Genomic DNA, 57,330 nt, shown 5'->3' with positions numbered 1-57,330 from the left:
CCGCACCCCGCACCCCGCACCGCGCGGGGCGTCCCGGCGGCCACGGCATGTTCATCGTGCAGCGGCTGTGCCTGGACTGGGGGGTCATGCGGACGCCCGGCGTCGCGGGCAAGACGGTGTGGGCGGAGCTGGGCGCTCCGGCATGAGGGGGCGCCCGTCGGGCCGCGGTGGAAAATCGGTTCCGCCTCGCCGAGGCGCTGCTCTAGCCTCGCTGCAACGCACTGACGGAGACGAGTAGCCGGGGTCCGCGAGCCGAGAGAGCCGCCGGTCGCTGAGAAGGCGGCCTCGCGTCCCTGGTGAATCCACTCCCGAGTGCGGGGAGGAAATGCCCCGCCGGCCGGCCCCCGTCATCGGGCCCGACGAGATCGTCGTACGGCCCTACGGTCGTCGTACGGCGATGAAGGCGTGGTGGCACCGCGAGCGACCCTCTCGCCCACGCCCCGAGGGACCACCCCGGGGCGGACCCTGCCGCTCCGGTCGACCGGACGGAGCAGAGCGCCATGCTCGACGTCACCCTCATCCGACAGCACCCCGACCAGGTCCGCGCCGGCCTGCGCAAACGTGGCGCGGACGCCGACATCCCGGCCTTCCTCGCCCTCGACACCGAGTTCCGTGAGGCGCGCGCCGCCGTGGAGCGGCTGCGTGGCGAGCGGCGGCGGATTTCGGCCGGGATCGACGTACGACGCCGTACCGACGACCCCGCGGACGAGCTGCGGGCCGAGGCCAAGGCCCTGGCCGACCGGCTCGCCGAGACCGAGGCGGGCCTCGCCGGGCTCGCCGCCCGCCATCAGGAGTTCCTCGACGCCCTGCCCAACCTCCCGGACGACGACGTGGCGGCGGGCGGCAAGGAGCACAACGAGGTCCTGCGGAGCGTGGGCGTCCCGCCCGCCTTCGCCTTCCCGGCCCGCGATCACGTCCGCCTCGCCCAGGAGCTCGGCCTGATCGACTACCAGCGGGGCACGGCCCTCGCCGGGAACGGCCACTGGATCTACCGCGGAGAGGGCGCCGCCCTGGAGTGGGCGCTGCTCAATCACTTCCTGGACGCCCATCGCCGGGCGGGCTACGAGTTTGTGCTGCCGCCGCATCTGCTGACGTACGAGGCCGGGTACACGGCCGGGCAGTTCCCGAAGTTCGCCGATGAGGTCTACCGCGTGGACGACCGCTTCCTGTTGCCCACCGCCGAGACCGCCCTGGTGAACCTCCATCGCGGCGAGACGCTCGACGAGCGGGACCTGCCGCGCCGGTACGTCGCCTACACGCCCTGCTACCGCAGGGAGAGCGGCAGCCACCGGACGGCGGAACGCGGGACGCTGCGCGGGCACCAGTTCAACAAGGTGGAGCTGTTCCAGTTCGCGAGGCCCGGGGATTCGGACGCCGCGCACCTCGAACTGCTCGCCCGCGCCGAGGAGCTGGTCGCCGGGCTCGGGCTCCACCACCGGGTCACCAAGCTCGCCGCCGGGGACACCAGCCCCGCGCAGGCCAAGACCTACGACGTGGAGGTCTGGCTGCCGAGCCTCGGCGCGTATGCCGAGGTCAGCTCGGTGTCGAACGCCCGTGAGTACCAGGCGAGGCGCGGCGCCATCCGGTACCGCCCGGCCGGCGGCGGCAAGGCGGCGTACGTCCACACCCTCAACGCCTCGGGCCTCGCCACCAGCCGGCTCGTGCCCGCGATCCTGGAGCAGCACCAGCGGGCGGACGGGACCGTGGCCGTGCCCGAGGTGCTGCGGCGGTGGGGGCTGCCCGAAGTGCTGGGCCCGGCCCGACCCTGAGTTACCGGCGGTCACCCCCTCCACTCGGTGCACGCCGGATCGCCACAACTCCGGTGTGCACCGTGTCTTCCTTCCTCGGGGCCCCGGGCGTACCTTGACGGCCGATCTGATATGCCGTCAGGAATGAGGGGACCGTGTCGAAGCAGAAGCGAACCGCCGCGCTCGCGACCGTCGCGGCCCTGGCCGGCTCGGCGGTGCTGATGGCCGCCCCCGCGGCCAGGGCCGAGGTCGTCGACGTCAACTACGCCTGCAAGACGCCGATCGGCGACAAGAGCGCCGTCTCGCCCATCGACATCAAGGGCGTCAAGAGCGGCAGCGGCTACAAGGTCACCATGTCGTGGCAGAAGGGCGTCTCGTCCAGCCCGGTCGAGCTGGGCAAGGGTGCGATGAGCCCGAGCGCCACCATCAAGCTGGGCGGCGCCGACAGCGGCACCATGAACGTGACCGGCCCCGCCAACCAGGAGGCCATTCCCGCCAACACCCCCATCAAGATCAACGACTTGACGGGCACGTATACCCCGAAGAAGACCGGCAAGGTCACCTTCACCGCGGGCATCCTCACCATCAAGGCCCTCGGCACGACCACCACCTGCACTCCGGCCAACAGTCCCGGGCCGTCGCTGAGCCTCGACGTGACGGCGGCGGGCGGCGGGGCCGACAGCGGACCCCAGAGCGGCTCCGGCTCGGGCGACGAGCTCCCGCAGACCGGCCCCGAGGACTCGGCGATCGCCCTCGGCACCCTGGGCGGCACGGTCCTGCTCGCGGGTGCGGCGGGCGCGCTGTGGCTGACGCGCAGGGGGCAGACAGCACGCCGCTGAACGCCCCCGTATGACAGCGCTGGAGCCGCCGATGTCGTCAGCCGCCCGTGTCCTGTGTCTGCCCCTGCTGCTTCTGTCCCTGCTGGCGGTGGCCCCGACGGCGACCGCCGCCGATGCCTGGCTCGTCGCGCCCTCCGGGGGCGGGCGCCCGTCCTTCTACACCGAGGGCGGGCCCGGGACGGTCCAGCAGGACACGGTGTCCGTGACGAACCGCGGCGCCGAGCCGGTCACCGTACGGCTGACCGGCACCGGCGTGCCGATCGCCTTCGCCGAGAGCCGGGTGCGGATTCCGGCCCGCACCCGTGCCGAGGTCCCGTTCACGGTGAGCGTCCCGACGGGCACGGCCCCCGGTGACCGCGCGGGCGGGATCGTCGCCCGGGACACCGACGGCCGCGCGCAGACCGTCCCGCTGCGCCTGCGCGTCACCGGCCCGGAGCTGTCCGCGCTGACCGTCGAGCATGTGGCGGTGCATGCCGACGGCATCACATACGAGCTGGTCAACAGGGGTACGACCGCCATCGCTCCGAGCCTCGCGGTGCGCGCCGACGGGGTCTTCGGCCGCCTCCTCGACCGCGCCCCGCGCCCCCTGCCCGTCGACCTGCCCCCGGGCAGCCGCACCCGGCTCACCGAGCCCTGGCCCGACCGGCCCGCGCTCGACGCGGCCGACCTGCGGCTGACGGTGACGGCGGCGGGCGGGGCGGCCGACACCGCGCAGGTGTCGGTGCGGTTCGTGCCGTGGGGCGCGGTGGCGGGGGCCGCGGGGGCGTTCGCGGCGGCGGGCGCCCTCTTCGCCGTACGACGCCGAAGGCGGCGTAAGCCGAACGATGGCGAGGCGAGCCAGGTCGAACGGCCTTTGCAGCAGCCGGAGTTGACGGGAGTGGGGACGTGAGCGGCAGGGTGCGGATTCCGGTGCTGGTGGCGGTACTGGCGCTGCTGTTGCTGCCGATGGCGGCCGTGAGCGCGTCGGCGGCCGACGACCCGCCCGCCGTGAAGCTGTCCAAGTCCCAGGCGGGGACGGGCGGCTCGGTCACCGTGTCCGGCAGCGGCTGGCGGCCGCATGCGCTGCTGATGCTCCTGATCTGCGGTCAGTCCGTGCCGTCGACCGGGGTGACCGGGGGCACCAACTCCTGCGCCAACGCGGACGGCAGGGCCGTGACGACGGACGCCGAGGGCCGCTTCAGCCGCAAGCTGCCCGTGGCCGAGCCGCCCGTGCCGTGCCCGTGCGTCGTGCACGTGGCGACGGTCACCGGGGCGAAGGCCGAGGCCGACGCGATCTTCCAGGTCGCCGGACACGCGGTCGAGCCGTTGCCCGCGGAGCCGGCCGGCGGACGCCTGTCGGTCCTCACGGACACCCGGCTGGACGGCTCCGGCGGCCTGCTCACCTGGTTCGGCGCCCCGCCGGCCCGCACGCTCGTCTTCACGGTCGGCAACGTCGGCACCTCCGCCGTCAAGAACCCGGTCTTCCAGGTCGGCACCTCCCACGGCGTGTTCGCCCCGCAGTGGGAGGAACAGCAGTGGCGCGGCACGATCCAGCCGGGCCGCAAGGCACGCATCGAGCTCCCGGTGGAGCTCGCCGCCGCGGCGCACGGCGACTACACCGTCTCCCTGAAGTACGGCGGCAAGGTGATGGCCGAGCAGCCCTGGGGCGTGGGCCGGCCCTGGGGCGTGACGCTGTTCTGGATCCTGGTCTGTCTGGTCGTACCGGCGGCGCTGTTCCGGGTCGGGATGGCGGTGGTGGACCGGGTACGGCCGCGGCAGTCGGCCCGCCGTAGGGGCCTGCGCCTGCCCGAAGTCGCCCTGCGCCTGCCGGGGCTGCGGCCCCGGGAAGAGGCGAGGCACGCGGCCTCACCCTCATCGACCCTGCCGTGGTTCGCACCGGACAGCGATCCGGGCACGGCCGGTCGGCTCTCCGCACCGCACGACGACAGCCCGACGAGTCCCACGACTCAGACCTGGAAGGGATCCACGTGAGCAAGCGAAGGAGAGTCACACCGGCCCGCCCCCGCAGAGTGAGTGCGGCGGGCGCCGCCCTGATGCTCGGCGGTGCGGGCGTCCTGCTCGGCGTGTCCGCCGGGACCGCCCAGGCGGCGGAGGTGGCGTACGCGACCGAGTGCATCCCGCCCGCCATCTCCGGGCTGCCGCCGGTCCAGGGCACGACGAAGGTGGAGATCACCGCGCCCGCCGAGGCGAAGGTCGGCGACGAGGTGGAGGTCGTCTGGAAGTTCGTCCAGGCGGCGTCCAAGAACCCGAACATCCTCGACCTGGAGCAGAACACGGTCCAGCCGACGGGCACCTTGAAGGCGGCCGGTGCGCAGACCGGGGACATCGCCATGCAGGGACCCCGGGAGAACCCGCCGATCCCCAAGAACAGCGACATGAAGCTGTCCGACATGAAGGGCAAGCTGAAGCTGACGGCGCCGGGCGAGGTGACGCTGACGCCGGACGCGTACAACATCAACGTCAACAAGCCGATCTCCACGGACACCAAGTGCACGCCCAAGGAGGCGGTGAAGCAGGGGGCGACGATCAAGGTGACGGGCGCCGGCGGAAGCTCGGGCGGTACGACGGGAGGCCTGCCGACGGTGATCCCGACGCTCCCGACGGGCGTGCCGACCGGTCTGCCGACCGGATCCTCCAGCCCGACGCCGAGTGAGAGCGAGACGGGCGGGGACGACGGCGGTGCGAGCACCGGTGGCGCAGCCGGGGGCGGTGGCGGCGGCCAGAGCGACTTCACCGGCAAGGAGGTCCAGGTCCCCTACAAGTGCAAGACGCCCATCGGTGACAAGGAGGCGACCTCGCCGGTCCAGATCAACGCCAAGAAGAACGGCGGGAGCTTCGACCTGACGGTCCAGTTCAAGAAGTCGGTGATGGACAGCCCCGCCGACATCCCCAAGGACTCGGTCAAGCCGTCCATGGAGGTCGCCCTCGGCGGCGCCGACAAGGGCACCGTCCATGTCGAGGGCCCGACCAACTCCGAGGACATCAAGTCCGGCGAGCCGATCGAGATCCCCGACCTCACGGGCACGTACAAGCCGGGTGCGAGCGGTGAGTCGACCCTCTCCCCGGGCGTCCTGACGATCAAGGCTCTGGGCACGACGACGACCTGCACCCCCGCCAAGTCGGAGGTCTCCCTGACCCTGGACACGAGCGAGCAGGCGAGCGGGGCGTCGGGCGGCGGTTCGGCGGGAGGCTCCGCGGGCGGCTCGTCGACGAACGGCGGCCTCGCGGCAACGGGCGCGGAGGACCACGGCACCCTGAAGGCCCTGGGCCTGGTGGCGGGGACGGCACTGCTGCTGGGCGGGGCGGTGTTCACGTTCATGCCCGGACGCAGGACGCGCTGATCAGACAGTCCTCTTGGGGGCGCGGGGAACCGCGCACAGTCGGAAAACGGACGGGGCCGCTGCAACCCGGGCAGGTTGCAACGGCCCCTTCGGCTCAGGCAGCCCCGCGCTAGCGGACGTCGCCCATGAGCTCCTTGACCTTCTTGCGGTACATCCACACCGCGACACCGGCGAGGACGGCGAGCGTCGCCTCCAGGGCCACGATGTTCGACTTGTTCAGGTCGACACCGGCGATGGAGAGCAGACCGGTCGTGGCGTCACCGGCGGTGACGGCCAGGAACCAGACGCCCATCATCTGCGAGGCGTACTTCCCGGGCGCCATCTTCGTCGTGACCGACAGACCCACCGGGGAGAGCAGCAGCTCACCGACGGTCTGGACGAAGTAGATCGCCACCAGCCACATCGCGGCCGCCTTGTGACCGCCCTCGGCGATCGACAGCGGGGCCAGGAAGAGGAAGAAGGACGTGCCGACCAGGACCAGACCCGAGCCGAACTTCACGATCGTGCTCGGCTCCTTGCCGCGCCGGTTCAGCGCCAGCCAGAACCAGGCGAAGACCGGGGCCAGCGCCATGATCAGGACCGGGTTGACCGACTGGTACCAGGAGACCGGGAAGTCCCAGCCGAGGACGCTGTTCTCGGCGGAACCGTCGGCGAAGATCGACAGGGTCGAGCCGCCCTGGTCGTAGATCATCCAGAACACGGCCGCGGCCACGAAGAACCAGATGTACGCGGACATCTTCGACTGCTCGGCACGGTCCAGGTCCTTGTCGCGCTTGATGCGGACCAGGACCATCGTCGGGATGATCACGCCGAGCAGGGTCAGCGGGACCAGGACCCAGTTCAGCGTGTAGCTGCCGGAGAAGCCGACGATCGCGTAGAAGACGACCGCGATACCGGCCCAGATCGCCGCCTTGCGCAGGGTCGAGGACTTCTCCTCGGCGGACAGCGGCGTCGGGACGACGCTGGAGCGCTCGGCCAGGTTGCGCGAGCCGATCAGGAACTGGGCGAGGCCCAGCGCCATGCCGAGTGCGGCGAGCGCGAAGCCCAGGTGCCAGTTGACGCTCTCACCGATGGTGCCGATGATCAGCGGCGCGGCGAAGGCACCGAGGTTGATGCCCATGTAGAAGACCGTGAAGCCACCGTCGCGGCGGGGGTCGGACGGCCCGTCGTAGAGGTGGCCGACCATCGTGGAGATGTTGGCCTTCAGCAGACCCGAACCGATCGCGACCAGGCCGAGGCCGGCGTAGAACGTGCCGGAGGACGGCAGGGCCAGCGTGAGGTGGCCGAGCATGATGATGCCGCCGGCCACGGCGACGGTCTTGCGCGGGCCCCAGACCCGGTCGCCGAACCAGCCGCCGGGCATGGCGAGCAGGTACACCATCGACACGTAGACCGAGTAGATCGCGGTAGCCGTCGCAGGGTTGAGGTGCAGGCCGCCCGGAGCGACCAGGTACAGCGGGAGCAGTGCCCTCATGCCGTAGTAGGAGAAACGCTCCCACATCTCGGTCATGAAGAGAGTGGCCAGTCCGCGGGGGTGGCCGAAGAAGGTCTTCTCGGAGCCGGGGGTGCCCGGGCGGGCCGAGTCCTTCGTCAGGCTGGACGCCATGGTCGATCCTTGCTGGTCGGGACGCGCACCGACGTAGAACGTTCACGCGCCCGGTGGGGGGCGGCCGGCACCGGCGGACACGTCCGTCCACCCCACGCCCAGGGGCAGTCCGCTCCGGATCACGGAGGGGATGACGGCGACCGTCGGGATCCACGCCCCCGCCTTCGGGGGCCCGGCCACAGGTCATTCCATTCGGGACCGGTGAGCGCCGGTCCCGCACACAAAAGAGACCCTCAGCGTCAAGTGCGCCGAAGGTCCCCGTAGTGCTACGGGCGTAGATTCACCATACGTCAGGACACTGCCGGATATGGAAGGACTTGAGACAGGGATCACAGGTGTCGATGGAACCGCGGACACCCTTTCCAAGGTCCTTTCCAGGATCGCACTTCATCGGCATAGGTCTGTACCACAGCGGGCGAAGGTAAGAGTCACGCCAGGGGCCGGTGAGAATCCGGGCGGCCGATCACCCTCCAGCTCTTGTCATGGGCGGACTACCATCACCTCATGACCCGAGTACTGCTCGCCGAGGACGACGCGTCCATTTCGGAGCCACTGGCCCGCGCACTGCGCCGGGAAGGGTACGAGGTCGAGGTGCGCGAGGACGGCCCCACCGCGCTCGACGCGGGAATGCAGGGCGGTATCGATCTGGTCGTGCTGGACCTCGGCCTGCCCGGCATGGACGGCCTGGAGGTGGCCCGGCGACTGCGTGCCGAGGGCCACACCGTGCCGGTCCTCATCCTGACCGCGCGCGCCGACGAGGTGGACACCGTCGTGGGCCTGGACGCGGGCGCCGACGACTACGTCACCAAGCCGTTCCGGCTGGCCGAGCTGCTCGCCCGGGTCCGGGCCCTGCTGCGGCGCGGTGCGGCCGAGCCCCAGCAGCCGCCGGCCACCCACGGCGTACGGATCGACGTCGAGTCGCACCGCGCGTGGATGGGCGACGAGGAGCTCCAGCTCACGGCGAAGGAGTTCGACCTGCTGCGGGTGCTGGTGCGGGACGCCGGCCGGGTGGTGACCCGGGACCAGCTGATGCGGGAGGTCTGGGACACGACCTGGTGGTCGTCGACCAAGACGCTCGACATGCACATCTCCTGGCTGCGCAAGAAGCTGGGCGACGACGCGGCCAACCCCCGCTACATCGCGACGGTGCGAGGCGTGGGCTTCCGCTTCGAGAAGAGCTGAGCCGAGCCCACCGGCCCTACGGACAAGTAACAGGACATGCGCCGCCGACTGATCCAGTCCACCCTCGCCGTCGTTCTCGTCGTGATCGCCGTCTTCGGCGTGTCACTCGTGATCGTCGAGACGCGGACGATCACCAGCACCGCACAGGAGCGGGTGGACACCGAGGCCGTACGGCTCGCCAGCATCGTGGACAGCCGGCTGCTCGGGGACGAGACCGTGGACGCCTCGGTGCTGCGCGACCAGATCCAGGGCGACCGCTACGCCGAGATCCGGATCCCGCAGAAGCCGGTGATCGAGGTGGGCACCAAGCCCACCGGTGACGTCATCAGCGCCACGGAGACCGGCGAGGAGGGCGAGACGGTCACCGTGCAGGAGCCGCGCTCGTCGGTGACGCGGGAGGTCGGCCGTACGTTGCTGATCATCGCGGCGGTGGCGTTCCTGGCGGTGATCGCGGCGGTGCTGCTGGCTGTGCGCCAGGCGAACCGCCTCGCCTCCCCCCTCACCGACCTCGCGGAAACGGCCGAACGCCTCGGCTCGGGCGACCCCCGCCCCCGCCACAAGCGCTACGGCGTCCCGGAGCTGGACCGAGTGGCAGATGTCCTCGACTCCTCCGCCGAGCGCATCGCCCGCATGCTGACGGCGGAACGCCGCCTGGCCGCGGACGCCTCGCACCAGCTCCGCACCCCCCTCACGGCCCTCTCCATGCGCCTGGAGGAGATCACCCTCACCGACGATCCCGACACGGTGAAGGACGAGGCAACCATCGCCCTGACGCAGGTCGAGCGCCTCACGGACGTCGTCCAACGGCTCCTGACCAACTCCCGCGATCCGCGCACCGGCTCGGCCGTCACCTTCGACCTCGACGAGGTCATCCAGCAGCAGCTGGCGGAGTGGCGCCCGGCCTACCGCAGCGTGGGCCGGGCCATCGTGAGCTCCGGCAAGCGCCACCTCCAGGCGGTCGGCACACCGGGCGCCGTCGCACAGGTCCTCGCCGCCCTGATCGAGAACTCCCTCATGCACGGCGGCGGCACGGTGGCACTGCGCACCCGCGTCACCGGCAACCAGGCCGTCATCGAGGTGACGGACGAGGGCCCCGGCGTCCCCGCCGACCTCGGCGCCCGCATCTTCGAGCGCGCCATCAGCGGCCGCAACTCCACGGGCATCGGCCTCGCGGTCGCCCGGGACCTGGCAGAGGCCGACGGCGGCCGCCTGGAGATGCTCCAGACGAAGCCGCCGGTGATAGCCCTGTTCCTGTCCCGCACGCAGCCCCCGAAGAAGGCACAGGATTCGGGGTCGACGGTCAGGTAGCCGGTCGGTCGGCCGGAGGATCCCCGGCGCCCGCGGACGGCGACAGCCGTGTCAGCCGACCCGCTGCCCCACCCGCCGCTCCTGAGCCGCGGGCTCCCGCGGCTCCAGGAACGATTCCGCTGCAGCCACCGACTCCTCCACCGGCATCGCACGGAACACCCACGTGCGATACGACCAGAAGCGGAACAGCGTCGCGATACCGATGCCGAGGAACTTGAAGACGTTGCTCTGCAGCGGGCTGTCCCAGCCGAAGCCGTACGTCGCCGCGTACAGCACACCGTTCTCGATCACCAGACCGACCGCGCTGAACAGCAGGAACAGAGTCAGTTCCTTCGTACGGCGGCTCTTGTCGCGGTCCCGGTACGTGAAGTACCGGAAGCCGACGTAGTTGAAGATGATCGCGACGACCGTCGCGATGACGCTCGCCCGCACCACCTGGAGGTCGGTGACATGCCGCACCAGGTTGAACACGAGGAGATTGACCAGCAGCCCCGCGCCACCCACCGCACCGAACTTGGCGACCTCACGCACCAGCCGGTCGAGTCGTTGCCGTACTGAACTGCCGGATACCGGAGGCGACGCATGAAGCCCCGAGGAACCACGTCCCATGGTCGTGAAGGCTCCTGTCGGTCGATGTGTCGTCGGTTTCGTCAACCCAGCCATGCTAACCACCCCCCTTCGCGATTGCCTGTGCGTGTCCCCACAGGCCTGGGAAGAGACGCGGAAAAGTCCGGTAAGAGGGTCGCCCCCGAGCGGCCGATACCCTAGGGGCGTGACGTTCCCGGTAGTCGGCATGGTCGGCGGGGGCCAGCTCGCGCGTATGACGCACGAGTCAGGCATCCCGCTGGGCATCAGGTTCAAGCTCCTCAGTGACACCCCGCAGGATTCCGCGGCGCAAGTCGTCAGCGATGTCGTCATCGGCGACTATCGCGACCTCGACACGCTGCGCGAGTTCGCCCGCGGGTGCGATGTGATCACCTTCGATCACGAACATGTACCCACCGAGCACCTCAGGGCCCTGGAGGCGGACGGCATCCCCGTCCGCCCGGGCCCCGACGCGCTTCAGCACGCCCAGGACAAGGGCGTGATGCGCGCGAGGCTCGATGCGATCGGTGTGCCGTGCCCCCGGCACCGCCTCGTGAGCGACCCGCAGGACGTCGCCGCGTTCGCGGGAGAGGGCGACGGCTTCCCGGTCGTCCTCAAGACGGTCCGCGGTGGCTACGACGGCAAGGGCGTGTGGGTCGTCGACTCCGTCGAGGAGGCCGCCGACCCGTTCCGCGCCGGCGTCCCCGTCCTCGCCGAGGAGAAGGTCGACTACGTCCGCGAGCTCGCCGCCAACGTCGTACGGTCGCCGCACGGCCAGGCCGTCGCCTACCCGGTGGTCGAGTCCCAGCAGGTGAACGGCGTCTGCGACACCGTGATCGCCCCGGCGCCCGACCTCGACGAGACCCTCGCCCTCAAGGCGGAGGAGATGGCCCTGACCATCGCCAAGGAACTCGGCGTCGTCGGCCACCTCGCGGTCGAGCTGTTCCAGACCCGCGACGGCCGCATCCTCGTCAACGAGCTGGCGATGCGCCCGCACAACTCGGGCCACTGGACCCAGGACGGCGCGAGCACGTCCCAGTTCGCCAACCACGTCCGGGCCGTCCTCGACCTCCCCCTCGGCGACCCGCGCCCGCGCGCCAGGTGGACCGTGATGGTCAACGTCCTCGGCGGCGACTACCCGGACATGTACTCCGCGTACCTGCACTGCATGGCCCGCGACCCGCAGCTGAAGATCCACATGTACGGCAAGGACGTAAAACCCGGCCGTAAGGTCGGCCACGTCAACACCTACGGCGACGACCTGGACGACGTGCTGGAGCGCGCCCGTCACGCTGCCGGCTACCTGAGAGGGACCATTACCGAATGAGCCCGGTTGTAGGCATCGTCATGGGGTCGGACTCCGACTGGCCCGTCATGGAGGCGGCCGCCCAGGCCCTCGACGAGTTCGAGATCGACTTCGAGGTCGATGTCGTCTCCGCGCACCGCATGCCGCGCGAGATGGTCACGTACGGCGAGCAGGCGGCCGAGCGCGGGCTGAAGGTGATCATCGCCGGGGCGGGAGGTGCCGCCCACCTGCCCGGCATGCTCGCGTCCGTCACGCCGCTGCCGGTCATCGGCGTCCCCGTCCCGCTGAAGTACCTCGACGGCATGGACAGCCTCCTGTCCATCGTGCAGATGCCGGCCGGCGTGCCCGTGGCCACCGTCTCCGTCGCCGGCGCCCGCAACGCCGGACTGCTCGCCGCCCGCATCCTCGCCGCCCACGACGAGGACCTGCTCCAGCGGATGCGGGAGTTCCAGCAGGACCTGAACGACCAGGCCACCGAGAAGGGCAAGCGCCTGCGCGCCAAGGTAGAGGGCGCGAGCGGCTTCGGCTTCGGCTCGGGGAAGTGACGCCGATGACCTCCCTGGAGGCAGCCCGGGAACTCCTGCGCGACTTCCCGGTCGTCGACGGCCACAACGACCTGCCCTGGGCGCTGCGCGAACAGGTCCGCTACGACCTCGACGCCCGCGACATCGCCGGCCACCAGGGCGCCCATCTGCACACCGACATCCCCCGCCTGCGCGAGGGCGGCGTCGGCGCGCAGTTCTGGTCCGTGTACGTCCGCTCGGACTACGCCGGTGACAAGGCGGTCAGCGCCACCCTCGAACAGATCGACTGCGTACGGCAGTTGCTGGCCCGCTATCCGCAGGACCTGCGCCCGGCGCTGACGGCCACGGACATGGAGGCGGCGCGCGCGGAGGGCCGTATCGCCTCCCTGATGGGCGCGGAGGGCGGACACTCCATCGCGAACTCCCTTGCCACGCTACGCGCGTTGTACGCGCTGGGTGTCCGCTACATGACGCTCACGCACAACGACAACATCGCGTGGGCCGACTCCGCGACGGACGACCCCGGCGTGGGCGGCCTGTCCGCCTTCGGCCGCGAGGTGGTCCGGGAGATGAACCGCGAGGGCATGCTGGTGGACCTCTCGCACGTGGCGGCCACGACGATGCGCGACGCGCTCGATGCCACCGCCGCCCCGGTGATCTTCTCCCACTCCTCCTCCCGCGCGGTGTGCGACCACCCGCGCAACATCCCGGACGACGTGCTGGAGCGCCTGCCCGGCAACGGCGGCGTCGCGATGGTGACGTTCGTGCCGAAGTTCGTGCTCCAGGCGGCGGTCGACTGGACGCTCGCCGCCGACGAGAACATGCGCGCCCACGGCTTCCACCACCTCGACACGACCGCCGAGGCGATGAAGGTGCACCGCGCCTTCGAGGAGACCAACCCGCGCCCGATCGCCACGGTGTCCACCGTCGCCGACCACCTGGACCACATGCGCGAGGTCGTCGGCGTCGACCACCTCGGCATCGGCGGCGACTACGACGGCACCGCCTTCACCCCCGACGGCCTCAGCGATGTCTCCGGATACCCCAACCTGATCGCCGAACTGCTGGACCGCGGCTGGTCGAAGCCCGACCTGGCCAAGCTGACCTGGCAGAACGCGGTACGGGTGCTGGGTGCTGCGCAGGACGTGGCCCGTGACCTTCAGGCGACGCGGGGTCCGTCCAACGCGACCATCGAGGAGCTGGACGGCTGATCGTCGAGGGCGGGGTAGTCGGTGTAGCCGGTCGCCCCGCCCGTGTACATCAGATACCGGTCCCGCACCGGGTTGAGCGGCGCCCCGAGCGCGAGCCGCCGCACCAGGTCGGGGTTGGCCAGGAACGGGCGGCCGAGGGCGATCAGGTCGGCTCCGGCCGCCAGCAGCCGGGCCGACGCCTCGCCGATCGCGTCCGTGGTCAGCTCGGGGAGCACCGGGTTGGCGATCAGGGTGCCCGGCCAGCCGGCCCGGATCCGCCCGAACAGCGGGTCCGCCGGGTCGGCGTGCACGAGGTGCAGATACGCGAGCCCGAGCCCGCCCAGCGCCTCCACGAGCGCCGGGTAGAGCGCGTCGGTGTCGGTCTCCTCGATGCCGTTGACGGTGTTGCGGGGTGAGATCCGTACGCCCACCCTCGCCGGCCCGATCGCGGCCGCGACCGCCTCGACGACCTCCCGCACGAACCGGATCCGTCCGCCCACCGAGCCGCCGTAGCCATCCGTGCGGCGGTTGGTGTTGCCGGCCAGGAACTGGTGCAGGAGATGGCCGTTCGCGGAGTGCACCTCGACACCCTCGAAGCCGGCGGCCACGGCATTGCGGGCGGCGGTCGCGAAGTCGGCGACGGTGGCGTGGATGTCGTCGACCGTCATCTCCCGGGGGACCACGGCGGGGCGGTGCCCGTCGGGCGTGAAGATCGTCTCCGGGAGCGGCAGGGGAGAGGGCGAGACGGGGGTCAGCCCGCTGGTCGCGGGGTGGCCGACCCGGCCGCCGTGCTGGAGCTGCAGGAACATCGGGCCGCCGCCGGCCGCCCGCACGGCATCCGTGACCTGCCGCCAGCCGGCCACGTGCGAGGGCGAGTGGATCGCCGTGATGTTCGGATACGTCTGCCCGGTCGCGTTCGGCGTCGAGGCCTCGGCGATGATCAGGCCGGCGGAAGCGCGCTGGGCGTAGTAGGTGGCCATGAGCGGCGTGGGGGTGCCGTCGGCTTCCGCTCGGTTCCTGGTCAGCGGGGCCATGACGAGGTGGTTCGGCAGGGGGAGGGGGCCCAGGCGGGCCGGGGCGAGGAGGGATCGGACGGCTGCGTTCCTGTCGGTCGTGTGCGTCATGGCCGTACCGTAGAAGTTGACATCAGTGTCAGATTCAAGCCCGGACGGACCAGGGAACCAGGGGGGCGGCGCGGAATGCGGATCGGTGAACTGGCCCGGCGCACCGGCGTGAGTGAGCGGTCGCTGCGCTACTACGAGACCCAGGGGCTGCTGCGCGCCGAGCGCACCCCCGGCGGGCATCGCGACTATGCGGAGGCGGCCGTCGACCGGGTCATCCGGATCCAGGAGCTGTTCGCCGCCGGGCTGCACAGCAGCCGGATCGGCCAGTTGCTGCCCTGCATGCGGGACGCCGACGGCGGCCCCTCCGTCATCGCCACGCCCCGGCTGGTCGAGGACCTCACCGCCGAGCGCGAGCGCATCGACCGCACGATCGCCGACCTGGTCCGCTCCCGCGACACGCTGGACGAGGTCATCGAGGCGGCGCGGGAGCGCTGATCGACGCGGCTACCCCCGAGCGCGCCGTTCCATGCCGGCCGCCGCGCGGTACCCCCGAACGGATCGCCCACCAGGACGCCCTTTCGGGTCCGTGCGACGGTGAACCGTACTGCTTGATCAGGACACCGATCACGTACGGAGACCGTCATGGCAGACCTCACGGACGACCTGGACACCGGCACCGAGGTCGACGAACTCGGTGACCTGCCCGACCCGTTCGCCGGGAGGTCGTACGACAGCAGCGTCACCGACGCCGACTCCGACGCCGATCTGCTCGCCCGCGCCCATGCCCTCCTCGCCGAGCATCCCGTCGCCGACGGCTACAGCGGGCTGCCGTGGGCCTTGCGCCGACTGCCCTGGTTCGACCTGGAGCTCGGCGAGAGCGCCGTCGACACCGACGTGCCGCGGATGCGCGAGGGCCACGTCGGCGCGCTGTTCTGGGCGCTGCACCTGCCCGAGGGACTGGCCGGGGACCGGGCCGTCGGTGCCACGCTGGAGCAGCTGGACCTGGTGAAGACCGTCGTACGGGCCCACCCCGAGGGCCTGCGTCTCGCCGACACCCCGGGGCCGGTCACCGATGCCCGGCACAGCGGCCGCGTCGCCGTCCTGCCGGGCCCGGCAGGAGCCGCCGCGCTCGGTGACTCGCTCGGCATCCTGCGCTCGCTGCACGGGCTGGGGCTGCGTGCCCTCACCCTCTCCGGTGTGTCCTGGGCGAGTGAGGCGGGGCTGACCCGGTTCGGCGAGGAGGTACTGCGCGAGATGAACCGGCTCGGTGTGCTGGCCGACCTCTCCGGCGCCTCCGAGGACACCGTGCGCCGGGCGTGCGCGGTCTCCAAGGCGCCGGTCCTGTGCGCCCGCTCCGCCGCCCGCGCCCTGCGCCCACATCCGGCGAACCTCCCCGACGACCTGCTCGCCGAGCTCGGCGCCGCCAGGGGCCTGTGCATGGTGCCGCTCACCGCCGAGCAGACCGGCCCGTCCGTCCGCGATGTCGCCGACCACCTCGACCATGTGCGTGAGGTGGCCGGCCCGGAGTGCGTCGGCCTGTCCGGCACCTACGACGCCGGGGCCGCCCACCCGCAGGACCTCACCGACGCCTCCTGCTATCCCCACCTCGTCGCCGAGTTGCTGCGCCGTGGCTGGTCGGAGGCCGATATCGCCCTGCTGACCTGGGGCAACGTCCAACGGGTCCTGCGTGAGGCGGACTTCACGGCCCGGGAGGCGCAGCGGCGGCGGGCGCCCTCGACGATGAAGATCGCGGAGTTGGACGGATAGCCGTCACGGGTGCTCGATCCGGCACAGGCAGAAGGGATGGCCGGCCGGATCGGCGTACACCCGGAAGTCCTCCTTGTCCTCCGCGTGCAGCAACCGCGCGCCCAGTCCCAGCACCCTCTCCTGGGCCGCCTCGACCTCCTCCCAGGTGGACCCGGCGTCGAAGTCGAGGTGGAACTGCTGGGAGTTGCGGTCGGCCCGCGGCCACTCCGGCGGGGTGTACCCCGGCGCCGGCTGGAAGGCGAGCCGCGGCCCGCCGGGGACCTGGAGCACGACCCACTCGGGGTCGTCGTCCTGCGGTGTGCCGCCGCCGACAGCGGCGTAGAAACGGGCGAGGGCGCGCGCGTCGGGGCAGTCGATGACTACGTTGCGCAGGCGTGCCACGGGTGCCATGTGGATCCTCCCGGCTGTGGGGACTTGATCAGCAGGCGCAAAGACAGAACGGGTGCCCTGCCGGATCCGCGTACACGCGGAAAGTGCGCGAGCGGTCCTCAGTGTCCAGCGGCTTCGCGCCCAGGGCGACCACCTTTTCCTCGGCCGCGTCCAGGTCCTGGACGGTCAGGTCGAGGTGGAACTGCTGCGAGTGATCGGGCGCGGGCCACTGCGGCGGTACGAACCCGGGGGCGGCCTGGAATGCCAGTGTCCGCCCGCCGGGCGCCTTCAGGTCCACCCAGTCCTCGTCGCCCTCCACGCTGCCGCCGAGCACGCTCGCGTAGAAGTCGGCGAGGGCGCGGGGGTCGGGACAGTCCAGGACGACGGCGCCCAGTTCGGCGATGGCCATGACTTCCTCCTTGAGGTCTTGTTACTCGTACCTTGTTACCCATATATCGCGGCAACAGGTAACTGCGTTACCGCATGCTCCCGCATTGGAGGTAACGTCGCAAGGGGGATCGGAAGGTAGCGTGCAGCCATGAGTGAGAGATCGCCCGCGCCCGGGGGCCTGGAGCTGATCCAGTCCCTGGTCAACACGCTGGACCTGGAGTCGGGCGGCGACTCGCTGGACACGGCCGAGGTCAGGGCGCGCTTCGGGCTCGCCGAGGGGGACGTGGCCGGGGCGCGGGAGCTCAGGGAGTCCCTGCGGGTGACCCTCCTCGCCCACGCGGGCCATCCGCCGCACCGCGAGGTGACCCCGCTCGGCGCCCTGCTGGGGGAGAGCCCGCTGGTGGTCGCGGTCGACGCCGCCGACGGGTCGGCCACCCTCGCCCCCGCCGACGAGGGGCCGCTGCGCTCCCGGGTGGCGGCGGCCATCGCGCGCGCCCTGGTCGAGGGCACCTGGATCCGGCTCAAGGCCTGCGAGGCGGCCGACTGCCACTGGGCGTACTACGACCGCAGCCCGGCGGGGCGCGGCCGCTGGTGCTCGATGCAGGTGTGCGGGGCGCGCGCGAAGATGCGGCGCTACCGAGCGAAGTGAGTCTTTTCGAAAGGTCGTTGAAGATTCATTCGGCGTGCTGCGCCGGTGTGCGGCAGAATGCGAAGGACGCCGTTTCGGCCGACTGAGCCTCGGCCGAAGCGGCGTCACCCGTGTCCGGTGCTGTCCGATCCGGTGTCAGTGGTGTGCCCTACCCCTGACCAGGCGGCCCACTAGGCCGTCGGCCGCCCCATCGCCCGGTAGCTCCAGCCCGCCTTGCGCCACAGCTCCGGGTCGAGGGCGTTGCGGCCGTCCAGGATGACGCGGGCCGCCGCGACCTCGCCGAGGGTCTTCGGGTCCAGCTCGCGGAACTCGCGCCACTCCGTCAGGTGCAGGACGACATCGGCGCCCCGCACCGCGTCCGTCGCGCTGTCGGCGTAGCCGAGGGTCGGGAAGAGGCGGCGGGCGTTGGTCATGCCCTTGGGGTCGTAGACCGTGACCTGGCCGCCCTGGAGGTGGATCTGCCCGGCGACGTTCAGCGCCGGCGAGTCCCGTACGTCGTCCGAGTCGGGCTTGAAGGTGGCGCCGAGCACCGCGACCCGCTTGCCCAGGAAGGACCCGCCGCCCAGCGCCTGCCGGGCGAGCTCCACCATCTGCCCGCGCTGGCGCATGTTGATCGAGTCGATCTCGCGCAGGAACGTCAGCGCCTGGTCGGCGCCCAGCTCGCCGGCGCGGGCCATGAAGGCGCGGATGTCCTTGGGCAGACACCCGCCGCCGAAGCCGATGCCGGCCCGCAGGAACTTCTTTCCGATCCGGTCGTCGTGCCCGATGGCCTCCGCGAGCTTGGCCACGTCGCCGCCGGCCGCCTCGCACACCTCCGCCATCGCGTTGATGAAAGAGATCTTGGTGGCGAGGAAGGAGTTGGCGGAGGTCTTCACCAGCTCGGCGGTGGGGAAGTCGGTGACGACGAAGGGGGAGCCGTCGGCGATCGGCGTCGCGTACACCTCACGCAGCAGCTTCTCGGCCCGCTCGCTGCGCACACCGACCACGATCCGGTCCGGGTGCAGGGTGTCGTCGACGGCGAAGCCCTCGCGCAGGAACTCCGGGTTCCAGGCCAGCTCCACCTCGCCACCGCCGGGCGCGAGCTCAAGGATGCGGGCCGCGAGCCGGTCCGCGCTGCCCACCGGCACGGTCGACTTGCCGACGACCAGGTTGGGGCCGCGCAGGTGCTTGGCGAGGGACTCGACCGCGGAGTCGACGTAGCTCATGTCGCACGCGTACTCGCCGTGCTTCTGCGGGGTGTTCACACAGACGAAGTGCACATCGCCGAACTCGGCGACCTCCGCCCAGTCCATCGTGAAGCGCAGCCGACCGGTCGAGCCCTCGATGCCGGCGACGTGCTTGCGCAGCAGCTCCTCCAGGCCCGGTTCGAACATCGGCACCTGGCCCCGGCCGAGCATCTCGATCTTCTCGGGCACGACATCGAGCCCCAGCACCTCGAACCCGAGCTCGGCCATGGCGGCAGCGTGGGTGGCGCCGAGATAGCCGGTACCGATCACGGTGATCTTGAGGGCCATGGGTACTCCAGAAGGGGGACGGGGGCGTGCGCGCCCGAGCATAGTCGGAGGGTCTGACGGGCAACTTCCCCGCTGTCGCCAAGCTCACGTATCCCTCCCGTGGGCCGCCCCCTAAAATTTGAGTTACTTAACGGTAATTAGCACCAGCATCACACTTGCCACTCAGCGTCCTTGGAGCGTGAGAGACCTTGGCCGGATCGGCTGATTTCGACCTGTACCGCCCGTCCGAGGAGCACGACATGCTCCGTGACGTCATCCGCTCCCTGGCCGAGGCGAAGATCGCGCCGCACGCCGCCGCTGTGGACGAGGAGGCGCGCTTCCCGCAGGAGGCGCTGGACGCGCTGGTGGCCAACGACCTGCATGCCGTCCATGTGCCCGAGGAGTACGGCGGCGCGGGTGCGGACGCTCTTGCCACGGTGATCGTGATCGAGGAGGTCTCCCGCGTCTGCGCGAGCTCCTCCCTCATCCCGGCCGTGAACAAGCTCGGCTCCCTGCCCGTGATCATCTCCGGATCCGAGGACCTGAAGAAGCGGTACATGACCCCGCTCGCCAAGGGCGACGGCATGTTCTCCTACTGCCTGTCCGAGCCCGACGCCGGCTCCGACGCGGCCGGCATGAAGACGAAGGCGGTCCGCGACGGCGACCACTACGTCCTGAACGGCGTGAAGCGCTGGATCACCAACGCCGGCGTCTCCGAGTACTACACGGTGATGGCGGTCACCGACCCCGCCAAGCGCTCCAAGGGCATCTCGGCGTTCGTCGTGGAGAAGTCCGACGAGGGCGTCTCCTTCGGCGCCCCGGAGAAGAAGCTCGGCATCAAGGGCTCCCCGACCCGCGAGGTCTACCTGGACAACGTCCGCATCCCGGCGGACCGCATGATCGGCGAGGAGGGCACCGGCTTCGCCACCGCGATGAAGACGCTGGACCACACCCGCATCACCATCGCCGCCCAGGCCCTCGGCATCGCCCAGGGCGCCCTCGACTATGCCAAGGGCTACGTCCAGGAGCGCAAGCAGTTCGGCAAGCCGATCGCCGACTTCCAGGGCATCCAGTTCATGCTCGCCGACATGGCCATGAAGATCTCGGCCGCCCGCGCCCTGACCTACCAGGCCGCCGCGGCCTCCGAGCGCGGCGACGCCGACCTCACCTACCTGGGCGCCGCCGCCAAGTGCTTCGCCTCGGACGTGGCGATGGAGGTCACCACGGACGCCGTCCAGCTCCTCGGCGGCTACGGCTACACCCGTGACTACCCGGTCGAGCGCATGATGCGCGACGCCAAGATCACGCAGATCTACGAGGGCACCAACCAGGTCCAGCGCATCGTCATGGCGCGCAACCTGCCGTAACCCCCGGGGACTTGACCGTGAAGGGCGCTCGGAACTCCGGGCGCCCTTCACCCGTATGGCCCTTGTGGCCGAGCCTGCGGCAGAACCTGGTGGATCGTGTCCTGTGCGGCATCTGGTGGGAATTGTTCGCGTCCGCCCGATGGCGCGGCGCGGTGGTCGGGCGTAGGACGGAAGGGCACGGGGCCCGCCCTGGGCTCCCGCACCCCCAGGAGGAGCCATGACCCAGTCCCGGACCATGCCTGCGATGAGCAAGGAGATGCAGGACTGCGTCGACGCGTGCATGACCTGCCACAGCATCTGCGAGGAGACCATGAGCTCCTGCATGCAGATGGGCGGTCAGCCTCAGATGCAGATCATGCGCGCGCTCATGGACTGCGCCGAGACGACCCGGATGTGCGCGGACATGATGATGCGCCGCTCGCCGATGTCGGCCGAGATGTGCGCGATGTGCGCCAAGGCCTGTGAGATGTGCGCCGAGGCGTGTATGTCCATGCCGGACGATCCGCAGATGATGCGATGTGCCGAGGCGTGTCGCCGCTGTGCCGCGACCTGCCGCACGATGGCGGGCGCCACGATGTGACGACCGCCTGACAGCACTCGAGGGCACCCGCACCGGGTGCCCTCGACCGCTGTCGCGGGTGCCTCACTTGCTGGTGACGGTCACCGTCTCGTCGTTCTTCAGCTGCTCCACGAGCTGCTTCACCTTCGCGGTGTCCCACTGGAGGTTGCCGTTCGCGGAGTTGCCCGAGATCGGCATGTTCATGGACTTGCCGTCACCGCCGCTGACGCCCTTCATCGCCCAGAACATGGACGCCAGGTCCCACAGGCTCATGTCCTTGTCGACGATCAGGGTGTCCAGGCCGGCGCCCATCGTCGGGTACAGCTTGAACGGGTTGAGGACGGTGCTCGGGGTCGCCACCTGGTTGGCCAGGGCCGAGAGGAACTTCTGCTGGTTCTTCGTACGGTCCAGGTCGGAGCCGGCCAGCGCGTACCGGGTGCGGACGAAGGCGAGCGCCTCCTGACCGTTCAGGGTCTGCTTGCCCTTCTTGAAGTCCGCGCCGGACTTGGAGTCCTTGATGTCCTGCGGGATGTCGATCTCGACGCCGCCGACCGAGTCCACGATGTTCGCGAAGCCCGCGAAGCCGATCTCGACGTAGTGGTCGATGTGCAGACCGGTGTTGGCCTCGACGGTACGGACCAGCAGTTCGGGACCGTCCTCCGCGTACGCCGCGTTCAGCTTCGTCTCGCGGCCCGTGCTCTCGTAGAGCTTGCCGGAGTCGGAGCCCTTGTAGGACGGGATCTTGACGTTCGAGTCGCGGGGCAGGGAGACCAGGGTGTCGCCGTTGCTGCCGACGTGCAGGATCATCATCGAGTCCGTGCGCTTGCCCTCGGCGGACCCGGTGTGCAGTTCCTTCTTCTGCTCGTCCGTCATGCCCGCACGGCTGTCGGAGCCGACGATGAGGTAGTTGGTGCCCTCGCCCGCCTCCGGACGGTCGATGACCTTGGACAGGTCGACGTCGCGGTTGAGCTTGGAGTCGGCCCAGAAGTAGGTGGCGACGGTCGTCACGACCAGCACGGTCACCAGCGTTATCGCGGTCCACTTGAAACGGCGCCGCCAGTTCGGCGCGGGCCGCGGCTCGCGCGCCCCCCGGCCGCCGGGGTCGCCCGGACCGCCGCCGTAGACCTGGCCGGTGTTGTAGCCGCTGTCGTAGCCGTCGTCGTCGTAGCCCCCGTGGCCCTGGCCGTTGACGTAGGACTGCTGCTGAGGCACCCCGCCGTAGCCCTGGCCGGGCGGCGCGGTCTGGCCGCGGCGGACCTGCCGCATGACGCGCGCGCCCTCGGGCTGTGCGCCTGCGCTGCCACGTCCGTAGCGGTTGCCGCGGTTGTCGTCGGACCATGCCTGGGGCCAGTCATTCATGCGCCCCAGTGTGCAGGGCACGCCCAGGTGTCTTACAAGGTTCGGCGGAAAATAGAGGCACTGCTGTTGCGAACCCAACACAAAGTCCGCGAATGTCGACGAGGCATAAGGTGGACGTCATGACAGACCAGGTCACCGCAGTGGAGTCGGACAATTCGGAGATACCGGGCAAGCTGATCTCCGCGTCCCGCACCACCCTCAGCCACATCATGACCCACAGCGACACCAACCTGTTGGGGACGGTGCACGGCGGTGTGATCATGAAGCTCGTCGACGATGCCGCGGGAGCCGTGGCCGGCCGGCACTCCGGCGGCCCCGCCGTCACCGCGTCCATGGACGAGATGGCGTTCCTCGAACCGGTCCGCGTCGGTGACCTCGTCCATGTGAAAGCCCAGGTCAACTGGACCGGCCGGACCTCGATGGAGGTCGGCGTACGGGTTCTGGCCGAGCGCTGGAACGAGTCGACGCCGCCCACCCAGGTCGGCTCGGCGTACCTCGTGTTCGCGGCAGTCGACGCCGACGGCAAGCCGCGCCGGGTGCCCCCGGTGATACCGGAGACCGAGCGCGACAACCGCCGTTACCAGGAGGCCCAGATCCGCCGCACCCACCGCCTGGCCCGGCGCCGCGCGATCAAGGAACTGCGCGAGAAGCGGTTCGCGGAGGGGTACGAGGACTGAGCGGTCCCGGGCCTACGAGCACCCCGTCTCGTCCCCCCGCACCACCCTGGAATGGCCCTGCAACGGGTCCTCGGCGCGGACCTTGCGCACCTGCTTGAAGTCCGCGCCCACGATCACCTTCAGCGTCGGCCCGAGCCCCTTCACCGCGCGCAGCTCGCTGCCGGGCAGCGCGGCGGCCAGGGACTTCGCCGAGCGGTCCCAGCCGGGGTCGTGGGCGACGACCGTCCGCTTCAGCGAGCGGCCCTCCGACGCCACCGGGCGTCCCGTCGTACGGAACCCGATCCCCGCCAGCGCCGAGTCGACGCGCTTGCCGAGACCGGTGTCCTTCGTGCCGTTCTCCACCTGGACGTGGATCTGCTGCGGGGCGACCTCCACCGGGACGGCCCTGCGCCCCGGCCGGCGCGCGGACAGCGGCTCGTCCTCGCGCAGGGCCCGGAACAGGCGCTCGGCCCGCTCGGTGTCCCACTTCACCGTGGAACCGAGGCCCTTGACGTTGTAACCCAGCTCCCCGATCGGCACGGTCGTGAACTCCGACGACGACGGCGAGAAGTTCCGCATCGCCCGCCCGAGGTCGAGCAGCTCGCCCGTGCCGAACTCCTTGTCGGCCCGCACCGACCCCAGCACCGCCCGCGTCACGTCCCGGAACCGCATCGGGTTAAGCAGGATCCCCGACGACGTCGCCCGCTCGACCAGGGCCGCCATGAACCGCTGCTGACGCTGTACCCGCCCCAGGTCGGAGTCGCTGTCGACATGCCGCGCGCGCACGAACTGCAGCGCCTCACCGCCCATCAGCCGGTGCGAGCCGGCCGGCAGGTCCAGGCCGGTGTAGGAGTCCTCCAGCGGCTCGGCCGTACAGATCCGCACGCCGCCGAGCACGTCCACCGTCTTCATGAAGCTGGTGAAGTCGACCTCCAGATAGTGGTCGATCTTGACGTGGGTCATGTGCTCGACCGTGCGCACGGTGAGGTTCGGACCGCCCTCCGCGTACGCGGCGTTGATCTTGATGGGATGCGCCTCGCGCCCCTCGCCGCCCGGCACCTCGGCGTACGAGTCGCGCGGCAGGCTCACCACGCTCGCCCGCTCCCGGTCCGCCGAGATGTGCACGATCATGATCGTGTCGGTGCAGTGGCAGGGGGCGCCGCCCAGCTTGTACTTGCGCCGCTCCTCGTCGCTGATGCGGTCGCGGCCGTCGGTGCCGACGAGCAGGACGTTCATCCCGTGCCCGGTCGGCGGCCGGTTCTTCATGTCCTTGAACGGGTCCACGCGCTCGATCTTCGCGTCCAGGCTGGACACCACCGCGTGCCCGATCCCGGCGGAGGCGAGCACCATGACGGACAGCGTCGTCACCGCCCGCATGGCCCAGCGCGGCCGCTTGCGCCGCACCGGGGCGACCGGCCGCTCGCTGCCGCGGGACGGCTGCGGACGTCGCTGCGCGGGGGCTGGGGAGCGGCGGGGCGGCGTGGGCATGGGGCGATACCTCCGCTGGGGCTTGCCCTGGGGGCCGAACGTGGGATCCGTGAGCACCGTAGGGCCATACGATCTGCTGCCCGGAGCACCGGTCCCGGCGGGGCGCACCGGTGTCCCCCGTTCGCGGTAACGTGAGGCCCCTATGAACGCCAATCCCGACCTGCAGCTCCCCGCCGTGTCCGTCATCATGCCCGTCCTCAACGAGGAGCGGCATCTGCGCGGAGCCGTCCAAGCGATCCTCGCGCAGGAGTACGCCGGCGAGATGGAGGTCGTGATCGCCCTCGGTCCGTCCTCGGACCGCACGGACGAGATCGCCGCCGAGCTCGTGGCGGAAGACCCTCGTGTGCACACCGTCCCGAACCCGACCGGCCGCACACCCGCCGCCCTCAACGCCGCGATCAAGGCCTCCCGCCATCCGATCGTCGTCCGCGTCGACGGCCACGGCATTCTCTCGCCGAACTACATCGCCACCGCCGTACGGCTCCTGGAGGAGACCGGCGCGCAGAACGTCGGCGGCATCATGCACGCCGAGGGCGAGAACGACTGGGAGCACGCCGTCGCCGCCGCGATGACCTCGAAGATCGGCGTCGGCAACGCCGCCTTCCACACGGGGGGCGAAGCGCAGCAGGCCGAGACCGTCTACCTCGGCGTCTTCCGGCGCGAGGCGCTGGAGCAGCAGGGCGGCTACAACGAGGAGTTCATCCGCGCCCAGGACTGGGAGCTCAACTTCCGCATCCGGGAGGCCGGCGGGCTGATCTGGTTCTCGCCGGAGCTGAAGGTGTCGTACCGCCCGAGGCCGAGCGTGAAGGCCCTCGCCAAGCAGTACAAGGACTACGGCCGCTGGCGCCATGTCGTCGCCCGCTACCACGCCGGCTCCATCAACCTGCGCTATCTCGCCCCGCCGACGGCGGTCTGCGCGATCGCGGCGAGCCTCGTGCTGGGCGCGCTGGTCACCCCGTGGGCCCTGGTGATCCCCGGCGGCTATCTCGCGGCGATCGTCGCGGGCTCGATCCCGGCCGGCAGGAACCTCCCGCCGAAGGCGCGCGTGCAGATCCCCGTCGCCCTCGCGACCATGCACATGTCCTGGGGCTACGGCTTTCTGACCAGCCCGCGTTCGCTGGCGCGGAAGGTCATCGCCTCCCGCCGCCCGGCGGTCCTCAGCGCCAACTGAGCCCGCCGGGCGCGGCGCCCGTCACCAGGTGAAGTTCGGGTCCACCTTCATGCACGCGTCGGCGTCGGAGGCGTTCAGGGCCTCGGCCGTGTCCGGCGTCCTGTCGTCCTGCTTCGGCGCCTTGTACGCCGTACCCTCCCGCCAGTCGGCGCCGACGACGAGCGTGACGCCCGAGACGTCCGTGGACTTCTCCACGGCGCCGGTCGGGATGCCGAGGGCCTTGGCGAGCCGCCGGGCGTCGCCTTCGAGTTCGGCGCTCGGGTAGCGCACGACGGTCGTGTCCGCGATCGGCGTCGTCGAGGAGTCCGCCGCGGCCTGCGTGAAGCCCTTGTCGACGAGCAGTCCGGCGACGGCGGTCGCACGGCCGGAGACCGGGGCGAGGACGTCGGTCCGGGTGCCGTTCTGCACCTGCACGGCGATCTCGCCGTCCGCCGCGGCCGGGTCGGTGGACGCCTTCTCCTCGGTGGTCTTCTTCTTGTCCTTGCCGTCCAGCGCGATGTCCTCACGCACCAGCCGGAACAGCTTCGTCGCGTCCTCGGTGGGCTCGACGCGCGAACCGACGTACTGGTTGGGCATCGTGGTCATGGTGATGCGCGAGGTCGGCACCTGCTTGAGCTCGCCCGCCAGGTCGTAGAGCTTGGCGACCGTGCCGAGACCCTCGTCGACGGTCAGTGCGTTGGTCGCGGCCTCGGCGAGCTTGCGCAGCTTGTTGGGGTTGCTCAGCTTGGCGTTCTTGCGCAGCTCACGCACCATCGAGTTCATGTACTGGTGCTGCGCCTTGGCGCGGGCCAGGTCGCTGCCGTCCTCGAAGCCGTAGCGCGTGCGCAGCCACTGGAGGGCCTGCTCGCCCTTGACGTACGTCGTGCCCTTCTCCAGCTTCAGCCCGGAGCCGTGGCCCTCGCTGTCCTTGGAGCGGATGTTCTTGTCGACGCAGACCGGGACGCCGCCGATCGCGTCCGCCATCGACACCACACCCGAGAAGTCGATCATCATGAAGTGGTCGATGTGGATGTCGGTCAGCTTCTCCCACGTGGCCACGGTGCAGCCCGGTCCGCCGCGCCCCAGCGTCTGGTTCGTCATGGCGCGCTGACGGGCGTCGTAGACGTCCCCGCTGTCCGGGTCCGTGCACTTGGGGATGTCGACGAGCGTGTCGCGCGGCATGCTGACGACCGACATGTTGGTGCGGTCGGCGGAGACGTGCAGCAGCATCTGGACGTCGGCGAGTGGTGTGCCGCCGAACGTCTCCTTGGCGCCGCCGAGTTTCTGGTTCTCCTCGGTGTCGCGCGCGTCCGAGCCGATGAGCAGGATGTTCAGCGGCGTCTGACCGGCCGCGTTCGCCTCGCTCTGGGCGGCGCGGTCCTTCGCGTCGCCGATGTTGAGGTCGTCCTTCTTCAGATTGCCGTTGAGGTGCTGGTAGTAGAGATAGCCGGCACCGGCGGTGCCCAGTATCACCACCGCCAGAACCGTCGCCGACCAGCGCAGCACACGCCGTTTTCGGGGTCTGCCGCCGGTTCCCCGGCCGCCTTTGGAACCCCCGCCACCGTGCCGGCCGCTCGCGTCGGCCGGCGTGTCCTGGTCGGCCTGTGGGGTGAGCGACATGGTGTCGTCCACCGCGGGGGCCTCCCCTCGCACACTGCTCTGCGCCAACTCTCCGCCCTTCCCCACCCTGTGCCCGGCATGGCCGCGCTCCGCGTCGGACCTCCCTGTCCGGTGCGGAGCGAACCATGTCAGGCCACCCTGTCCGACACCGGTTCGCTACCTGTCAGACCTCTGTGGGCCCGAGCCGGGTTGGCCACGCGTCGGCAAAATCCAGCCGGATCCGGCCGCTTGGCGCTGCCGGCCAACGCCGGCTGACACACCCGTGTCGTGTATCAGACCAACGAGCGACGAAGACAGTTGCGTTCCGCGCCGCAGTTTCCGTACGACGAACTCCCCGGCCCCCCGACCGAGTGCGGGAACGGGCCCCTCCCACCCCAAGTGGGCGAGGGGACGGGCCCGTTGAGCCGCTACCGGCCGGTTACTTCGCGCACTCGACCTTGTCCGCCGTGGACTTCTCCACGTCGGGCGCCTTCGTCGAAGGAGTGAGCGACACACCCGCGCCCTTGAAGTCCTTGCCCAGCGTCAGCGTCATCGTGGGCAGGCCCTGCGAGTTGGTCACGCTCTTGCCGGGCTTCATCGCGGAGCCGGACAGCCCCATGATGTCGGCGAGCCGGCGTGCCTGGTCCGCCTGGTCGGGCGCGTACTCCAGCGTCGTCTTCGCGAGCGACGCCGGGGCGTTGCCCGCGTTCTCGGACTTGTCCACGCCCTCCTCGGTCTGCAGATAGGTGAGGGTCTCCTGGGCGCTGCCGGCCGGCGCACCGCCGTTCATGACCTGCACCCGCACCTCGGAGGCGTCCGCCTTGGTGCCCTTGAGCCGGGCGGCCACGGCGGCGGCCTCCTTCTGCTTCTGCTGCTTGACCTCGGTGAAGGAGACGTCGTTCTGGATCGCCTCGAAGACCTGGGGCGCCGTCGAATCGTTGAGGACGACGGTCGTCTTCACCTTCTCCGCCGGGTTGTCGATCACCGGAACCGTCGTGAAGGTGAGGTTCTTGGTGTTGAGCTTGCCCAGCTCCAGACCGAGGTCCTTCAGCTTGTCGATGGTGTCGAGCTGGGAGTCGACGGTCAGCGCCTTCGTGCCCGCCTCGGCCAGCTTGATCATCTTGGTCGGGCTGCTGAGGGTGTCGTTCGACTTCAGCTTGCGCATCAGCGCGCTGAGGAACTGCTGCTGGAGACCGATCCGGCTCAGGTCGCCGCCGAAGCCGACGGAGTGCCGGGTGCGGACGAAGGCCAGCGCGTCCTCGCCCTCGATCGTGTGCTTGCCCTTGGTGAGGTTGAGCTTGGAGTCCGGGTCGTTGATGTCCTTGGCGAGGCACACCTCGACACCGCCGACCGCCGACGTCAGCGTCTTCACCGCGTTGAAGTCGGCCACCATGAAGTTGTCCGCCTTGATGCCGGTCAGCTCGGTGACCGTCCGCAAGGTGCAGCTGGGGGTGCGGCCCTCCTGGCCGAGGCTGGTGTTGAAGCGGACGCCGGTCTCGCCCGGGATGACCTTCGCGGAGCCGTCCTCCTGGGTGGTGCGGCAGTCCGGGATGTCGACGATCAGGTCGCGGGGGATGCTGAGCGCGGTCGCGTTCGAGCGGTCCTTGGAGACGTGCAGCAGGATCGTGGTGTCGGCGTGCCCGGCGCTGCCCGAGTCGCCGTACTTCTCGTTGCCCGCCCCCGTGCGCTTGTCCGTGCCGATGAGCAGGATGTTGATGGCCTTGTCCTTCGAGAAGCCACCGGTGGTCGCGCCGTCGTCGGAGACGGAATTGATGTTGTCGTTGAGGTGCTCGATGTAGAGATACGCACCGGCAGCGGCGGCGACGACCACGAACGCCATGATGCCGCCGGTCCAGAGCACGGCCTTCTTCGCCTTGCTCTTCTTCTTCACCGGCCGGCGACTGCGCCGCCCCGGAAGCGGTTCCTCCGGTACCCCCCTGCGCCTGCGCTGCGGCGGGACCTCACGGCCCGGCGCCTGGCGCGTCTCACGTCCAGGCGCTGCGGTCCTGTTGCGTGCGGCGCCATTCGCACCGCCCGCGCCATTCGCACCGCCCCCGCCGCCTGCGCCTCCCGCGCCCTGGGCGGTGGTACCGGCCGAACGTGAGGCGGCGCCTGCGCGGGAAGCGGCTCTGCGGGGTCCCGGGACCGGTGACTGCGGAGCGGAAGGAGCCAGTCGCAGTTCGTATTCACCGGTGTTCGGATTGAGCACCCATTGGTCTGCGGGATCGATATCGTCCGCCCGCCCACGGCCTTGCGCGTCCACGGTTGTCAGAATCCTCCGTCGGGGCCACGCGGCGCCTACCCCTCCAAGGCGCTCGGGTCTCGGTCAAGCAGTGCGCAAGCCTAACTACGGGCGGGCGCACCGGATCGCTCACACTATCCGCCCAGTTCAGCGTGGAGCCACGACGGTGACAAATTCCACGTCCCTACAACTGGGCAATCCGCCCCATTTCTTTGAAGTGGGGTTCGCGGACTTGGTGAGCGCTTTACCCGCAGGGGTTCTCGGCGGCGGTACTGCCGCGGAAAGTGGGCGCCGGGGGAGTGGGTCCCGCGGGCTCGTCAGGGCGCTTGGCATCGGACTTCCCGTCGTCGCCACGGGAACGGTTGTGCGAGGAATCGCGCGGCGGGCCCTGGGACTTTCCGGACGAATTCACCACTTCCACCGGCGCGTCGATCCGCAGCCGCTCGAAGAGCCGCTCGGCCTCGGGTTCCACGAGCTGGTCGCGATTGGAGTTGTAGACGTACGACTCCCTCGGGACCGTGAGGAATTGCACGCGTTCGGTGGGGATGTCGCGCACCCCCCGCGCGAGTTCGTACAAACCACGCAAGCTGGCCAGATCCGGGTCCGTGGTCAGGGAGGATGTGGCGGCGTCCAGGACCGGATAGAGCCGGACCGGATTCAGCAGGACGTCATTGCTCTGCACCTTGTGCACGAGTGCGGCCAGGAAGCGCTGCTGGCGGTCCATGCGGTCGGTGTCGCTGCCGTTGCCGAGGGACTTGCGGGCGCGGACGTAACCGAGGGCCTGCTCGCCGTTGAGGGTCACCTTCCCGGCGGGAAGGCGGAGCTTGGCGGCCTTGTCGTTGATGGGTTTCGCGAGGCAGATCTGGACGCCGTCGAGGGCGTCGACCATCTCCTTGAAGCCGTGGAAGTCGACAACCATGTGATGGTCCATGCGGATGTTCGTGAGCCGTTCCACGGTCCGGACGGTGCAGGCCGAACCGCCCACCTGGAAGGCATAGTTGAACATCGCGAACATCGGCTCGCTACGGCGGCCGTCGGCGCGGCGGCAGCCGGGGACGTCGACCATGAGGTCGCGGGGTATCGAGACGGCGGTGGCGCTGCGGCGGCCGGAGGACAGGTGCAGCAGGATGGTGGTGTCGGAGCGCTCGGTGCCGGAGTCCTTGCCGTAGCGGCGGTTCTTGCTTCCGGCGCGGGAGTCCGACCCGATGACGAGGATGTTCTGGGCGCCGCGCACCAGCGAGGTGGGCAGGGGCGGTGGAATGGCAGGGGCCGTGGAACGGCAGGGGCGGGCGAGGGCTACCTCGCCGTCGCCGTCACCCGCTCCGCCTCGATCCGCTTGTCCAACGCCTCCTCGCTCAGCGAGTCGACGTGCCGGCACAGCACCACCGACCCAGCCGTGGCCAGCGCCGCGTACAGCCCGGCGTTCAGGCCCTCCCAGGTGTCGTACGGCAACGCCGACAGGATCCGCGAGCCCGGACCCGTGAGGCCCAGCGCCGGCGCCTCCGCCCGGGCGCGTTCGACCAACTCGGCGGCGCTGAACTCCCGCCCGGCCACGATCAGGGCCGGGTCCTCGGGGTCGATCGGGGCGAACGGGGCGAACCGGTCGCCCTGACTCGGCACCTCGACCGCGTAGTCCGCGAAGCCGGCCGGCGGCTGCGGGAAGCGCCCCCCGAGCGGCCGTAGCGCCAACGCGACCCGCTCTCCCCGGCACGCCCGCGCCGCCTCCAGGCTCTCCGGCCCGCTCACCACGACGTCGGCCGTCGCCGGGTCCCCGCCCACGTCCGCGACGGTGCCCACCGACGAACACGCCAGCAGCCACACCGCCGTCTGCCAGTGCGTGGGCAGCAGCAGCGTGACCCGGTCGCCCGGCCCGGCCCCGAGGTCGCCCTGCAGCAGATTCGCGGTCTTGGCCACCCAATTGGCGAAGGTGGCCACGGACAATTCCACGCGTTCCCCGGTGGCGTCGTCGTAGAAGGTCACCAGGGGGCGTCCGGGATCCGCGGCGAGCGCGGAACGCAGCAGGTCGGCGGGGGTGCGATCGGTGGCGTTCACCCGCGCAAGGGTACGCGCCGGCGTACCCGCGCACCCCCTTGCGGGTTGTCCGGCCGCCACCGGTTCGGCGCAACCGTGGGCCGACGCGCCGTCAGTTCCCCGATGGACAGCTTTGTATGACTATGTCCAACATCAGGAGCATGCGTGGATTCCTTGCTTCCTCGATCGGTGTCACGTGCGCGGCCGCTCTCGCTCTACCGCTCACCCCACCCGCCGCCGCCGCGCCCGCGCGCCCGGCGCTCGGAGCGGAAACCGCCTGGAGTGCGGAGGCGGTGGCCGTCGGATGGGCGGTGCGGCGTGCGGACGCCGGGGCCTACGTCCCCGGCAGCACCCAGTCACTGCCCCTCGCCCCCCTCACCCGTGACCGTGCCGTCGGCGACCCCGCCGAACAGGGCCTGCCCCGACGGGACGTACGTCACTTCTCCCTGGTCGGCGTCATCTGGGACGACCCGGCCGCCGAACTCCACGGCCGCGTCCAGGTCCGCACCCGCGCGGTCGCGACCGGCACCTGGTCCGGCTGGCAGGACGTGGAGACACACAACGCCGAGCACGCGGCCGACCCGGGCACCGCCGAAAGCGGCTCCGGCGTACGCGGCTCCACCGCGCCCCTGTGGGTCGGGGAGTCGGACGGCGTCCAGGTACGCGTCACTCCCGAGCCCGTCGAGCCCAGGCCGGAGGAGGGTCCCGAGGGCGGTGACGACTCGGCGGTCGACGCCGCGGCCGTCACCGCGCTGCCGGCCGGCCTGCACCTCGAACTCGTCGACCCCGGTGACCCGGCACCGGTGCAGGGCGAGCCGGGCCCCGCGCTGGGTGAGCCCGGCCCGCGCCCCGGCTCACTGAACCCCGAAACGGTCGGCGCCGCCGAGACCCTCGCCGCCTCCGCCGCCAACGCCGAACTCGCGCCCCTGGGCGCCGCCGAGATCCCCGCGCTCGGGCGCGCCGAGACCGAGCGGGAGCTGCTGGCGCTGCGCGGCAACGAGTTGACGCAGGAGCAGCGGGCGAAGCCCTACATCGGGCCGCGGCCGCGCATCGTCACCCGGCGCGGCTGGGGAGCCAACGAGAAGTTGCGGGAGCGGCAGTTCGCCTACACGAAGAAGGTGAAGGTGGCCTGGGTGCACCACACCGCCTCCGGCGGCAAGTACTGGTGCACCCAGACTCCCTCGCTCATTCGCGGTATCTACCGCTACCACGTCCTGAGCATGGGCTGGCGCGACATCGGCTACAACTTCCTCGTCGACAAGTGCGGAAACATCTACGAGGGGCGCGCCGGGGGCGCGGCGAAGGCGGTCCTCGGCGCACACACCCGCGGTTTCAACACCAACAGCATGGGGATCGCCGTCCTCGGCAGCTTCGGCTCCAGCAAGCCGACCGCGGCCTCGGTGAAGGCCATCGCCCGGCTCACCGCCTGGAAGCTGGGGCTCTACGGCGCCAATCCGCGCGGAAAGACATACCTGACGTCCGGCGGTGGCAATCTGTACCGAAAGGGAAAGAACGTACGACTGAATGTGATCTCCGGCCACCGGGACGGCTTCTCCACGGAGTGCCCCGGCCGGCTGCTCTATCTCAAGCTCGGCTCGGCCCGCGCCTCGGCGGCCCGCTTCCAGGGGCGCTGAGGCCGGGCGGTTTCACAGGGGATGTACGGGGCGGGCGCGGGGGCGCACGCACCGCCGTCGGGGGAGGAGAGGCGGGATGCGTCAGCACCGCACGGCCGTCGAGGGCGCTGCACAACTGTCTGCATACACTGGCCGGCCGAAGGACAGATCGGCCGGTCCCGGCAGGAAGCAGAGACGACAGGTGACAGAAGCGATCCTCCTGGTCGGCGGCAAGGGCACTCGGTTGCGTCCGCTCACCGTGCACACACCGAAGCCCATGGTGCGCGCGGCCGGGGTGCCGTTCCTCGCGCACCAGTTGGCGAGAGCGAGAGCGGCGGGCGTCGACCACATCGTCCTGGCCACGTCCTACCTGGCCGAGGTCTTCGAGCCGTACTTCGGCGACGGCTCCGCGCTGGGCCTGCATCTGGAGTACGTGACGGAGGAGGAACCCCTCGGCACGGGCGGCGCGATCCGCAACGTGGCGTCCCGGCTCCACTCCGGCCCTGACGACCCGGTCCTGATCTTCAACGGCGACATCCTGACGGGACTGGACATCCGGGCCCTGGTGCGTACGCACGAGACGACGGGCGCGGATGTCTCCCTCCACCTCACCAAGGTGACGGACCCGAGGGCGTACGGCCTGGTCCCCACGGACGACACGGGCCGGGTGACCGCGTTCCTGGAGAAGCCGCAGACCCCCGAGGAGATCGTCACCGACCAGATCAACGCCGGCGCGTACGTCTTCCGCCGCTCCGTCATCGACACGATCCCGTCGGGCCGCCCGGTCTCGGTCGAACGCGAGACGTTCCCGGACCTCCTCTCGGCAGGCGCCCACCTCCAGGGCATGGTCGACTCGACGTACTGGCTCGACCTCGGCACGCCGGCGGCCTTCGTCCGCGGCTCGGCGGACCTGGTCCTGGGCCGGGCCCCGTCCCCCGCGGTCCCCGGCCGCTGCGGCGACCGCCTCATCCTTCCCACGGCCAGGGTGGCCCCCGACGCCAAGCTGACCGGCGGCACGGTGGTGGGCGAGGGCGCGTTCGTGGCCGAGGGCGCGCGCGTCTTCGGCAGCACGATCCTCCCGGGCGCCGTCATCGAGCCCGGCGCCATCATCACCGACTCCCTCATCGGCACCCGCGCCCGCGTGGGCGAACGCTCCATCCTCACGGACACGGTCATCGGTGACGGCGCGATCATCGGCGCCGACAACGAACTGAGAGACGGCGCACGGGTGTGGTGCGACGCCCGGATACCGGCGGGCGCGGTTCGGTTCTCGCCCGATCTGTAGGTGTGCCTGCGGCGGCCTGTGCTGGTGGGGTGGGGGTGCGCGTAGCGCCTGCGCGTGCGTTGTGGGTCGGGGCCGCGCCGGGGGGTGTCCGTCCTCGGTCCGGCGGTTGCTGTGCCTCAGAGGGGTGCCGTCCCTTGACGCCGGCCGCTGCGGGCGGACACCCCCCGACGCGTCCCCTTGCCGCCGCGGGCGAGCGCGGGCCCATGGGGGTACGCCCGCCTCGGCCCACATCTCTCAGCCCGTCTGGGGAGTTTGAGGACGAGGCCGTTCAGGCCGATGCGAGTGGGGTTGAAGGGGCGGAGCCCCTTCGGGATGGGACGGGTAGGGGCGGCGGGGGCGAGAAAAATGGGGGATGAGCGCAGCGCGGGCAGGCCGCCGCCCGCCGTGTCACAACCGCCCGATATCCCCCCGCGGCATCCGCGGAGCCCGCCGCGCAGGCACCCGCCCGCTCAGCAGGATCAACCGAGCCGCCCGATGCCGCTGCCCCGCATACGGCTCCAGCAACTCCAACATCACGGAGTCATCCGCATCCCGATCCCCGGCCAACGCAAACCCCACGATCCCCGGCAGATGCAGATCCCCCACAGTCACCGCATCCGCCGCCCCATGGCTGCGCTGCACAACCTCCGCAGACGTCCACGGCCCGATCCCCGCCACGACCTCCAACCGACCCTGCGCCTGAGCCGGAGGCATCCGCACCGCCTCCTCCATCCGCGAAGCAACCCGCACGGCCCGCAAAATCGTCGACGCCCGCTTGTTGTCGACCCCGGCCCGATGCCACTCCCAGGACGGAATCAGTGCCCAGGTCCGCGCATCCGGCATCACACACATCCGCCCGGGCGCAGGCCCCGGCGCCGGCTCGCCGTACTTCCGCACCAGCAACCGCCACGCCCGATACGCCTCATCGGTCGTGACCTTCTGCTCCAGAACCGAGGGAATCAACGACTCCATCACCAGCCCGGTCCGCGTCAGCCTGAGCCCCGGCCGCCGATGCCGTGCCATCGCCACCACCCGATGCCGCGGCACGAAGACGGCCGGATCGTCGGCGGCCCCGAGCAACTCGGGCAACTGCTCCAGCAGCCACTCGGCCCCCGGCCCCCACGCCTCACCCCGCACCTCGGCCCCGCGCGCGACGACCCGCAGCGTCCCGGCCCCGGCAGGCGTGCGGCAGGCCCGCCATACGGACCCGTCCGGCATCGCCCGGAACGTCGGATCCCCCGGCCCGCGCCGCAAGGGCCCCAGCACCAGCCCGAGATCGAGCGGCCCCTCCGGCACCCAGGTACGCATGCGCGCCGGAGCCGGGGCCTGACGCGGTATCCCCGCGGGCACCCCGACATGCCCACCGCGCACGGTCGTACGCGTGGGTCGCGGGTCGAAGCGTCCTGCCACGGATGAGGTCCTAGGGGTACGGGAGGTCCTACGAGCGTAAGCGCCGGAAAGCGCCCACGAGTGCCGGTACCGAGAGCGCCCTACGAACGCATGCGTATGCGCCCCATGGCTCGCGTCAGCCCACCGCACACATCAGCGCACCTCAACGAACGCCCCCGCATCCCGCTCGGCCCGCGGCCGAGGCTCCTCCCCCGGATGCCCGACCGCCACCGCCCCCATCGGATCCCAGTCCTGCGGCAGCCCGAGCACCTCGCGCACCACATCCCGGCAGAACATCGTCGACGACACCCACGCCGAGCCCAGCCGCTCCCCGGCCAGCGCGACCAGGAAGTTCTGCACCCCGGCCCCGGTGGCGACGACGAACATCTCCCGCTCGGCCCCGTCCCGCCGCGCGTCGCCGTAGGTGTGCGACCCGTCCATGACCAGGCACGGCACCACCAGATACGGCGCATTGCGCAGCACGTCCCCGCGCCGCACCCGCTTGGCGATGGACTCCTCGCTCTTGCCGTCCCGCCGCAGATCGGCGATCCAGGCGTCCCGCATCGCGTCGAGCAGCCGCGTCCGCGACTCCTGCGACTCCAGCAGCACGAACCGCCACGGAGTGGTGTGGTGCGGCGCCGGCGCGGTGACCGCCGCAGCGACCGCTCTTCGTACGGCCCCGGGGTCGACGGGCTCGTCCGTGAACGCCCGTACCGTACGGCGCTGGGTCACCGCCTCCCGTACCGCCTCCGACGTCCCCAGCCGGAACATGTCGTCCCGCGCGGAGCGCACCAGGGCCCGCGCCCCCTCCCCGTGGTCCTCGGCCACCGTGTGCGCCAGCCCGCGCACGACGGCGACGGGCAGGCCCGCGGCCTTGCCCTTGACCAGGTCACCGGCGGCGGCGAGTTCGTCCGCGGTCGCCACGACGGTCGCGCTGAGCGGATTGCCGTGCGCGTCCGTGCCCCCGCGCAGATCGTCCAGTACGCGGATGCCGGCCGCGCCGATCGCGACGTCGGTGAGCCCGGCGCGCCAGGGACGCCCGAACGTGTCCGTCACCACGACACCCACCCGGACACCGAGGGCGTCCCGCAGCCCGTCCCGGATCGCCCGCGCGGACGCGTCCGGATCCTCGGGCAGCAACAGCACGGTCCCGGCCGGAGTGTTGGAGGCGTCGACCCCGGCGGCGGCCATCACCAGGCCCTGCCGGTTCTCGACGATGCGCAGGGGGCCGCGGCGCGCCACGACCCGTACCGTCTCCGCGTCGATCGCGGACTCCCGGTCGCCCGCCTCCACGATCCGGCCCTCGGCCTTGGACACGATCTTCGAGGTGACGAGCAGCACGTCCCCGTCGACGAGACCGGGCTCGGCGGCCGCGATCAGCTTGGCCAGATCGTCGCCCTGCGCGACCTCGGGGATGCCGGGGAGGGCCCAGACGCGGTATCCGGGGGCGCCGTCGGCCGCGGGCGCCCCGCTCAGCTCCTCGCCGCTCAAACCGCCCGCACCTCCTCCGCCAGCGTCAGCGCCTCACGGGCCATCTGCGCCGCGGCGTCGAGGTCGGTCATCATCAGCGGTACGGCCCGGCAGCGGATCCCGGCCGACTCGACCCGCTCCACGGAGCCCGCGTCCACGGTGTCGACGAGCCAGCCGTCGAGGAGCCCGGAGCCGTAGTGCTCGGCGACCGCCGCGGCCGTCGACTCCACACCCACCGCCGCGAGCACCTTGTCGGCCATCCCGCGCACGGGCGCGTCCCCGACGATCGGGGAGAGGCCGACGACCGGCACGCCCGCGTCGGCGATCGCCTCGCGGATGCCGGGCACGGCGAGGATCGTGCCGACCGAGACGACCGGGTTGGACGGCGGGAAGAGGATGACGTCGGCCTGCGCGAGGGCCTCCAGGACCCCGGGCGCGGGCTTGGCCTGCTCGGCCCCGACCGGCACGATCGCCTCCGCCGGCACCGAGGCCCGCAGCCGCACCCAGTACTCCTGGAAGTGCACGGCCTTGCGCTCGCCGTCCACCTCGACCGCGACATGCGTCTCGACGCGGTCGTCGGTCATGGGGATGAGACGGACTCCTGGCTTCCAGCGGTCGCACAGGGCCTCGGTCACCGCGCTCAGCGGATATCCGGCGCCGATCATCTGCGTCCGCACGATGTGCGTGGCGAAGTCCCGGTCGCCGAGCCCGAACCACTCGGGGCCCACACCGTAGGCCGCGAGCTCCTCCTTGAGGTGAAAGGTCTCGTCGGCCCGGCCCCAGCCCTGTTCCTCGTTGATACCGCCGCCGAGCGTGTACATCACCGTGTCGAGGTCCGGGCAGACCTTCAGCCCGAAGAGGTGGATGTCGTCCCCGGTGTTGCCGATGACCGTGATGTCCGCGTCCGGCACGGCACGCTTCAGACCACGCAGGAACCGGGCACCACCGATGCCGCCTGCCAGAACCACAATGCGCATGGGCCCAAGTCTTGCAGGCGGGTACGACAACGCGTCAGGCAGTCACCGGACGCGCCTCGCACGCCGGGGTGGTCGTGTGCATCGGCATCTCGGTCAGGCCCGGGTAGTACACGTGCAGGCTCACCGCCGGCTCCAGCGCGTCGTTGACGACCTCGTGGGTGTACCCCGGTGCGAACACCCGCTGCGCTCCGGCCGCCAACGCGCGCGTGCCGCGCTCCGTGCGCTCGGTCAGCGTGCCGTCCAGGACGGTCAGGACGCCCGAGGAGCGGCCGTGGTCGTGCGGGCCGCTGCCCTGCCCGGGGACCCAGGACAGCAGCCACACCTCGTAGCCCGGGCCTGTGCGCAGCCGGTGGTACCAGCGCGTGGTGGCGTCGTACCGGACGAGGTGCTCCCACTGCGAGCGGTCGGCGGCGATGGAGCGGGCCAGCCCGACGAACTCGGCGACGGTGGCAGGGTGCTCGCGCGGTGGTTGGAGGAGGTGCGGGACTTCGAGGATGTCTCCCGCGATCTGGAGGTCGCTGTCGCTGTTCATGAGGTGCGTGGGTTCCTTGGCGCAAGAAGGGGGGTGGCTGGGTGTCGATCGCCGTCCGTCCGGATCGCGGGGGACGCAGGAGCCCTGGTCGGGGCGTGGGAACAAGCAGCCGAGTCGCGGTGGACTCAGAGGCAGCCGGAGCGGTCGGGGAGGCTCAACAGCTGGAACAGCAACAACAGCTACAGCGAGCGCGGGCAGCACCGTGGGACCCGGCGGTGCGGGTCGAGGTGAGTGCCGAGTTCGCGAGCATGCCCACAAGGACATCGGTTCGCACCTTCGGTGTCAACTCGGCGCCCGCCCAGTGGGACAGGTTTCACCTCATCCGGTGCATCTCCGTGGCGAAAGGTTTGTTCATGGGGCGGTCGGGAGACATGGCGCACAACCGGGCGCACGAGCGTCGTTGTGATCCTGTGATCCGACTGTGATCCGGTTCGCTTCTGCGGGTGTGTGCAACGAGATCGAACTTCTGGGCGTCCTTTTCCGTACAGGCTCTGCGGAGAGGCGTACGCCCTCCGGGGTCTTGTCTGCCTGTCAAGGTTTATGCCGATTTGAACACTTTCCGCTAGGCCTTGGTTCCGCAGAGTGAATAAGGGGCTCAATAGCAGATCTCGGCTTGACTCGCCCGGAGCAGCACACTTGTAATTTCACTCGTGTCGTTCAGCCGGAATCGGTAACGGCCGCATCACGGGGACGCGAAAGACAGACGAGGGGCGCACATGACCGAGCTGGTGCAGCAACTGCTGGTCGACGACGCGGACGAGGAACTCGGCTGGCAGGAGCGCGCGCTGTGCGCCCAGACCGACCCCGAGTCCTTCTTCCCCGAGAAGGGCGGCTCCACCCGCGAGGCCAAGAAGGTCTGCCTCGCCTGTGAGGTCCGCTCCGAGTGCCTCGAATACGCCCTCGCCAACGACGAGCGCTTCGGCATCTGGGGCGGTCTGTCCGAGCGGGAGCGCCGCCGGCTGAAGAAGGCGGCCGTCTGACCGCTGCGCGGGCCTGCCTCGGCCGCATCCGCACATACATACGTCTCGAACAGGTCTCGAACGGCCCGTCGCAGGTGGGTTATCCACAGGCGGCGGGCCGACGTGATGCCCAGCCGATAGTGTGGTCGCTCGTCCGAGACGCCCCGCTGTCCCCCGGGGACACAGGCGTCCACCGCAGTCCATCGAACCGGGGCCCGTACCTCGATGTCCGTGCACAGCCACACGGCAGCCCATCACGACGCCGCTGCCACACCTGAGTTCCCGCGTCATGTGGTGACGGCGGTGCTCGTCTCCCACGACGGCGCCCGCTGGCTGCCCGACGTGCTCGCCGGGCTGCTCGGCCAGGAGCGCCCCGTCCAGTTCGCCGTCGCGGCCGACACCGGCAGCGCGGACCAGTCCGCGCAGCTGGTCACCGACGCCCTCGGCGACGACCGCGTACTGCACCTCGCCCGGCGCACCGGATTCGGCCAGGCCGTCGAGGAGGCCCACCGCACCGCGCCCCTCCTCACCCCGGACGAGCTGCCGTATCTGAAACGGCCCAGCGGCTGGGACCCCGTCACGCGCACCTGGCGCGACGACGCCTACGACATGCCCGAACTGCCGCACGGGGAACCGGTCCAGTGGCTGTGGCTGCTGCATGACGACTGCGCCCCCGAACCCGACGCCCTGGCCCAGCTGCTGCGCGTCGTGGAGAACGAGCACGAGCTGGGGCGCGACGATGTCGCCGTGGTCGGCCCGAAGCTGCGCGGCTGGTACGACCGCCGCCAGCTCCTCGAGGTCGGCGTCACCATCGCCCACTCCGGCCGCCGCTGGACCGGCCTGGACCGCCGCGAACAGGACCAGGGCCAGCACGACCACGTGCGCCCCGTGCTGTCCGTCTCCACCGCCGGCATGCTCGTCCGGCGCGACGTCTTCGAGGAGCTCGGCGGCTTCGACCGGCGACTGCCCCTCATGCGCGACGACGTCGACCTGTGCTGGCGTGCCACGGCCGCCGGGCACCGCGTCCTCGTCGCCCCCGAGGCGGTCGTACGACACGCCGAGGCGTCCTCCCGCGAGCGCCGCACCGTCGACTGCGTGGGCCGCACCGCCGCCTCACCGCACAAGGTCGACAAGGCGGGCGCCGTCTACACCCTGCTCGTCAACACGCGTACGGCCGTGCTGCCCTGGGTGCTCCTGCGCCTGGTGTTCGGCACGGTCCTGCGCACGCTCGCCTACCTCGTCGGCAAGGTCCCCGGACAGGCCCTCGACGAGATCCGCGGCCTCATGGGCACCTTGCTGCGCCCCGAGCGGATCATCGCCGGACGGCGCAGGCGCGGGAGTCCCGTCATCGACAAGGGCGAGCTGCGGGCCCTGTTCCCGCCGCCCGGCGCGACCGTGCGGGCCACCGTCGAGCAGGTCGCGAGCAACCTCACCGGCAGCTCCGACCCCGAAGTGGCCTCCGGAGCGGGACGGCACGGCAGCGCGGTCGAGTCCGGACCCGGCGGCGACGACGCCGACTTCCTGGAGATAGAACAGTTCGCGCGCCTCAAGCGCATCGCCCGCAAGCCCGGCCCGGTGCTCTTCCTGGTGCTGCTGTTCGTCTCGCTGATCGCCTGCCGCCAGCTCCTCGGCAGCGGTGCCCTCGCGGGCGGCGCCCTGCTGCCCGCCCCGGCCGAATCCGGCGAGCTGTGGTCCCGTTACCTCGACGCCTGGCATCCGGTGGGCGCCGGCGGCACCCCGTCCGCGCCGCCGTATCTCGCGCTCGTGGCGATGCTCGCCTCCGCCCTGCTGGGCTCGACCGGATTCGCGGTCACCTTGCTGCTGGTCTGCTCGGTGCCGCTGGCCGGATTCACCGCCTACTTCGCCTCCCGCCCGCTCGTCGAGTCGCGCCTGCTGCGCGCGTGGGCGGCCGTCGTCTACGCCTTCCTGCCCGCCGCCACCGGCGCCCTCGCCGGCGGCCGCATCGGTACCGCCGTACTCGCCGTCCTGCTGCCGCTCATCGCCCGCGCGGGCATCGCGGCCAGCGGCCTGGCGAACAGCTCCGGCGCGCGCGGCAGTTGGCGCGCGACCTGGGCGTACGCACTGCTGCTGACGATCGCCACGGCCTTCACGCCGATCGTGTGGCCGATCGCGCTGCTCCTCGGCATCGGGCTGCTGGTGGTGCGGCGCACCGAGATCACCGCGTACGGCCTGCGCTTCCTGGCCCAGTTCGGGGTGCCCCTGCTGGTGCTCGCGCCCTGGTCGCTGTCGCTGCTTCCGTTCGGCTTCTTCCGCGAGGCCGGCTTGGAGTACGGCTCCTCGGCCGCCTCCGCCCTGGACCTCCTCGGCGCCAGCCCAGGCGGGCCCGGCACCGTCAGCGGGCTGATGCTCATCGGCGTCGTGCTGGCCGCGCTGGCCGCCCTGCTGCGCTCCGAGCGCCAGCTGGGCATCCGGACGGCCTGGGCGGTCGCCCTGCTCGGCTTCGTCTTCGCGGTCCTGTCCAACAGCTCCACGTGGGCCGGTCCCGCGACCCTCGTCTACGGCATCGCCCTCCTGGCCGCCGCGCTGCTCGGCGCCGACGGGGCCCGCTCGCGCGTGGCCGAGCAGAGTTTCGGCTGGCGTCAGCCGGTCGCCGCGCTGATCGCCTTCACCGCGGCGGCGGGCCCGCTGCTCGTCGCCGCCGGCTGGATGATCGGCGGTGCCGACGGACCGGTGGAGCGGCGTGATCCCGTGCAGGTGCCCGCGTTCGTCGCCGAGGAGAGCGGCACCCGCGACCAGGCCCGCACCCTCGTCCTCGACAGCGACTCCCCGGCCCATGTCGGCTACATGCTGGTGCGCGGCTCCGGCGCCCGCCTCGGCGACGCCGAACTCGCCGTGGCCGACGGGGAGAACGCCAAGCTCGACAAGATCGTCGCCAACCTCGTCGCCGGATCCGGCGCGGACCAGGCGGACCAGTTGGGCGCGTTCGCGGTGCGCTACGTCCTCGTCCACAAGGGGGCGCCGCGCGACGTCACGCGTGTGCTGGACGCCACGCCGGGGCTGTCGCGACTGAGCGAGCAGAACGGCAGCGCGCTGTGGCGGATCGACCGGCAGGTGTCCCGGGCGGCCATCGTCGCGGGTGCCGGATCGGGGGCGGCCGGTGCCGGTGAGCCCGCGCCGGTCGCCGCCGGGCCCGTCGAAATCCACGCCACGATTCCGGCCGGCGCCGACGGGCGGGTCCTGCGTCTCGCCGACAGCACCGACGACGGGTGGACGGCCACCCTGGACGGCAAGGAGCTCACCCCGACCACGGTCGACGGCTGGGCCCAGGGCTTCGAACTGCCCGCCGAGGGCGGCAGGCTGGACGTCACCTACGACGACCCGATCGGCCACACCGTCTGGCTGTGGGCCCAGGGCTTCCTCGCCCTCGTGCTCGTCGTGATGGCGCTGCCCGGACGGCGTCGTGACATCGACGACGACCTGCCCGAGGAGGCGCCCGTCCCGGCCGAGGCCATGGCGGGCGAGGGACGCCGGGCCCGCCGGCTGCGCGCCCAGGCCGAGGCCGAAGAGGGCGGCCAGGGCGAGGAGTTCCCGCCCCCTCCCACTCAGGAGCCGTCCCCGGCGATTCCGCAGCAGACCCCATACGGAGAGTGGGACACACCCCACTACGCGAGCGCCGAGTACGGCAGCTACGGCGGCGAGCAGTACCAGGGCGGCCAGCAGCAGTATCCGGCCGGCGACGCCTATGACCAGACGTATCAGGCGGATCCGTATCAGGGCGGCCAGTACGACCCGTACGCGTACGGCGGTCAGTCGCAGGGCGGGGCGTACGACCCCTCGTACGACCAGACCTACCAGCAGGGCTACGACGCGGCATACGACCCGGCGCAGCAGCAGCACGGCAGCGAGCGTTCCGACGGGAGCCAGCAGTGAACCGCACCACCCTGTCCCTGATCGCCGGCGTCGGCGCCCTGGCCGCCGTCACCGGGTTCGCGGCGCTGACGTCGCCCGCCGCGTCCGGCGCGAACACCGCGAAGGCGGCTGCCGAGCTGCCGGTGGAGCGCACGAGCCTGGTGTGCCCGGCGCCGAGCATCTCGGACCTCGCGGAGACGACGTACACCTCGTTCACGCCGGTCACCAAGGGGACGGCGAGCGACGGGAAGGCTGCACTGCTGTCCGCGGGGGAGGGGTCGGGACCGGCGGCCGACGGCAAGGGCGGCAAGGACGAGAAGACGGACAAGGCCGACAAGGGCGCCAAGGGGGGCAAGACCGCGGAGGCCGACAAGCCCGTCCTGGCGGCCAAGGAGCCCGGGATGCCGGTGAGCGAGGACGCCTCCGGGGCCGACTCACCGGCGCTCGTCGGGACCGCCGACGGGAAGTTCGCGCCCGGGTGGACCGTGCAGCAGACCACGGAGGTCGCGGCGGGCACGGGGCGTGGGCTCCAGGGCGTCAACTGCACCGCGCCGGACACGGAGTTCTGGTTCCCGGGGGCCAGCACGGCTCCCGACCGTACGGACTACGTGCATCTGACGAACCCCGACGACTCCGCCGCCGTCGTCGACATCGAGCTCTACGGCAAGGACGGCGCCCTGGAGACCACGGTGGGGGAGGGGATCACGGTTCAGCCGCACTCCGGCGAGCCGATACTCCTGTCCACGCTCACCAGCGAGAAGCAGGACAACGTGACCGTGCACGTGAGTGTGCGCAGCGGTCGCGTGGGCGCCTCGGTGCAGGCCCTGGACGACAAGCTCGGCGGTGACTGGCTGGCGGCGTCCGCCGATCCCTCGGGGAGCCTGGTGCTGCCCGGCATTCCCAAGGACGCCACGGCGGTGCGACTGGTCGCGTTCGCGCCGGGGGAGGCGGACGCGGATCTGAAGGTGCGGCTCGCTGCGCCGTCCGGGTCGATCACGCCTGCCGGGAATGAGACGTTGCACGTCAAGGGCGGGATGACCAGCGCGGTGGACCTCGGTGACGTGATGCGCGGGGAGGCGGGGTCGCTCGTGCTGACCCCCACCGATCACTCCGTGCCGGTGGTCGCGGCGCTGCGCGTGGTGCGTGGCAAGGGGGCCAAGCAGGAGACGGCGTTCATCCCGGCCAGCCGGGCCGTCGGTTCGCGCGCGACGGTGGTCGACAACCGCGAGAAGGGCACGACGCTGTCCGTGACGGCGCCGTTCGGTACGGCGAAGGTCAAGGTGACCGCGTCGGCGGGCAGCGAGGGCGGTGCGGCCGCGTCGAAGACGTACACGGTCAAGAGCGGTACCACCCAGGAGGTGGAGATCCCGGTGCCGAGCGGCCTGAAGGGCACGTACGCGCTGACGGTCGAGACGGTGTCGGGCGGGCCGGTGTACGCGTCGCGCACGCTGGCGGTGACGGAGGACGGGGTGTCCGCCTTCACCGTGCAGACGCTGCCGGACGACCGGGGCATGGTGGCCGTGCCTCAGGCGGATGAGGATCTGTCGGTGCTGCAGAAGTAGCACCCGGCCCCGGCCGGGCGGCGACTGCGGACGGTCGTCAGTCCTCGCCGTAGCGGGGATCCACCGTCTCCGGCGTGAGGCCCAGCAGCTCCGCGACCTGTTCCACGACCACCTCGTGGACCAGGGCCGCTCGCTCGTCCCGGCCCTTGGTGCGGATCTCCACCGGGCGCCGGTAGATGACGACGCGTGCGGGGCGTCCCTCGTTGGCGGGGATCGTGCCGCCCAGGGGGACCGCCTCGTCGTTCCAGGTGCGGCCGTCCAGGCGGGGGACCTCCAGGACCAGGAAATCGATGTCGGTCAGCTGGGGCCAGCGGCGCTCCAGACGTTCCACCGAGTCCTGGACCAGGTCGGCGAAGACGTCGGCGCGGCTGGCGGCGAGCGGGACCTGGGGTGGTGCGATAGGGCCGCGCATGCCCCGTCCGTGTCGATCACGTCGGCGGGGCCCGGGGCCTGCGGCACGGGGCGGTACAGGGGTGTCCATCACTGATGAAGCGTAGTCCTCACCGCCGGTGCGTGTCCGATCGCGGCGGGGTGGTGGGAGCGGTGTCCCGTCACCCGTACGGCATGTCGGCAGATGACCATTCCAGCCAAGCTTGGGCTCGATTCCGCTTCTCTCCGAGACCGTCGAAGTCGAGGTAATTGTTGGGTTTTGTGGCGAGTGGTGACCGGTTCTGCAAGTCGCCGGCATCTCGCAACGAGGCTTTTGTGCAGGTCAGAAGGGTGTGGCGGGAGGGGTGCGTGAGGTGCTTGACGGCACGACACGGTGGGGTGACCTGGGGGAGAGTCGTCGCGGCCCGCTCAAGAGTGCGGTACCGTCCAACGTCGTGAGCCCTGTACGTCGCTGTTCGCGCACCGCTTGCGGCCGTCCCGCCGTTGCGACGCTGACGTACGTCTACGCCGACTCGACCGCGGTCCTCGGCCCGCTCGCCACCTACGCCGAACCCCACTGCTACGACCTGTGCGCCGAGCACTCCGAGCGCCTCACCGCCCCTCGCGGGTGGGAGGTCGTGCGCCTGCTGGACAGTTCCGCTCCGGCCCGCCCGAGCGGGGACGACCTGGAAGCGCTTGCCAACGCGGTGCGTGAGGCGGCCCGTCCGCAGGAGCGGGCGGCGCAGGCCGGCGGGGGCGGCGGTCGTGGGGCCGACCCGATGGAGGTCGCGCGGCGCGGCCATCTCAGGGTGCTCCGTTCGCCCGACAACTGACGATTGACTCCTCTTCGTCTCCCCGCCCTTCTCGCCTTTGCCCCCTGTCCTCATGCTTGTCCTCATGCCTTCGTTTCGTTGAGTGATGCACAGGCATTGACGGGTCGTTGTCGCGGACACGACCATTCCGTATGCCGGAACGAGAAATCGCTTTCCGTATTGCGGAATCCGGGGAGGCGCCCGTGTACGTCCAGGAACTGGAGCCCGTAGCAGGCTCACTGGGACTGTCCGCCCTGGTGGCGGCCCTGCCGCTGGTGATCGTGCTCGTCCTGCTCGGCGGGGTCCGGATGAAGGCCCATCTCGCAGGGCTCACAGGGCTGCTGGCGGCCGTCCTGGTCGCCTGGCTCGCGTACGGCATGCCGCTCGGGCAGGCGCTCTCCAGCGGCGCCCAGGGAGCCGTCTTCGGGCTCTTTCCCATCCTGTGGATCGTCGTCAACGCCCTGTGGGTGTACCGGATGACCGTCCGGACGCGGCACTTCGACATCCTCCGGCGGTCGTTCGGGCGGCTGTCGGACGACCCGCGCATCCAGGCACTCGTCGTCGCCTTCTGCTTCGGGGCCCTGCTGGAGGCCCTCGCCGGCTTCGGGGCGCCCGTCGCGATCTGCTCGGTCATGCTGGTGGCGCTCGGGTTCGAGCCGGTGCGCGCGGCGGTGGTCGCGCTGGTCGCCAACACGGCGCCCGTCGCCTTCGGTGCGATGGGGACGCCCGTGGTGACGCTGGCCCAGGTCACCGGGCTGCCGCTGGACGACGTGGCTTCCGTGGTCGGGCGTCAGACGCCCCTGCTGGCGCTCGTCGTGCCGCTCGTGCTGGTCGGCCTCGTGGACGGGCGGCGCGGGCTGCGGGAGACCTGGGTGCCCGCCGTGGTGTGCGGCCTCGCCTTCGCCGTCGCCCAGTTCGCCGCCTCGAACTACGTCTCCGCCCAACTCGCCGACATCGGGGCCGCCTTGGCCGGCGCGGGCGCCCTGGTCGCCGTGCCGCACGCGCGCGTGCCCGCCACCGAGGCGGTACGCGCGTCCGTACTGACCGGGTCGCGCAGCGAGGAGTTGGACGAGGACGATCCGCGCGGGGAGGTCGTGCGGGCCTACGCGCCGTACGCCCTGATCGTCGTGATCTTCTCCATCGCCCAGATCCCCGTGGTCAAGGACTGGCTGGCCGGGGCGACCCAGACCTACGACTGGCCCTTCCTGAACGTCGTGAACCCGGACGGCCAAGCGGTCGGCGGCAATGTCTTCAGCTGGCCCATCGTGTCCACCGGCGGCACGCTCGTGCTGCTCGCCGGGCTGTGCACGGCCGTCGTTCTGGGGGTGCACGCGCGCGTGGCCGTCCGGGAGTGGGCCGCCACCGTGCACGAGTTGAGGTTCGCCATCCTGACCGTGACGTCCGTGCTGGCGCTCGCGTATGTCATGAACCTGTCCGGGCAGGCCGCCACCATCGGCTACTTCGTGGCGGCGGCCGGGGCCGGGCTCGCCTTCCTGTCACCGGTACTGGGCTGGTTCGGGGTGGCGGTATCAGGGTCGGACACCTCGGCCAACGCCCTGTTCGGGGCGTTGCAGGTGACGGCGGCGCGGGAGTCGGGACTGTCGCCGGAACTCCTGGCCGCCGCCAACAGTTCAGGAGGTGTGCTCGGCAAGATGATCTCGCCGCAGAACCTCACCATCGCGTGCGCGGCCGTGGGTCTCGCGGGCAAGGAAGGGGACCTGCTGCGGCGGGTGCTGCCGTGGAGCCTCGGACTGCTGCTGGTGATGTGCCTGATCGTGGTCGGACAGAGTTCGCCGGTGCTCGGCTGGATGCTGCCCTGACGTCCGCGCTGACCTGAGGTTACGGCTCGGGGTCCACTCAGCGGGCACCCGGCGCAGTGTCAGTGCGGGCGGGTAGTTTGGGGTGACCGACAGGACTTTCAGAAGGGTTGGCCGTGGCTGCTGATCTGTCACAGCTCGTGAAGGCGTACGACGTGCGCGGGGTCGTCCCGGACCAGTGGGACGAGTCACTGGCCGAGCTCTTCGGCGCAGCCTTCGTCCAGGTGACGGGCGCGAGCGCGATCGTGATCGGTCACGACATGCGCCCCTCGTCGCCCGGCCTGTCCCGCGCGTTCGCACGCGGAGCGGCGGCCCGGGGCGTCGACGTCACCGAGATCGGCCTGTGCTCCACGGACCAGCTCTACTACGCCTCGGGCGCCCTGAACCTGCCGGGCGCGATGTTCACGGCCTCGCACAACCCGGCCCAGTACAACGGCATCAAGCTGTGCCGCGCGGGCGCCGCCCCGGTCGGCCAGGACACCGGCCTCGCCGAGATCCGCGAACTGGTCGAGGGCTGGACCGAGTCGGGCGCCCCGGAGACGACCGCGACGCCGGGCACGATCACCCAGCGGGACACGTTGGAGGATTACGCGGCCTACCTCCGCTCCCTCGTCGACCTGACCGCGATCCGCCCCCTCAAGGTCGTCGTCGACGCGGGTAACGGCATGGGTGGCCACACCGTGCCGACCGTGTTCGAGGGCCTCCCGCTGGACGTGGTCCCGATGTACTTCGAGCTCGACGGCACGTTCCCGAACCACGAGGCGAACCCGCTGGACCCGGCGAACCTCGTCGACCTCCAGAAGCGGGTCCGCGACGAGTCGGCCGACCTGGGCCTCGCCTTCGACGGCGACGCCGACCGCTGCTTCGTCGTCGACGAGCGCGGCGAGCCCGTGTCCCCGTCCGCCGTCACCGCCTTGGTGGCCTCGCGCGAACTCGCCCGGCACGGCGGCAAGGGCACGATCATCCACAACCTGATCACGTCCTGGTCGGTCCCCGAGGTCGTCGAGGAGCACGGCGGCACCCCGGTCCGCACCCGCGTCGGCCACTCCTTCATCAAGGCCGAGATGGCGAAGTCCGGCGCGATCTTCGGCGGCGAGCACTCCGCCCACTACTACTTCAAGGACTTCTGGAACGCCGACACGGGCATGCTGGCCGCCCTCCACGTCCTGGCCGCCCTCGGCGGCCAGGAGGGCCCCCTGTCCGGCCTGGTCGCCCAGTACGACCGCTACGCCGGCTCCGGCGAGATCAACTCCACGGTCGCCGACCAGAAAGACCGCCTCGCCGCGATCAAGGCCGCGTACGAGGGCCGCGAAGGCGTGGAACTGGACGAGCTGGACGGCCTGACGGTTACGACCGCCGACTGGTGGTTCAACGTCCGCCCCTCCAACACGGAGCCCCTCCTACGCCTGAACGCGGAGGCCCGGGACGAGCGGACGATGACGAAGGTACGGGACGAGGCATTGGCGATCATCAGGGGGTGAGCGGCGCAGGCGGTGTTTCTTGAGGGGCGTCACCCTTCAACGCCGGCCGGCATCTTTCAGCCTGTCCGGCGTTTGAGGACAAGGCCCCTTCAGGGCCGATGCGCGGGTCTGGGGGCGGCAGCCCCCAGAAGGCACCGGGGTCGAAGGGGCAGAGCCCCTGGAGGAGGGACGGGTAGGGGCGGCGGGGGCGAAACTCCCCACGCCAACCACACAGCACAGCCCAACCCCGACACCACCCCGCCCGAGAAGGGACCCGCCATGCCGCTGGAAGCCGGCCTCCTGGAGATCCTCGCCTGCCCGGCCTGCCACGCCTCTCTCAAGGAGCAGGACGCAGAGCTGATCTGCACAGGCCAGGACTGCGGCCTGGCATACCCGGTCCGCGACGACATCCCCGTCCTGCTCGTGGACGAGGCCCGCCGCCCCGCGTAACCGGGCCCACGGCCACGGGGCCAAAGAGCACGACGACCTGACTCCGCACAGACGCACCGGCACAACGCCCCGCCACACCAGAGCCCAAACCCGCCCCGGCGATCGGAGGCTGTCGCCCATGCTCGACGAATCGCTGCTCGACACGCCGGAGGCGCTCGCCGAGGCCGACCGCCGTGCCCTGCTCCGCGGCGCGGCCGAAGCCGGCGCCCGCGTCCGCACCGCCGCCCGGCACGCCGCCGAGGCCGGCGTCCACGACCTGAAGCCGGACGGCCGCCCCCGCGCCATCCTCATCGCGGGCCCCGGCGCCGCCGCCACCTGCGTCGCCGACCTCCTCGGCACCCTCGCCGGCGCCACCAGCCCGGTCACCCGACTGGCCCCGGCCGGCGTCGCCCCCGCCGCGGGCGCCCTGCGCTGGGAGCTGCCCGGCTGGGCCGGCTCCGTGGACCTGCTGCTGATCACCACCCCCGACGGCACCGAGCCCGGCCTGGCCCTGCTCGCCGAGCAGGCGTACCGCCGCGGCTGCACGGTCGTCGCCGTGGCCCCCGCCGCTTCCCCGCTCACCGAAGCGATGCACGGCAACCACGGCCTCTTCGTACCGATGGCGACCGCCCCGTACGAGGAGGAGGACGAGGCCCTCGCCGCCTCCGCCCCCGGCGTCCTGTGGGCACTGCTCACCCCGCTCCTGGCGCTCCTCGACCGCACCGGCCTGATCACCGCCCCGCCCGACGCCGTCGACAAGGTCGCCGACCGCCTCGACCACATCGCCGAGCGCTGCGGCCCCGCGATCGCGACGTACAGCAACCCCGCCAAGACCCTCGCCGCCGAACTCGCCGACTCGCTCCCCCTGATCTGGACCGAGGGCGTCTCCGCCGGGCCGGCCGGCCGCCGTTTCGCCGCCGCGCTCGCCGAGCTCTCCGGCCGCCCCGCCCTGGTCGCCGAACTGCCCGAGGCGCTCGCCTCGTACCACGCCCTGCTCGCCGGCCGGCTCGCGGGGAGCGCGGACCCCGACGACTTCTTCCGTGACCGCGTGGAGGAGACACCGGCCCTGCACGCGCGCGTGGTGCTGTTGCGCGACCGTCCGATCGGCGGCATCACCGCCGCGCCCGCCGCCCGCGACCTGGCCCTCAGCCACGACACACCGATCAGCGAGCTGGAGCCGGAGCCCGGCGGCGAGTTGGAGACCCTCGCGGAACTGATCGCCATCACGGATTTCGCCGCCGTTTACCTGGCGCTCGCTTCGGGAGCCTGATCTGTCCCAGGGCGCCCTGACAGCCGTACGCCGCAGGAACCGGCAGGCATACACAAGGCGAACAGGCGTCCTGCACGAAGAGAACCCGCCTACCCGGAGAGAGCAGGCAGACAGCCGCATGGACCGCCTCGACAACACCATCCGCCCTTACGCCTGGGGTTCCACCACCGCGATCGCGAAGCTCCTCGGCGTCGAGCCGACCGGCGAACCGCAGGCGGAGATGTGGATGGGCGCGCACCCGGGCGCACCCTCGCGCACCGAACGCGGCACGCTCGTCGAGGTGATCGAGGCCGACCCGGAGCGCGAGCTGGGCGCCACCGCCGTCGCGAAGTTCGGCCCCCGCCTGCCCTTCCTCCTCAAGATCCTCGCCGCCGGCGCCCCGCTCTCCCTCCAGGTGCACCCCAACCTGGAGCAGGCGAAGGAGGGTTACGAGGACGAGGAGCGCCGCGGCATCCCGGTGGATGCGGGCCACCGCAACTACAAGGACGCCAACCACAAGCCCGAACTGATCTGCGCGCTCACCGAGTTCGACGGCCTGTGCGGCTTCCGCGACCCCATCGAGGCCGCCGACGCGCTGGACGGCCTCGGCGTCGACTCCCTCAAGCCGTACGTCGACCTGCTGCACGCCCACCCCGAGGAAGCGGCCCTGCGCGAGGTGCTCACCGCGATCCTCGGCGCCGACCCGGAAGAGATGGCCCGCACGGTCGCCGAGGCCGCGGCCGCATGCGCCCACCTCGGCGGCGAGTACGCCCCGTACGCCGACATCGCCCACCACTTCCCGGGCGACCCCGGCGTCATCGCCGCCATGCTCCTCAACCACGTCCGCCTGCAGCCCGGCGAGGCCCTTTACCTCGGGGCCGGCATCCCGCACGCCTACATCAGCGGCCTCGGCGTCGAGATCATGGCCAACTCCGACAACGTCCTGCGCTGCGGCCTGACCCCCAAGCACGTCGACGTCCCCGAACTCCTGCGCGTCGTCCGCTTCGAGGCGGGCGACCCGGGCGTGCTGCGCCCCGAGGCGTCCCCGGACGGCGAAGAGGTCTACGAGACGCCGATCGACGAGTTCCGCCTGTCCCGCTACGTCCTCCCGGAGGGCACCGTCGCGCACGACCTCACGCGCGCGACCCCGCAGATCCTGCTCTGCACGGCGGGTGCCGTCCGCGTCGGGGAGCACGAGCTGACGCCCGGTCAGTCCGTCTTCGTGCCGGCGGGCGAAAAGGCCGAAGTGTCCGGAGCCGGCACGGTCTTCCGGGCCACGGTCCTCGCCTGACCGAGGGCATCTCACGACCCGGCGCACCATTGTCGGACCGGGCTGCAACAATGGCCCACCGGGCAAAGGACGGGCAAAGCCGAGCGGGGGGCCGCGCGCTCCCTCGGCGACGCCCTGGACGGCGTACGGACGCACGGGCGTACGAAGACGAAGGCGAAGGGACAACGCGACACATGAGCGCGTCAGGCGGTACCAAGGCGATCGTGGCGGCACTCGCCGCCAACCTCGCGATCGCGGCATCGAAGTTCGTGGCGTTCGCGTTCAGCGGCTCGTCGTCGATGCTCGCCGAGGGCGTGCACTCGCTCGCCGACTCCGGCAACCAGGCCTTGCTGCTGGTCGGAGGCAAGAAGGCCCAGCGCGAGGCGACCCCGCAGCACCCCTTCGGCTACGGCCGCGAGCGCTACATCTATGCCTTCCTCGTCTCGATCATCCTGTTCTCGGTCGGCGGCATGTTCGCCCTCTACGAGGGCTACGAGAAGATCAAGCACCCGCACGAGATCGAGCACTGGTACTGGCCGGTCGGCGTTCTCCTCTTCGCGATCATCGCCGAGACCTTCTCCTTCCGGACGGCCATCAAGGAGTCCAACGTCCTGCGGGGCAAGAAGTCCTGGACGGAGTTCGTCCGCCACGCCAAGGCGCCCGAGCTGCCGGTCGTCCTCCTGGAGGACCTCGGCGCGCTGGTCGGTCTGGTCCTCGCCCTCGGCGGCGTCGGCCTGGCCCTGCTCACCGGCGACGGCGTCTGGGACGGTATCGGCACCGTCTGCATCGGCATCCTGCTCGTCCTGATCGCGGTCGTCCTGGCCATCGAGACCAAGTCGCTCCTGCTCGGCGAGGCCGCGGGCGTCGAGGACGTCCAGAAGATCGAGGCCGCCGTCGTCGACGGCGACGTGGTCACGCGCATCATCCACATGCGCACGCTCCACCTCGGCCCCGAGGAGCTCCTGGTCGCCGCCAAGATCGCCGTCCCGCAGGGCGACACGGGCGCCGAGATCGCCTCCGCCATCAACGCCGCCGAGGCCCGCATCCGCGAGGCCGTCCCGATCGCCCGCGTCATCTACCTGGAGCCCGACATCTACAGCGAGGCCGAGGCTGCGAAGGGCGCCGACCGCGAGGCGACACCCGGGGGACCGGCACAGCACGGCGACGCCGAGCACTGACGTTCCGTACGACTGCTCGCCGTAGGGCATGTGTCCGTACGGCGACGGGGCCCGCCGAGTCGATCGGCGGGCCCCATCGCGTATCTCGTCGCGTCCCTCGTATCCCTCGTATCCCTTGGACCGGGGCCGGGACCGTCACCACCGCTCCGGCCACAACGCAACCTGCGCCGCCGGCCGCCGCCGAATGTTGCGTGCCGCGACCCCGAGGATGAGACCGGCGAGGGCGAGAAGGAGCCCGAGCAAGGTGGCCGCCGCAAGCAGCAGCGGCATCACATGGCTGTCGGTCACCCGGCCGATGACCGCGCCGACGGGCACCGTCCCGCCGTGGTCCTCGGTGAAGAAACGGGAGTCGCGCGAGTTCTGACGGTGGTCGCCGAGCAGGAACAGCCGCCCCTCGGGCACCGTCACTTCGTACGGGCCGTGCATCCCGTCGGCGATGCCGTCCTTCACGTACGGCTCGCTGAGCGGCTTCCCGTTGACGGTGATCCGCTCCCGCGCGGTGTCCATACCTTCGCAGCAGACGACGTGGTCGCCGCCGACGCCGATGACACGCTGCATGACGGCACGATCGCCGTAGCGCTCCGGCGCGGTGTACAGCACCAGGTCGCCCCGCTTCACCTCGTCGCCGACGCGCTCGGCGACGATCCGGTCGCCGATGTCGTACGTGGGCCGCATGCTCTCGCTCGACACGCTGGACAGCACATAGCCCGTCCGCAGCCACAGCACGGACGCGATCACGAGCGCCAGCCCCAACGGGCCCACCACCCACGCCGAGACCGCGAGTCTTCGCGCCTGCCCCATCAGCACTCCCTCCCCAGGCGGAACCTCCGCGGCGGCTGAGGGTAGCGGTCAGCAGTGAACGTCCGTGCGGGCCCACAGCCCATGGCCGGCGGGCCCGCACACGACGCTCCTGGCCCCGGCTACCGGATCTCGCCCAGCACACCGAGCACCGCGGACTCGTCCCCGGCCGCCAGCAGCCGCTCCCGGAACTCCGCGTCCATCAACTTCCGCGACAGCAGCGCCAGAATCCGCAGATGCTCATCGCCCGCTGCCGCCTCCGGTACGGCGATCATGAACACGAGCCTCGCCTTCGTACCGTCCAGCGAGCCCCACTCGACGCCCTGCGCGGACCGCGCGAACCCGACGACAGGCGCGCTCACCGCATCCGTCTTGGCATGCGGAATCGCGATCTCCTCCCCGAGCCCGGTCGTGCCCTGCGCCTCCCGCCGCAGCGCCGTGGCCACCAACTCGTCCACATCCGCGACCTTGCCGCTGCGCGCCAGCAACTCCGCCATCTCACGGATGGCGGACTCCTTGTCACCGGCGTCGATCCGGACCTTCAGGGTCTGCGCGGTGAGATACCCGGAGAGAACCTCCCCCGAGACGTCGTCGCTTTCGGCCGAGTCGACCTCTGCGACCGCTTCGGCCGGACCGCCCTGCTTGGGCACGGCCCCCTGCTTCACGACGGCTACGCCACCACCAGCGCCCGCCACTGCGACGCCCGCCCCGACCAGCGCAACCTCGGGCACACCCGCACCGACGCCCGCGTCCTCGCGCCGCCCACGCTCACCCAGGTCGACAAGGGCGACCGTCGTCAACGCGGTGACGACCGACCCGATCACCACGGCCACGAAGAACATCGGCACACCGCTCACCGCGCCCAGCACCGCCACGATCGGCCCGCCGTGCGGCACCGCGTCCTCGACGCCGGCCACTCCGGCGACCGCACCGGCGACCGCGCCGCCCAGCATGTTGGCGGGGATGACCTGCGCGGGCCGCGCCGCGGCGAACGGGATCGCGCCCTCGGAGATGCCGAAGCAGCCCATGAACAGCGAGGCGAGCCCGGTCTCCCGCTCCTGCTCGGTGTACAGCCGCTTGCGTATCAGCGTGGCCAGGCCCTGACCGAGTGGCATGACCGGGATCGCGGCCGCGCACATGCCCATGACGGTCTGATTGCCGGTCGCGATGAGCCCGGCGCCGAACAGGAACGCCGTCTTGTTGACCGGCCCGCCCATGTCGAACGCGATCATGAGCCCGAGAATCGCACCGAGCAGGATCGCGCTCGTACCGGTCATCCCGCTGAGCCAGTCCGTCAGGTTCTCGAACACCCAGGAGATCGGCTTGCCGATGACGTAGACGAAGAAAAGCCCGAGCGCCGTGGTCGCCACGATCGGGATCACGATGATCGGCATGATCGGCTGCGCGAACTTCGGGACCTTGACCTTCTTGATCCACAAGACCAGATAGCCGGCGAGGAACCCGGTCACGATCGCCCCGATGAACCCGGCACCCGCCTTGGAGTCGTACAGCTCACCGGTGTTGGCGATCCAGCCACCGACCATGCCGGGCACGAGAGCGGGCCGGTCCCCGATGGCATACGCGATGTAACCGGACAGGATCGGCACCATCAGCGTGAAGCCGATGACGCCGATGTTGTTCACGTCCATCCAGAAGGAGTCCTTCGGGATGACCAGACCGCCCGACGGGTCCGTGTGCCCGCCGAGCGAGAGCGATATCGCGATCAGCAGCCCGCCGACCACGACGAACGGGATCATGTAGCTGACCCCGTTCATCAGCGCCTTGTACCCGACGCTCCGCTCCTTGCCACCGCCCGCCGCAGGAGCCGTGCGAGCGCTCCCTGCCGCGTGCACGGGCGCTGACATCACCCGCTCGATCAGCTGCTCGGGGTGGCGAATACCCTCCGCCACTCCCACGGTCAGCACCCGCTTGCCCGCGAAACGGCTCAGGTCCACGTCCTTGTCCGCGGCGACGATGATGCCGTCGGCATGTTTGACATCGTTGTCATCGAGGACGTTTTCAGCCCCGATGGATCCCTGGGTCTCCACTTTCATGTCGATGCCGCGGCTCTCGGCAGCCTGCGCGAGCTTCTCAGCCGCCATGTACGTGTGAGCGATGCCGGTCGGGCACGCGGTCACCGCGAGCAGCTTCAGCCGCTTCTGCTCGCCACTGCCGCTGCCCGTGGGGGGACGGCCGGCCGGACTGGTCACGTCGATCTCCTAACGCCATTGTCGTGCGCAAACGCCCTCCCGGACGCCCCGCAAGATCGATCAGATCTTCCCGATCTCGTTCCGATCTCCAGGCATCCTGCACCACCTCGCCGCAGGCTCAAAGGGGCAAAGATTCCGTAGTGTCCCGGTCTGTCGCCACCTGTGAACCGTTCGTTGTGGTCGGCGGGCTGCTGATCGCGATATCGCTCTCGCTCGGCGGGCACACGGACCCGTCGGGCGGTCTGGTCATCCCGAAGGACTCCTTCTGGATGGACGTGAACAACATCGGC

49 protein-coding genes (1 of these 49 cut by a window edge) are annotated in these 57,330 nt (G+C 71.1%); 30 read left to right on the top strand and 19 right to left on the bottom strand.

Annotation, left to right across the window (positions count from 1 at the left end):
• From EAO75_RS38180 to EAO75_RS38155, 6 genes are all read left to right on the top strand, one after another.
• Positions 1–146 carry the final stretch of an ATP-binding protein gene (locus EAO75_RS38180; protein WP_147999673.1) on the top strand. It extends 364 nt beyond the left edge of the window, so the window shows 146 of its 510 coding nt (coding positions 365–510); its start codon lies off the left edge, out of view; it ends in the stop codon at positions 144–146.
• 354 nt (positions 147–500) lie between these two features.
• Positions 501–1,769, top strand: a complete 1,269-nt coding sequence (gene serS / locus EAO75_RS38175; protein ID WP_147999672.1) for a serine--tRNA ligase — start codon at positions 501–503, stop codon at positions 1,767–1,769.
• A 134-nt stretch (positions 1,770–1,903) separates the two neighbouring features.
• Positions 1,904–2,587: an LPXTG cell wall anchor domain-containing protein gene (locus EAO75_RS38170; protein ID WP_147999671.1), complete on the top strand. Its 684-nt coding sequence runs from the start codon at positions 1,904–1,906 to the stop codon at positions 2,585–2,587.
• A 31-nt stretch (positions 2,588–2,618) separates the two neighbouring features.
• A complete protein-coding gene (locus EAO75_RS38165; RefSeq protein WP_147999670.1) occupies positions 2,619–3,476 on the top strand; it encodes a hypothetical protein in 858 nt (285 codons plus the stop codon).
• Positions 3,477–3,532: 56 nt separating this feature from the next.
• Positions 3,533–4,558 carry a hypothetical protein gene (locus EAO75_RS38160; RefSeq protein WP_261989663.1) on the top strand — a complete coding sequence of 342 codons (1,026 nt, stop codon included), beginning with the start codon at positions 3,533–3,535 and terminating at the stop codon, positions 4,556–4,558.
• Positions 4,559–4,620: 62 nt separating this feature from the next.
• The gene (locus tag EAO75_RS38155) at positions 4,621–5,928 is read left to right on the top strand and encodes a hypothetical protein (protein ID WP_148000527.1); all 1,308 of its coding nucleotides are present in this window, start codon (positions 4,621–4,623) and stop codon (positions 5,926–5,928) included.
• Positions 5,929–6,037: 109 nt separating this feature from the next.
• Here the strand turns inward: EAO75_RS38155 and EAO75_RS38150 are convergent, their stop codons facing one another.
• Positions 6,038–7,534 (bottom strand): oligopeptide:H+ symporter, encoded by a 1,497-nt coding sequence (locus tag EAO75_RS38150; RefSeq protein WP_147999668.1) that lies wholly within the window; start codon positions 7,532–7,534, stop codon positions 6,038–6,040.
• 504 nt (positions 7,535–8,038) lie between these two features.
• Here EAO75_RS38150 and EAO75_RS38145 point away from each other — a divergent pair.
• Both EAO75_RS38145 and EAO75_RS38140 read left to right on the top strand, forming a co-directional pair.
• On the top strand, positions 8,039–8,716 hold the full coding sequence (locus EAO75_RS38145) for a response regulator transcription factor (protein ID WP_107905766.1): 678 nt from the start codon (positions 8,039–8,041) through the stop codon (positions 8,714–8,716).
• Positions 8,717–8,752: 36 nt separating this feature from the next.
• Entirely contained in the window at positions 8,753–10,024 is a 1,272-nt protein-coding gene (locus tag EAO75_RS38140) for an ATP-binding protein (RefSeq protein ID WP_147999667.1), read from the top strand.
• A gap of 51 nt (positions 10,025–10,075) precedes the next feature.
• On the opposite strand, the gene EAO75_RS38135 is transcribed toward EAO75_RS38140, so the two are convergent.
• On the bottom strand, positions 10,076–10,633 hold the full coding sequence (locus EAO75_RS38135) for a GtrA family protein (RefSeq protein WP_147999666.1): 558 nt from the start codon (positions 10,631–10,633) through the stop codon (positions 10,076–10,078).
• Between the two features lie 163 nt (positions 10,634–10,796).
• On the opposite strand from EAO75_RS38135, the gene EAO75_RS38130 reads away from it, so the two are divergent.
• Genes EAO75_RS38130 through EAO75_RS38120 form a run of 3 tightly spaced genes read left to right on the top strand, consistent with a single transcriptional unit; the run spans position 10,797 to position 13,650 of the window.
• Positions 10,797–11,936, top strand: coding sequence for a 5-(carboxyamino)imidazole ribonucleotide synthase (locus EAO75_RS38130; protein ID WP_147999665.1), 1,140 nt, complete (start codon positions 10,797–10,799; stop codon positions 11,934–11,936).
• Positions 11,933–12,460, top strand: coding sequence for a 5-(carboxyamino)imidazole ribonucleotide mutase (gene purE / locus EAO75_RS38125; protein WP_187284752.1), 528 nt, complete (start codon positions 11,933–11,935; stop codon positions 12,458–12,460). Before EAO75_RS38130 ends, purE begins: the two co-directional genes overlap by 4 nt.
• Before the next feature lie 5 nt (positions 12,461–12,465).
• The gene (locus EAO75_RS38120) at positions 12,466–13,650 is read left to right on the top strand and encodes a dipeptidase (RefSeq protein ID WP_147999664.1); all 1,185 of its coding nucleotides are present in this window, start codon (positions 12,466–12,468) and stop codon (positions 13,648–13,650) included.
• Here the strand turns inward: EAO75_RS38120 and EAO75_RS38115 are convergent.
• On the bottom strand, positions 13,599–14,753 hold the full coding sequence (locus EAO75_RS38115; protein WP_147999663.1) for an alkene reductase: 1,155 nt from the start codon (positions 14,751–14,753) through the stop codon (positions 13,599–13,601). The two genes, EAO75_RS38120 and EAO75_RS38115, sit on opposite strands and share 52 nt — an antisense overlap.
• Positions 14,754–14,828: 75 nt before the next feature.
• Between EAO75_RS38115 and EAO75_RS38110 the strand changes: the two genes are divergently transcribed.
• Both EAO75_RS38110 and EAO75_RS38105 read left to right on the top strand, forming a co-directional pair.
• On the top strand, positions 14,829–15,188 hold the full coding sequence (locus EAO75_RS38110; RefSeq protein ID WP_147999662.1) for a MerR family transcriptional regulator: 360 nt from the start codon (positions 14,829–14,831) through the stop codon (positions 15,186–15,188).
• A 147-nt stretch (positions 15,189–15,335) separates the two neighbouring features.
• Positions 15,336–16,460, top strand: a complete 1,125-nt coding sequence (locus EAO75_RS38105) for a dipeptidase (protein WP_147999661.1) — start codon at positions 15,336–15,338, stop codon at positions 16,458–16,460.
• A gap of 3 nt (positions 16,461–16,463) precedes the next feature.
• Here EAO75_RS38105 and EAO75_RS38100 read toward each other — a convergent pair whose 3' ends face one another.
• Both EAO75_RS38100 and EAO75_RS38095 read right to left on the bottom strand, forming a co-directional pair.
• The gene (locus tag EAO75_RS38100; protein ID WP_147999660.1) at positions 16,464–16,850 is read right to left on the bottom strand and encodes a VOC family protein; all 387 of its coding nucleotides are present in this window, start codon (positions 16,848–16,850) and stop codon (positions 16,464–16,466) included.
• A gap of 28 nt (positions 16,851–16,878) precedes the next feature.
• Positions 16,879–17,238: a VOC family protein gene (locus tag EAO75_RS38095; RefSeq protein WP_147999659.1), complete on the bottom strand. Its 360-nt coding sequence runs from the start codon at positions 17,236–17,238 to the stop codon at positions 16,879–16,881.
• Positions 17,239–17,367: 129 nt separating this feature from the next.
• Between EAO75_RS38095 and EAO75_RS38090 the strand changes: the two genes are divergently transcribed.
• Entirely contained in the window at positions 17,368–17,868 is a 501-nt protein-coding gene (locus EAO75_RS38090; RefSeq protein ID WP_147999658.1) for a CGNR zinc finger domain-containing protein, read from the top strand.
• A 170-nt stretch (positions 17,869–18,038) separates the two neighbouring features.
• On the opposite strand, the gene EAO75_RS38085 is transcribed toward EAO75_RS38090, so the two are convergent.
• On the bottom strand, positions 18,039–19,382 hold the full coding sequence (locus tag EAO75_RS38085; protein WP_147999657.1) for a UDP-glucose dehydrogenase family protein: 1,344 nt from the start codon (positions 19,380–19,382) through the stop codon (positions 18,039–18,041).
• A gap of 188 nt (positions 19,383–19,570) precedes the next feature.
• On the opposite strand from EAO75_RS38085, the gene EAO75_RS38080 reads away from it, so the two are divergent.
• Positions 19,571–20,728: an acyl-CoA dehydrogenase gene (locus EAO75_RS38080; protein WP_147999656.1), complete on the top strand. Its 1,158-nt coding sequence runs from the start codon at positions 19,571–19,573 to the stop codon at positions 20,726–20,728.
• A gap of 217 nt (positions 20,729–20,945) precedes the next feature.
• Complete coding sequence (locus EAO75_RS38075; protein WP_147999655.1) at positions 20,946–21,308, top strand: four-helix bundle copper-binding protein; 363 nt, start codon at positions 20,946–20,948, stop codon at positions 21,306–21,308.
• A 63-nt stretch (positions 21,309–21,371) separates the two neighbouring features.
• Here EAO75_RS38075 and EAO75_RS38070 read toward each other — a convergent pair whose 3' ends face one another.
• Complete coding sequence (locus EAO75_RS38070; protein WP_187284750.1) at positions 21,372–22,646, bottom strand: LCP family protein; 1,275 nt, start codon at positions 22,644–22,646, stop codon at positions 21,372–21,374.
• A gap of 119 nt (positions 22,647–22,765) precedes the next feature.
• Between EAO75_RS38070 and EAO75_RS38065 the strand changes: the two genes are divergently transcribed.
• Positions 22,766–23,323, top strand: coding sequence for an acyl-CoA thioesterase (locus EAO75_RS38065; protein ID WP_187284749.1), 558 nt, complete (start codon positions 22,766–22,768; stop codon positions 23,321–23,323).
• 12 nt (positions 23,324–23,335) lie between these two features.
• Here the strand turns inward: EAO75_RS38065 and EAO75_RS38060 are convergent, their stop codons facing one another.
• Positions 23,336–24,790: an LCP family protein gene (locus EAO75_RS38060; RefSeq protein ID WP_147999653.1), complete on the bottom strand. Its 1,455-nt coding sequence runs from the start codon at positions 24,788–24,790 to the stop codon at positions 23,336–23,338.
• A gap of 142 nt (positions 24,791–24,932) precedes the next feature.
• On the opposite strand from EAO75_RS38060, the gene EAO75_RS38055 reads away from it, so the two are divergent.
• Positions 24,933–25,961, top strand: coding sequence for a glycosyltransferase family 2 protein (locus EAO75_RS38055; RefSeq protein ID WP_147999652.1), 1,029 nt, complete (start codon positions 24,933–24,935; stop codon positions 25,959–25,961).
• A gap of 21 nt (positions 25,962–25,982) precedes the next feature.
• Here EAO75_RS38055 and EAO75_RS38050 read toward each other — a convergent pair whose 3' ends face one another.
• The 4 genes from EAO75_RS38050 to EAO75_RS38035 all read right to left on the bottom strand — a co-directional run bounded on the left by EAO75_RS38050 (position 25,983) and on the right by EAO75_RS38035 (position 31,833).
• Positions 25,983–27,560, bottom strand: a complete 1,578-nt coding sequence (locus EAO75_RS38050; protein ID WP_148000524.1) for an LCP family protein — start codon at positions 27,558–27,560, stop codon at positions 25,983–25,985.
• Between the two features lie 418 nt (positions 27,561–27,978).
• On the bottom strand, positions 27,979–29,802 hold the full coding sequence (locus tag EAO75_RS38045; protein WP_147999651.1) for an LCP family protein: 1,824 nt from the start codon (positions 29,800–29,802) through the stop codon (positions 27,979–27,981).
• A gap of 223 nt (positions 29,803–30,025) precedes the next feature.
• Positions 30,026–31,159 carry an LCP family protein gene (locus EAO75_RS38040; protein ID WP_147999650.1) on the bottom strand — a complete coding sequence of 378 codons (1,134 nt, stop codon included), beginning with the start codon at positions 31,157–31,159 and terminating at the stop codon, positions 30,026–30,028.
• Positions 31,078–31,833, bottom strand: a complete 756-nt coding sequence (locus EAO75_RS38035; RefSeq protein WP_147999649.1) for a TIGR03089 family protein — start codon at positions 31,831–31,833, stop codon at positions 31,078–31,080. The genes EAO75_RS38040 and EAO75_RS38035 overlap by 82 nt, the downstream gene beginning before the upstream one ends.
• Positions 31,834–31,973: 140 nt before the next feature.
• Between EAO75_RS38035 and EAO75_RS38030 the strand changes: the two genes are divergently transcribed.
• Positions 31,974–33,446 carry a peptidoglycan recognition protein gene (locus EAO75_RS38030; protein WP_147999648.1) on the top strand — a complete coding sequence of 491 codons (1,473 nt, stop codon included), beginning with the start codon at positions 31,974–31,976 and terminating at the stop codon, positions 33,444–33,446.
• Positions 33,447–33,627: 181 nt separating this feature from the next.
• Positions 33,628–34,710 carry a sugar phosphate nucleotidyltransferase gene (locus tag EAO75_RS38025; RefSeq protein WP_147999647.1) on the top strand — a complete coding sequence of 361 codons (1,083 nt, stop codon included), beginning with the start codon at positions 33,628–33,630 and terminating at the stop codon, positions 34,708–34,710.
• A gap of 387 nt (positions 34,711–35,097) precedes the next feature.
• Here EAO75_RS38025 and EAO75_RS38020 read toward each other — a convergent pair whose 3' ends face one another.
• The 4 genes from EAO75_RS38020 to EAO75_RS38005 all read right to left on the bottom strand — a co-directional run bounded on the left by EAO75_RS38020 (position 35,098) and on the right by EAO75_RS38005 (position 39,057).
• On the bottom strand, positions 35,098–36,099 hold the full coding sequence (locus EAO75_RS38020) for a DNA-3-methyladenine glycosylase family protein (protein ID WP_147999646.1): 1,002 nt from the start codon (positions 36,097–36,099) through the stop codon (positions 35,098–35,100).
• 132 nt (positions 36,100–36,231) lie between these two features.
• Complete coding sequence (locus EAO75_RS38015; RefSeq protein WP_261989589.1) at positions 36,232–37,569, bottom strand: coenzyme F420-0:L-glutamate ligase; 1,338 nt, start codon at positions 37,567–37,569, stop codon at positions 36,232–36,234.
• Positions 37,566–38,525, bottom strand: a complete 960-nt coding sequence (cofD, locus tag EAO75_RS38010; protein WP_147999645.1) for a 2-phospho-L-lactate transferase — start codon at positions 38,523–38,525, stop codon at positions 37,566–37,568. Before cofD ends, EAO75_RS38015 begins: the two co-directional genes overlap by 4 nt.
• A gap of 34 nt (positions 38,526–38,559) precedes the next feature.
• Complete coding sequence (locus EAO75_RS38005) at positions 38,560–39,057, bottom strand: cysteine dioxygenase (RefSeq protein WP_147999644.1); 498 nt, start codon at positions 39,055–39,057, stop codon at positions 38,560–38,562.
• A 716-nt stretch (positions 39,058–39,773) separates the two neighbouring features.
• Between EAO75_RS38005 and EAO75_RS37995 the strand changes: the two genes are divergently transcribed.
• From EAO75_RS37995 to EAO75_RS37985, 3 genes are all read left to right on the top strand, one after another.
• Positions 39,774–40,037 carry a WhiB family transcriptional regulator gene (locus tag EAO75_RS37995; RefSeq protein ID WP_003975777.1) on the top strand — a complete coding sequence of 88 codons (264 nt, stop codon included), beginning with the start codon at positions 39,774–39,776 and terminating at the stop codon, positions 40,035–40,037.
• Positions 40,038–40,241: 204 nt separating this feature from the next.
• Positions 40,242–43,907, top strand: a complete 3,666-nt coding sequence (locus EAO75_RS37990) for a glycosyltransferase family 2 protein (protein WP_147999643.1) — start codon at positions 40,242–40,244, stop codon at positions 43,905–43,907.
• On the top strand, positions 43,904–45,448 hold the full coding sequence (locus EAO75_RS37985) for a DUF5719 family protein (RefSeq protein WP_147999642.1): 1,545 nt from the start codon (positions 43,904–43,906) through the stop codon (positions 45,446–45,448). The genes EAO75_RS37990 and EAO75_RS37985 overlap by 4 nt, the downstream gene beginning before the upstream one ends.
• Before the next feature lie 37 nt (positions 45,449–45,485).
• Here the strand turns inward: EAO75_RS37985 and EAO75_RS37980 are convergent, their stop codons facing one another.
• Positions 45,486–45,929: a metallopeptidase family protein gene (locus EAO75_RS37980; protein WP_148000521.1), complete on the bottom strand. Its 444-nt coding sequence runs from the start codon at positions 45,927–45,929 to the stop codon at positions 45,486–45,488.
• Positions 45,930–46,272: 343 nt separating this feature from the next.
• Between EAO75_RS37980 and EAO75_RS37975 the strand changes: the two genes are divergently transcribed.
• The 7 genes from EAO75_RS37975 to EAO75_RS37945 all read left to right on the top strand — a co-directional run bounded on the left by EAO75_RS37975 (position 46,273) and on the right by EAO75_RS37945 (position 54,032).
• On the top strand, positions 46,273–46,650 hold the full coding sequence (locus tag EAO75_RS37975) for a DUF3499 domain-containing protein (protein ID WP_256333189.1): 378 nt from the start codon (positions 46,273–46,275) through the stop codon (positions 46,648–46,650).
• A gap of 182 nt (positions 46,651–46,832) precedes the next feature.
• The gene (locus EAO75_RS37970; protein ID WP_147999641.1) at positions 46,833–48,449 is read left to right on the top strand and encodes an L-lactate permease; all 1,617 of its coding nucleotides are present in this window, start codon (positions 46,833–46,835) and stop codon (positions 48,447–48,449) included.
• A gap of 113 nt (positions 48,450–48,562) precedes the next feature.
• The gene (locus EAO75_RS37965) at positions 48,563–49,927 is read left to right on the top strand and encodes a phosphomannomutase/phosphoglucomutase (RefSeq protein ID WP_147999640.1); all 1,365 of its coding nucleotides are present in this window, start codon (positions 48,563–48,565) and stop codon (positions 49,925–49,927) included.
• Positions 49,928–50,185: 258 nt separating this feature from the next.
• Positions 50,186–50,356, top strand: coding sequence for a Trm112 family protein (locus tag EAO75_RS37960; protein WP_147999639.1), 171 nt, complete (start codon positions 50,186–50,188; stop codon positions 50,354–50,356).
• Positions 50,357–50,474: 118 nt separating this feature from the next.
• The gene (locus tag EAO75_RS37955) at positions 50,475–51,605 is read left to right on the top strand and encodes an SIS domain-containing protein (protein ID WP_147999638.1); all 1,131 of its coding nucleotides are present in this window, start codon (positions 50,475–50,477) and stop codon (positions 51,603–51,605) included.
• A 118-nt stretch (positions 51,606–51,723) separates the two neighbouring features.
• Complete coding sequence (gene manA / locus EAO75_RS37950; RefSeq protein ID WP_147999637.1) at positions 51,724–52,875, top strand: mannose-6-phosphate isomerase, class I; 1,152 nt, start codon at positions 51,724–51,726, stop codon at positions 52,873–52,875.
• A 173-nt stretch (positions 52,876–53,048) separates the two neighbouring features.
• Positions 53,049–54,032 (top strand): cation diffusion facilitator family transporter, encoded by a 984-nt coding sequence (locus EAO75_RS37945; RefSeq protein WP_147999636.1) that lies wholly within the window; start codon positions 53,049–53,051, stop codon positions 54,030–54,032.
• 135 nt (positions 54,033–54,167) lie between these two features.
• Here the strand turns inward: EAO75_RS37945 and lepB are convergent, their stop codons facing one another.
• Together lepB and EAO75_RS37935 are read right to left on the bottom strand one after the other, a co-directional pair.
• Complete coding sequence (gene lepB, locus EAO75_RS37940) at positions 54,168–54,833, bottom strand: signal peptidase I (RefSeq protein ID WP_147999635.1); 666 nt, start codon at positions 54,831–54,833, stop codon at positions 54,168–54,170.
• Positions 54,834–54,952: 119 nt separating this feature from the next.
• Positions 54,953–57,040 carry a fructose-specific PTS transporter subunit EIIC gene (locus tag EAO75_RS37935; RefSeq protein WP_147999634.1) on the bottom strand — a complete coding sequence of 696 codons (2,088 nt, stop codon included), beginning with the start codon at positions 57,038–57,040 and terminating at the stop codon, positions 54,953–54,955.
• Positions 57,041–57,330 lie beyond the last annotated feature (290 nt).

The organism is Streptomyces sp. UW30, assembly GCF_008042075.1.
In the GTDB taxonomy this organism is placed as follows: Bacteria; Actinomycetota; Actinomycetes; order Streptomycetales; family Streptomycetaceae; genus Streptomyces.
The sequence above is the reverse complement of the archived record's forward strand: the minus strand, read 5'-3'. Positions and strand labels throughout refer to the sequence as shown.

What these genes read in the sequence shown, in the direction of transcription:
- serS (WP_147999672.1), top strand. Translation starts at nt 501, where the DNA reads ATGCTCGACGTCACCCTCATCCGACAGCACCCCGACCAGGTCCGCGCC.
- EAO75_RS38165 (WP_147999670.1), top strand. Translation starts at nt 2,619, where the DNA reads ATGTCGTCAGCCGCCCGTGTCCTGTGTCTGCCCCTGCTGCTTCTGTCC.
- EAO75_RS38160 (WP_261989663.1), top strand. Translation starts at nt 3,533, where the DNA reads ATGGCGGCCGTGAGCGCGTCGGCGGCCGACGACCCGCCCGCCGTGAAG.
- EAO75_RS38155 (WP_148000527.1), top strand. Translation starts at nt 4,621, where the DNA reads ATGCTCGGCGGTGCGGGCGTCCTGCTCGGCGTGTCCGCCGGGACCGCC.
- EAO75_RS38150 (WP_147999668.1), bottom strand. Translation starts at nt 7,534, where the DNA reads ATGGCGTCCAGCCTGACGAAGGACTCGGCCCGCCCGGGCACCCCCGGC.
- EAO75_RS38145 (WP_107905766.1), top strand. Translation starts at nt 8,039, where the DNA reads ATGACCCGAGTACTGCTCGCCGAGGACGACGCGTCCATTTCGGAGCCA.
- EAO75_RS38140 (WP_147999667.1), top strand. Translation starts at nt 8,753, where the DNA reads ATGCGCCGCCGACTGATCCAGTCCACCCTCGCCGTCGTTCTCGTCGTG.
- EAO75_RS38135 (WP_147999666.1), bottom strand. Translation starts at nt 10,633, where the DNA reads ATGGGACGTGGTTCCTCGGGGCTTCATGCGTCGCCTCCGGTATCCGGC.
- purE (WP_187284752.1), top strand. Translation starts at nt 11,933, where the DNA reads ATGAGCCCGGTTGTAGGCATCGTCATGGGGTCGGACTCCGACTGGCCC.
- EAO75_RS38120 (WP_147999664.1), top strand. Translation starts at nt 12,466, where the DNA reads ATGACCTCCCTGGAGGCAGCCCGGGAACTCCTGCGCGACTTCCCGGTC.
- EAO75_RS38115 (WP_147999663.1), bottom strand. Translation starts at nt 14,753, where the DNA reads ATGACGCACACGACCGACAGGAACGCAGCCGTCCGATCCCTCCTCGCC.
- EAO75_RS38110 (WP_147999662.1), top strand. Translation starts at nt 14,829, where the DNA reads ATGCGGATCGGTGAACTGGCCCGGCGCACCGGCGTGAGTGAGCGGTCG.
- EAO75_RS38105 (WP_147999661.1), top strand. Translation starts at nt 15,336, where the DNA reads ATGGCAGACCTCACGGACGACCTGGACACCGGCACCGAGGTCGACGAA.
- EAO75_RS38100 (WP_147999660.1), bottom strand. Translation starts at nt 16,850, where the DNA reads ATGGCACCCGTGGCACGCCTGCGCAACGTAGTCATCGACTGCCCCGAC.
- EAO75_RS38095 (WP_147999659.1), bottom strand. Translation starts at nt 17,238, where the DNA reads ATGGCCATCGCCGAACTGGGCGCCGTCGTCCTGGACTGTCCCGACCCC.
- EAO75_RS38090 (WP_147999658.1), top strand. Translation starts at nt 17,368, where the DNA reads ATGAGTGAGAGATCGCCCGCGCCCGGGGGCCTGGAGCTGATCCAGTCC.
- EAO75_RS38085 (WP_147999657.1), bottom strand. Translation starts at nt 19,382, where the DNA reads ATGGCCCTCAAGATCACCGTGATCGGTACCGGCTATCTCGGCGCCACC.
- EAO75_RS38075 (WP_147999655.1), top strand. Translation starts at nt 20,946, where the DNA reads ATGACCCAGTCCCGGACCATGCCTGCGATGAGCAAGGAGATGCAGGAC.
- EAO75_RS38070 (WP_187284750.1), bottom strand. Translation starts at nt 22,646, where the DNA reads ATGAATGACTGGCCCCAGGCATGGTCCGACGACAACCGCGGCAACCGC.
- EAO75_RS38065 (WP_187284749.1), top strand. Translation starts at nt 22,766, where the DNA reads ATGACAGACCAGGTCACCGCAGTGGAGTCGGACAATTCGGAGATACCG.
- EAO75_RS38060 (WP_147999653.1), bottom strand. Translation starts at nt 24,790, where the DNA reads ATGCCCACGCCGCCCCGCCGCTCCCCAGCCCCCGCGCAGCGACGTCCG.
- EAO75_RS38055 (WP_147999652.1), top strand. Translation starts at nt 24,933, where the DNA reads ATGAACGCCAATCCCGACCTGCAGCTCCCCGCCGTGTCCGTCATCATG.
- EAO75_RS38050 (WP_148000524.1), bottom strand. Translation starts at nt 27,560, where the DNA reads ATGTCGCTCACCCCACAGGCCGACCAGGACACGCCGGCCGACGCGAGC.
- EAO75_RS38030 (WP_147999648.1), top strand. Translation starts at nt 31,974, where the DNA reads ATGCGTGGATTCCTTGCTTCCTCGATCGGTGTCACGTGCGCGGCCGCT.
- cofD (WP_147999645.1), bottom strand. Translation starts at nt 38,525, where the DNA reads ATGCGCATTGTGGTTCTGGCAGGCGGCATCGGTGGTGCCCGGTTCCTG.
- EAO75_RS38005 (WP_147999644.1), bottom strand. Translation starts at nt 39,057, where the DNA reads ATGAACAGCGACAGCGACCTCCAGATCGCGGGAGACATCCTCGAAGTC.
- EAO75_RS37995 (WP_003975777.1), top strand. Translation starts at nt 39,774, where the DNA reads ATGACCGAGCTGGTGCAGCAACTGCTGGTCGACGACGCGGACGAGGAA.
- EAO75_RS37990 (WP_147999643.1), top strand. Translation starts at nt 40,242, where the DNA reads ATGTCCGTGCACAGCCACACGGCAGCCCATCACGACGCCGCTGCCACA.
- EAO75_RS37980 (WP_148000521.1), bottom strand. Translation starts at nt 45,929, where the DNA reads ATGGACACCCCTGTACCGCCCCGTGCCGCAGGCCCCGGGCCCCGCCGA.
- EAO75_RS37960 (WP_147999639.1), top strand. Translation starts at nt 50,186, where the DNA reads ATGCCGCTGGAAGCCGGCCTCCTGGAGATCCTCGCCTGCCCGGCCTGC.
- EAO75_RS37955 (WP_147999638.1), top strand. Translation starts at nt 50,475, where the DNA reads ATGCTCGACGAATCGCTGCTCGACACGCCGGAGGCGCTCGCCGAGGCC.
- manA (WP_147999637.1), top strand. Translation starts at nt 51,724, where the DNA reads ATGGACCGCCTCGACAACACCATCCGCCCTTACGCCTGGGGTTCCACC.
- EAO75_RS37945 (WP_147999636.1), top strand. Translation starts at nt 53,049, where the DNA reads ATGAGCGCGTCAGGCGGTACCAAGGCGATCGTGGCGGCACTCGCCGCC.
- lepB (WP_147999635.1), bottom strand. Translation starts at nt 54,833, where the DNA reads ATGGGGCAGGCGCGAAGACTCGCGGTCTCGGCGTGGGTGGTGGGCCCG.